The 57,671-nt window shown below is 72.9% G+C and carries 46 protein-coding genes and 1 riboswitch (1 of these 47 running past the window's edge); of the genes, 12 read left to right on the top strand and 34 right to left on the bottom strand.

All coding sequences use genetic code 11. The annotated features are described in order from the left end of the window. A protein-coding gene (locus tag AB0N84_RS01080; RefSeq protein ID WP_363543391.1) for a metallopeptidase family protein crosses the window boundary here: on the top strand, nucleotides 1-180 show its 3' portion. It extends 165 nt beyond the left edge of the window; the window shows 180 of its 345 coding nt (coding positions 166-345); the start codon falls outside the window, past its left edge; the stop codon is at nucleotides 178-180. Nucleotides 181-232: 52 nt separating this feature from the next. Here the strand turns inward: AB0N84_RS01080 and AB0N84_RS01085 are convergent, their stop codons facing one another. Both AB0N84_RS01085 and AB0N84_RS01090 read right to left on the bottom strand, forming a co-directional pair. Continuing rightward, nucleotides 233-1,561, bottom strand: a complete 1,329-nt coding sequence (locus AB0N84_RS01085) for an acyl-CoA dehydrogenase family protein (RefSeq protein WP_363543173.1) — start codon at nucleotides 1,559-1,561, stop codon at nucleotides 233-235. Beyond that, nucleotides 1,558-2,985 carry an LLM class flavin-dependent oxidoreductase gene (locus AB0N84_RS01090; protein ID WP_363543176.1) on the bottom strand — a complete coding sequence of 476 codons (1,428 nt, stop codon included), beginning with the start codon at nucleotides 2,983-2,985 and terminating at the stop codon, nucleotides 1,558-1,560. The genes AB0N84_RS01085 and AB0N84_RS01090 overlap by 4 nt, the downstream gene beginning before the upstream one ends. Nucleotides 2,986-3,087: 102 nt before the next feature. Here AB0N84_RS01090 and AB0N84_RS01095 point away from each other — a divergent pair, with 102 nt between their 5' ends. Then, entirely contained in the window at nucleotides 3,088-4,464 is a 1,377-nt protein-coding gene (locus AB0N84_RS01095; RefSeq protein WP_363543178.1) for an MFS transporter, read from the top strand. An 86-nt stretch (nucleotides 4,465-4,550) separates the two neighbouring features. Here AB0N84_RS01095 and AB0N84_RS01100 read toward each other — a convergent pair whose 3' ends face one another. The 5 genes from AB0N84_RS01100 to AB0N84_RS01120 all read right to left on the bottom strand — a co-directional run bounded on the left by AB0N84_RS01100 (nucleotide 4,551) and on the right by AB0N84_RS01120 (nucleotide 8,755). Beyond that, entirely contained in the window at nucleotides 4,551-5,087 is a 537-nt protein-coding gene (locus AB0N84_RS01100; RefSeq protein ID WP_363543180.1) for an ATP-binding protein, read from the bottom strand. After that, nucleotides 5,080-5,808, bottom strand: coding sequence for an energy-coupling factor transporter transmembrane component T (locus AB0N84_RS01105; protein WP_363543183.1), 729 nt, complete (start codon nucleotides 5,806-5,808; stop codon nucleotides 5,080-5,082). Before AB0N84_RS01105 ends, AB0N84_RS01100 begins: the two co-directional genes overlap by 8 nt. Before the next feature lie 74 nt (nucleotides 5,809-5,882). After that, nucleotides 5,883-7,577 (bottom strand): ATP-binding cassette domain-containing protein, encoded by a 1,695-nt coding sequence (locus AB0N84_RS01110; RefSeq protein WP_363543185.1) that lies wholly within the window; start codon nucleotides 7,575-7,577, stop codon nucleotides 5,883-5,885. Next, entirely contained in the window at nucleotides 7,574-8,230 is a 657-nt protein-coding gene (locus AB0N84_RS01115) for an ECF transporter S component (RefSeq protein ID WP_182045817.1), read from the bottom strand. The genes AB0N84_RS01110 and AB0N84_RS01115 overlap by 4 nt, the downstream gene beginning before the upstream one ends. Beyond that, nucleotides 8,226-8,337: riboswitch (TPP riboswitch) on the bottom strand. Its footprint overlaps the gene before it by 5 nt. A gap of 94 nt (nucleotides 8,338-8,431) precedes the next feature. Continuing rightward, the gene (locus AB0N84_RS01120) at nucleotides 8,432-8,755 is read right to left on the bottom strand and encodes a hypothetical protein (RefSeq protein ID WP_363543187.1); all 324 of its coding nucleotides are present in this window, start codon (nucleotides 8,753-8,755) and stop codon (nucleotides 8,432-8,434) included. A 129-nt stretch (nucleotides 8,756-8,884) separates the two neighbouring features. Between AB0N84_RS01120 and glgX the strand changes: the two genes are divergently transcribed. From glgX to treZ, 3 genes are read left to right on the top strand one after another with little or no spacing between them, the layout of a single operon-like run. After that, nucleotides 8,885-11,197, top strand: a complete 2,313-nt coding sequence (gene glgX, locus AB0N84_RS01125) for a glycogen debranching protein GlgX (protein WP_363543191.1) — start codon at nucleotides 8,885-8,887, stop codon at nucleotides 11,195-11,197. Then, the gene (gene treY / locus AB0N84_RS01130; protein WP_363543193.1) at nucleotides 11,194-13,665 is read left to right on the top strand and encodes a malto-oligosyltrehalose synthase; all 2,472 of its coding nucleotides are present in this window, start codon (nucleotides 11,194-11,196) and stop codon (nucleotides 13,663-13,665) included. Before glgX ends, treY begins: the two co-directional genes overlap by 4 nt. Continuing rightward, nucleotides 13,662-15,416 carry a malto-oligosyltrehalose trehalohydrolase gene (gene treZ, locus AB0N84_RS01135; RefSeq protein WP_363543195.1) on the top strand — a complete coding sequence of 585 codons (1,755 nt, stop codon included), beginning with the start codon at nucleotides 13,662-13,664 and terminating at the stop codon, nucleotides 15,414-15,416. The genes treY and treZ overlap by 4 nt, the downstream gene beginning before the upstream one ends. A gap of 77 nt (nucleotides 15,417-15,493) precedes the next feature. Here treZ and AB0N84_RS01140 read toward each other — a convergent pair whose 3' ends face one another. The 8 genes from AB0N84_RS01140 to AB0N84_RS01175 all read right to left on the bottom strand — a co-directional run bounded on the left by AB0N84_RS01140 (nucleotide 15,494) and on the right by AB0N84_RS01175 (nucleotide 24,802). Beyond that, nucleotides 15,494-16,288, bottom strand: a complete 795-nt coding sequence (locus AB0N84_RS01140) for a polyprenol monophosphomannose synthase (protein WP_182045694.1) — start codon at nucleotides 16,286-16,288, stop codon at nucleotides 15,494-15,496. Between the two features lie 44 nt (nucleotides 16,289-16,332). Then, the gene (locus AB0N84_RS01145; RefSeq protein ID WP_289457692.1) at nucleotides 16,333-17,064 is read right to left on the bottom strand and encodes a class F sortase; all 732 of its coding nucleotides are present in this window, start codon (nucleotides 17,062-17,064) and stop codon (nucleotides 16,333-16,335) included. Next, the gene (locus AB0N84_RS01150) at nucleotides 17,061-18,212 is read right to left on the bottom strand and encodes a glycosyl hydrolase family 8 (RefSeq protein ID WP_363543198.1); all 1,152 of its coding nucleotides are present in this window, start codon (nucleotides 18,210-18,212) and stop codon (nucleotides 17,061-17,063) included. Before AB0N84_RS01150 ends, AB0N84_RS01145 begins: the two co-directional genes overlap by 4 nt. Before the next feature lie 130 nt (nucleotides 18,213-18,342). Next, nucleotides 18,343-19,203: a DUF4397 domain-containing protein gene (locus tag AB0N84_RS01155; protein ID WP_069711579.1), complete on the bottom strand. Its 861-nt coding sequence runs from the start codon at nucleotides 19,201-19,203 to the stop codon at nucleotides 18,343-18,345. 293 nt (nucleotides 19,204-19,496) lie between these two features. Next, on the bottom strand, nucleotides 19,497-21,485 hold the full coding sequence (locus AB0N84_RS01160; protein WP_363543200.1) for a glycosyltransferase family 39 protein: 1,989 nt from the start codon (nucleotides 21,483-21,485) through the stop codon (nucleotides 19,497-19,499). Beyond that, nucleotides 21,482-22,978, bottom strand: coding sequence for a glycosyltransferase family 2 protein (locus AB0N84_RS01165; RefSeq protein WP_363543202.1), 1,497 nt, complete (start codon nucleotides 22,976-22,978; stop codon nucleotides 21,482-21,484). The genes AB0N84_RS01160 and AB0N84_RS01165 overlap by 4 nt, the downstream gene beginning before the upstream one ends. Next, the gene (locus AB0N84_RS01170; RefSeq protein WP_083263721.1) at nucleotides 22,975-23,553 is read right to left on the bottom strand and encodes a GtrA family protein; all 579 of its coding nucleotides are present in this window, start codon (nucleotides 23,551-23,553) and stop codon (nucleotides 22,975-22,977) included. Before AB0N84_RS01170 ends, AB0N84_RS01165 begins: the two co-directional genes overlap by 4 nt. A gap of 244 nt (nucleotides 23,554-23,797) precedes the next feature. Next, complete coding sequence (locus AB0N84_RS01175) at nucleotides 23,798-24,802, bottom strand: aldo/keto reductase family protein (RefSeq protein ID WP_363543205.1); 1,005 nt, start codon at nucleotides 24,800-24,802, stop codon at nucleotides 23,798-23,800. Nucleotides 24,803-25,271: 469 nt separating this feature from the next. On the opposite strand from AB0N84_RS01175, the gene AB0N84_RS01180 reads away from it, so the two are divergent. The 4 genes from AB0N84_RS01180 (at nucleotide 25,272) to AB0N84_RS01195 (ending at nucleotide 29,110) form a co-directional block, all read left to right on the top strand. Then, nucleotides 25,272-26,216: a hypothetical protein gene (locus AB0N84_RS01180; protein WP_363543208.1), complete on the top strand. Its 945-nt coding sequence runs from the start codon at nucleotides 25,272-25,274 to the stop codon at nucleotides 26,214-26,216. A gap of 117 nt (nucleotides 26,217-26,333) precedes the next feature. Next, nucleotides 26,334-26,894 (top strand): YceI family protein, encoded by a 561-nt coding sequence (locus AB0N84_RS01185; protein ID WP_069711585.1) that lies wholly within the window; start codon nucleotides 26,334-26,336, stop codon nucleotides 26,892-26,894. Between the two features lie 510 nt (nucleotides 26,895-27,404). Beyond that, on the top strand, nucleotides 27,405-27,971 hold the full coding sequence (locus AB0N84_RS01190) for a TIGR03086 family metal-binding protein (protein ID WP_182046454.1): 567 nt from the start codon (nucleotides 27,405-27,407) through the stop codon (nucleotides 27,969-27,971). A 155-nt stretch (nucleotides 27,972-28,126) separates the two neighbouring features. After that, nucleotides 28,127-29,110 (top strand): aldo/keto reductase, encoded by a 984-nt coding sequence (locus AB0N84_RS01195; protein WP_141718821.1) that lies wholly within the window; start codon nucleotides 28,127-28,129, stop codon nucleotides 29,108-29,110. A 59-nt stretch (nucleotides 29,111-29,169) separates the two neighbouring features. Here the strand turns inward: AB0N84_RS01195 and AB0N84_RS01200 are convergent, their stop codons facing one another. Then, the gene (locus AB0N84_RS01200; protein ID WP_182046455.1) at nucleotides 29,170-30,111 is read right to left on the bottom strand and encodes an oxygenase MpaB family protein; all 942 of its coding nucleotides are present in this window, start codon (nucleotides 30,109-30,111) and stop codon (nucleotides 29,170-29,172) included. Nucleotides 30,112-30,209: 98 nt separating this feature from the next. Between AB0N84_RS01200 and AB0N84_RS01205 the strand changes: the two genes are divergently transcribed. Further along, entirely contained in the window at nucleotides 30,210-31,892 is a 1,683-nt protein-coding gene (locus tag AB0N84_RS01205) for a long-chain-fatty-acid--CoA ligase (protein WP_363543213.1), read from the top strand. On the opposite strand, the gene AB0N84_RS01210 is transcribed toward AB0N84_RS01205, so the two are convergent. The 9 genes from AB0N84_RS01210 to AB0N84_RS01250 all read right to left on the bottom strand — a co-directional run bounded on the left by AB0N84_RS01210 (nucleotide 31,879) and on the right by AB0N84_RS01250 (nucleotide 42,088). Then, entirely contained in the window at nucleotides 31,879-32,880 is a 1,002-nt protein-coding gene (locus AB0N84_RS01210; protein WP_363543216.1) for an EamA family transporter, read from the bottom strand. The two genes, AB0N84_RS01205 and AB0N84_RS01210, sit on opposite strands and share 14 nt — an antisense overlap. Then, the gene (locus tag AB0N84_RS01215; protein ID WP_259346130.1) at nucleotides 32,877-34,778 is read right to left on the bottom strand and encodes an amino acid transporter; all 1,902 of its coding nucleotides are present in this window, start codon (nucleotides 34,776-34,778) and stop codon (nucleotides 32,877-32,879) included. The genes AB0N84_RS01210 and AB0N84_RS01215 overlap by 4 nt, the downstream gene beginning before the upstream one ends. A 151-nt stretch (nucleotides 34,779-34,929) precedes the next feature. Further along, nucleotides 34,930-35,745, bottom strand: coding sequence for an ABC transporter permease (locus tag AB0N84_RS01220; protein WP_363543393.1), 816 nt, complete (start codon nucleotides 35,743-35,745; stop codon nucleotides 34,930-34,932). A gap of 29 nt (nucleotides 35,746-35,774) precedes the next feature. Beyond that, a complete protein-coding gene (locus AB0N84_RS01225) occupies nucleotides 35,775-36,872 on the bottom strand; it encodes an ATP-binding cassette domain-containing protein (RefSeq protein ID WP_289457701.1) in 1,098 nt (365 codons plus the stop codon). A gap of 52 nt (nucleotides 36,873-36,924) precedes the next feature. Then, nucleotides 36,925-37,824: a hypothetical protein gene (locus AB0N84_RS01230; protein ID WP_363543219.1), complete on the bottom strand. Its 900-nt coding sequence runs from the start codon at nucleotides 37,822-37,824 to the stop codon at nucleotides 36,925-36,927. 114 nt (nucleotides 37,825-37,938) lie between these two features. Further along, complete coding sequence (locus AB0N84_RS01235) at nucleotides 37,939-39,513, bottom strand: inositol monophosphatase family protein (RefSeq protein WP_363543222.1); 1,575 nt, start codon at nucleotides 39,511-39,513, stop codon at nucleotides 37,939-37,941. A 60-nt stretch (nucleotides 39,514-39,573) separates the two neighbouring features. Further along, nucleotides 39,574-39,978, bottom strand: a complete 405-nt coding sequence (locus AB0N84_RS01240; protein ID WP_363543224.1) for a DUF3054 domain-containing protein — start codon at nucleotides 39,976-39,978, stop codon at nucleotides 39,574-39,576. Nucleotides 39,979-40,008: 30 nt separating this feature from the next. Next, complete coding sequence (locus tag AB0N84_RS01245) at nucleotides 40,009-40,659, bottom strand: spermidine/putrescine ABC transporter substrate-binding protein (RefSeq protein WP_363543226.1); 651 nt, start codon at nucleotides 40,657-40,659, stop codon at nucleotides 40,009-40,011. A 484-nt stretch (nucleotides 40,660-41,143) separates the two neighbouring features. Continuing rightward, entirely contained in the window at nucleotides 41,144-42,088 is a 945-nt protein-coding gene (locus AB0N84_RS01250; protein ID WP_289457705.1) for a DUF3097 domain-containing protein, read from the bottom strand. Nucleotides 42,089-42,181: 93 nt separating this feature from the next. Here AB0N84_RS01250 and AB0N84_RS01255 point away from each other — a divergent pair, with 93 nt between their 5' ends. Next, the gene (locus tag AB0N84_RS01255) at nucleotides 42,182-43,234 is read left to right on the top strand and encodes a zinc-dependent alcohol dehydrogenase family protein (protein ID WP_182046464.1); all 1,053 of its coding nucleotides are present in this window, start codon (nucleotides 42,182-42,184) and stop codon (nucleotides 43,232-43,234) included. A gap of 33 nt (nucleotides 43,235-43,267) precedes the next feature. Here AB0N84_RS01255 and AB0N84_RS01260 read toward each other — a convergent pair whose 3' ends face one another. The 9 genes from AB0N84_RS01260 to mnmA all read right to left on the bottom strand — a co-directional run bounded on the left by AB0N84_RS01260 (nucleotide 43,268) and on the right by mnmA (nucleotide 56,272). After that, the gene (locus tag AB0N84_RS01260) at nucleotides 43,268-43,987 is read right to left on the bottom strand and encodes a methyltransferase domain-containing protein (RefSeq protein ID WP_363543229.1); all 720 of its coding nucleotides are present in this window, start codon (nucleotides 43,985-43,987) and stop codon (nucleotides 43,268-43,270) included. Beyond that, a complete protein-coding gene (locus AB0N84_RS01265) occupies nucleotides 43,984-45,069 on the bottom strand; it encodes a type III polyketide synthase (RefSeq protein WP_363543231.1) in 1,086 nt (361 codons plus the stop codon). Before AB0N84_RS01265 ends, AB0N84_RS01260 begins: the two co-directional genes overlap by 4 nt. A 179-nt stretch (nucleotides 45,070-45,248) precedes the next feature. Continuing rightward, nucleotides 45,249-46,754, bottom strand: a complete 1,506-nt coding sequence (gene gatB, locus AB0N84_RS01270; protein ID WP_182046470.1) for an Asp-tRNA(Asn)/Glu-tRNA(Gln) amidotransferase subunit GatB — start codon at nucleotides 46,752-46,754, stop codon at nucleotides 45,249-45,251. Beyond that, nucleotides 46,754-48,301 carry an Asp-tRNA(Asn)/Glu-tRNA(Gln) amidotransferase subunit GatA gene (gene gatA / locus AB0N84_RS01275; RefSeq protein ID WP_363543234.1) on the bottom strand — a complete coding sequence of 516 codons (1,548 nt, stop codon included), beginning with the start codon at nucleotides 48,299-48,301 and terminating at the stop codon, nucleotides 46,754-46,756. The genes gatB and gatA overlap by 1 nt, the downstream gene beginning before the upstream one ends. Nucleotides 48,302-48,312: 11 nt before the next feature. Then, nucleotides 48,313-48,612, bottom strand: a complete 300-nt coding sequence (gene gatC, locus AB0N84_RS01280) for an Asp-tRNA(Asn)/Glu-tRNA(Gln) amidotransferase subunit GatC (RefSeq protein ID WP_069711598.1) — start codon at nucleotides 48,610-48,612, stop codon at nucleotides 48,313-48,315. A 169-nt stretch (nucleotides 48,613-48,781) separates the two neighbouring features. Continuing rightward, nucleotides 48,782-51,133 carry a transglycosylase domain-containing protein gene (locus tag AB0N84_RS01285; RefSeq protein ID WP_363543237.1) on the bottom strand — a complete coding sequence of 784 codons (2,352 nt, stop codon included), beginning with the start codon at nucleotides 51,131-51,133 and terminating at the stop codon, nucleotides 48,782-48,784. Between the two features lie 98 nt (nucleotides 51,134-51,231). Beyond that, nucleotides 51,232-52,593: an alpha/beta hydrolase gene (locus tag AB0N84_RS01290; RefSeq protein WP_289457710.1), complete on the bottom strand. Its 1,362-nt coding sequence runs from the start codon at nucleotides 52,591-52,593 to the stop codon at nucleotides 51,232-51,234. A gap of 166 nt (nucleotides 52,594-52,759) precedes the next feature. Continuing rightward, entirely contained in the window at nucleotides 52,760-55,102 is a 2,343-nt protein-coding gene (ligA, locus tag AB0N84_RS01295; protein ID WP_363543240.1) for an NAD-dependent DNA ligase LigA, read from the bottom strand. A 63-nt stretch (nucleotides 55,103-55,165) separates the two neighbouring features. Continuing rightward, nucleotides 55,166-56,272, bottom strand: coding sequence for a tRNA 2-thiouridine(34) synthase MnmA (gene mnmA / locus AB0N84_RS01300; RefSeq protein WP_289457712.1), 1,107 nt, complete (start codon nucleotides 56,270-56,272; stop codon nucleotides 55,166-55,168). Between the two features lie 47 nt (nucleotides 56,273-56,319). Here mnmA and AB0N84_RS01305 point away from each other — a divergent pair, with 47 nt between their 5' ends. Beyond that, on the top strand, nucleotides 56,320-57,642 hold the full coding sequence (locus tag AB0N84_RS01305) for an MFS transporter (RefSeq protein ID WP_182046475.1): 1,323 nt from the start codon (nucleotides 56,320-56,322) through the stop codon (nucleotides 57,640-57,642). The last annotated feature ends 29 nt before the right edge of the window (nucleotides 57,643-57,671 follow it).

Raw genomic sequence — 57,671 nt, forward strand, 5'->3', positions numbered from 1 at the left:
CGCGGGCAGTACGGCTTCGGCGAGCTGCCGGACCGGATCGTCGTGTTCCGCAAGCAGCACCTCGCGGAGTGCGACACCCTGGACGAGCTGCGGGACGAGGTGCACACCACCCTCGTCCACGAGATCGGGCACTTCTACGGCATCGACGACGAGCGCCTGCACGAGCTCGGCTGGGCGTAGGGCGGACAGGACAGGGCTCGGCGCCGCGACGAGCGCGCCGCGACGCGCGCCCCTAGAACCGCGTCGGCCCCACCTCGTGGTACCGCTCCCACGCGTCCACCGGCCCCCGCCCGTGCAGCACGTACTCCCCCACGAGCCGCTCCTTGTAGACGGCCGGGTTGTGCGACGCCACCACCCGGGCGTTCCGCCAGTGCCGGTCGAGCGCCCGTGTCCGGTCCGCCGCCGAGGCCCCACCGACCTCGAACAACTCCGACGCCGACCGCAGCACGCGCGGCCCGATCTCGACCTGCGCCTGGTACACGGCGTTCTCGGCAGCGTCGAGCAGCGCGTGATCGACGCCGACCCCGGGCTCGTTCGTCGCCACCACCTCGTCGAGCAGCCCCGCCGCCGCCGCGACGAGCGACCGCGCCGTGAAGGCTCCCGCCGACAGCCGTCCGAGGACCGCCAGCACCTGCGGGTCGTCACCCGGGGTCGCCGCGTTCGCGTGGATGTACGTGCGGGTGCGCGGCCGGACGAACGCCACGGCGTCGTCGACGACCGCCTGCCCGATCCCGGCGAGGACCGCCAGCAGGTACAGCTGGTAGAAGGCCTGGATGTGCGACAGCGGGGCGTCCCGGTACGCCGAGACCACCGTCGGGTCGACCGCGACGCCGTCGAAGACCGTCGTCCCCGAGGCGGTGAGCCGCTGCCCGAACCCGTCCCAGTCGTCGATGCCGGTCACGCCCGGCGCGTCCGTGGGCACCGCGAAGGTCACGCGCTCGCCGTCGCGGTCCGCCGCCAGGTAGATCCAGTCGGCGTAGAGGGTGCCCGTCGAGTAGAACTTCCGCCCGTGGAGCCGCCACGTGCCCGAGTCGTCGGGGGCGACGGTCGTCGAGATGTCCGCGAGCGTCGTCCCGGTCCGCTCCGAGGTCGCGTTCCCCACGATCGCCCCGTCGACGATCCGCCGCAGCCACTCGTCACGGGCGGGCGAATCCGGTCGCAGGAGCACGAGCTCGGTGTAGCCGAAGTGCCCACGCCACAGGTGTGCGATGTTCGAGTCCGCCGCGGCGAGGTCCGCCACGAGGTGCACCAGCTCGACGACCGTCACCCCGAAGCCGCCGCGCTCCTCGGGCACACGCAACCGCCCGAAGCCAGCCTCCGCGAGCGCCCGCACCTCGGCGTGCGGTAGCTCGCGCTCGCTCGGTGTGCCCGACGCGAGTTCGCGGGCGACGGCACCCTCCCGGATCCGCTCGACGATCGGCGCGAACCGCTCCCGCAGGGACGTCAGACGGTCGGACTGGGCCCCCGCCGCCGGTCCCGGATCGACGCGCCAGCGGCGATCCGGCCGTGTCGGCGGGGAGAGGCGCGGCCCGCCCCCGGCGGACGTCGTCGCGTCCGTCATGCGGTCACCTCCACTGCGTCGCGCGCCTCGTCCGAGCCGGTGCCGCCCGCACCGCCGGAGAACGCGCCCCGCCAGCGCCGGGCCGGGTGCGAATCGGGCAGCTGCGGGTGCCCGAAGAGCTTCTCGCGGAGGGTGCCCTGCCGGTACTCGGACTGCATGAGCCCCCGCTCCTGCAGGGTCGGCGCGATGTCGTCGACGAACTCCTCGTACGACCCGGGCAGCGTCCAGTTGATGACGTTCACCCCGTCGACCCCGACCCGTTGCCACGCAGCGAGCTCGTCGGCGATCTGCTCGGGCGTCCCGACCACCCGGGCGCGGAGCTTCGCGGACAGCCGGGCGAGGTCGGCGATGGTCGGCTCACGGTCGCCGGCGGCCTCGCGGAGCCACTGCAGGTGCGACTGCCCGGCCTGCGTGCGGACCTCGGACAGCGGCGTCGCCGGGTCGAGCGGTTCGCCGGTGTCCGGGTCGAAGCCGAGGTTCGAGTGCACGAGGAAGCCGTCTGCCGCGAGGTACTCGTCGATCTCCGCCTCCTTCGCCTTCGCCTCGGCCTCGGTGGAGCCGGTGACGAAGGTCAGGCCGAGGAAGAACGCGAGGTCGTCGCGGCGTCTTCCGGCCGCGACGGCGAGGTCGCGGGTCTCGCGGATCAGCTGTTCGGTGGCATCGCGGTTCGAGGTGAGGATGAACTGCGCCTCGGCGTTCCGCGCGGCGAAGGCCCGCCCGGCCGGCGACGACCCCGCCTGGAACAGCACGGGTGTCCGCTGGGGCGAGGGCGCGGACAGGTGCGGCCCCTGCACGTCGTAGCGCTCCCCGTGGTGGTCGATGCGGTGCACCTTTTCCGGGTCGGCGTACCCGCGCACCGGGTCCTTGAGCACGGCGCCGTCCTCCCACGAGCCCTCCCACAGCTTGGCGCAGACCTCGAGGTACTCCTCGGCCCAGGCGTAGCGCTCGTCGTGCTCCTCGAGCCGGTCGGCGCCGAAGTTCCGGGCCGCGCTGTCGAGGGCGCTCGTGACGACGTTCCAGCCGATGCGGCCGCGGGTGATGTGGTCGAGCGTCGAGACCTTGCGGGCGAAGTCGAACGGGTGCGCCTGGATGACGCTCGACGTGAACGCGAGCCCGAGGTGCTCCGTGGACACGGCGAGCGCGGAGAGCAGCACCGACGGGTCGTTCGAGGGGATCTGCAGCCCCTCGCGGAGGTTCGTCGCGTAGTCGCCGCGCGCAGGGCCGTACGTGCCGACGACGTCCGCGAAGAACATCGCGTCGAACTTCCCGCGCTCGAGCGTCCTCGCGAGGTCGGTCCACAGCGTCACGTCGTCGAAGTCGGCCTGACGGGCGTCCGGGTGTCGCCACAGGCCGTGCTGGATGTGCGACGTCGTGTTCATGACGAAGGCCGCGAAGCGCAGCGGACGGGTCGGTGCATCGCTCATGCGTCCCATGGTGTCCGGGAGCAGCCGGTCGGAGACAGTGACGTGACCTCGCGTTACGGGCGGTCTTCCGACGCGGCCGGGCGGCGACCATGCTCCTGAGGCATGCCGACCCAGACGACCGCAGCCGCGCCTCCCGTCCGTCCCACCGCACCGTCCACCAACGCGACCCGGCGTCGCGTCGCCCTCGCGTCGTTCGTCGGGACGACCGTCGAGTACTACGACTTCTACCTCTACGCGACGGCCTCCGCGCTCGTGTTCGCGCCGACGTTCTTCCCGTCCGTCACGCCCGCGGTCGGTGTGATCGCGTCGTTCGCGACGTACGGTGTCGGCTTCGTCGCGCGGCCGCTCGGTGGCATCGTCGCGGGGCACCTCGGCGACCGGATCGGCCGCAAGAAGCTGCTCGTCGCGTCGCTGGTGCTGATGGGCATCGCGTCGACGCTCATCGGGGTGATCCCGTCCGCGGCGACGATCGGCGTCGGCGCGGTCGTCGCGCTCGTGGTGCTGCGACTGCTGCAGGGCATCGCGGCCGGCGCGGAGTGGGGCGGGTCGGCGCTGCTGTCGGTCGAGCACGCTCCGGAGCGCCACCGCGGGCTGTTCGGGGCGTTCACGCAGATGGGCTCGGCGGGCGGGATGCTCCTGGCGACCGGGGTCTTCACACTCGTGCGGACGCTGCTCGGCAACGAGGCGTTCCTGGCCTGGGGCTGGCGGCTGCCGTTCCTGTTCTCGGCCGTGATCGTGGCGGTCGGCCTCGTCATCCGGCTCGGGGTGCAGGACGCGCCGGTGTTCCAGGAGCTGCGCGCATCGGGGCAGGTCGAGCGGTACCCGGTGTGGCAGGCGATCCGACGGCACCCGCGGGCGATCCTCGTCACCGCGGGGCTGCGGCTGGTGCAACCGGCGCTCTACTCGATCCTCACGACCTACTCGCTCACGTACCTGCTCGCGAAGCGCGGCGAGGAGGGGTCGGCGGCGGGGCTGCAGGCCGTGCTCGTCGTCTCGGCGGTGTCGCTCGTGTCGACGCCGTTCTGGGGCTGGCTGTCCGACCGGGTCGGGCGGCGGGTGCTGGCGATCTCGTCGGCGGTCGGGATCGGTGTGCTCGTCTGGCCGTTCTTCGCGTTCCTCGACGCCGGGCCCCTCGTGCTGCTGCCGCTCGTCGCGCTGGTCGGGATGTGCGTCTTCCACGACAGCATCTACGGTCCGCAGGCCGCGTGGTTCGCCGAGCAGTTCCCGACCGGTCGTCGCTACTCGGGGATGAGCCTCGGGTACCAGATCGGGTCGATCTTCTCGGTCGGGCTGACGCCGTTGCTCGCGGCCGTGTTCGTCGAGGTGGGCGGGGGCTCGCCGTGGATCCTCTGCGCCTACGTCGGGGTGTACGCGGTGCTCTCGATCGTGGCCGCCGTCGCCGCGGTGGACCCGGTGGCGGCCGCGCGGCGGGCCGAGCGGGGGGCGCAGCGGTTGAGCGTTGCCCGAGGCTCGCGCTGACGGACGTTCCTCGGGCTCGTGACCACGAGGGATGTCCGCCCAGCCGAGGCTCGCGCGCCGCGCCGCGCCGCGCCGCCGCCCCGCAGCTACGTCCGGACCACCACGTCCGCGAGCGCGGCCGGGTCCTCGGCGGCGATGAACGCCCGCTCGTGCGCCGCCCACCGCTCCCACTCCCGCGCGAACACCTCGCCGTCGCGGCCGATCGCCCGGTCCCGCCGGACCACGTCGTCCGCCTCGAGCCACACGCGCAGCGACGCCAGCGGGGCCGAGGCCCGCGAGAGCGCCCCGCAGCCCTCGACCACGAGCGGGACGTCCGGGTCGACCGACACCCACTCGGCAGACACCGAGGCCACCCAGTCCCAGCGCCGGTACCCGGACCGGGGACCGAGCACGTCGGTGACCACCGCGTCGGCAGCCGCACGGAGGCCGTCCCACCCCGGGTAGAGGTCGTCGAGGTGCACGACGGCCGCGCCGAGCTCCGCGGCCACCGCCGTGCCGAGCGTGGTCTTGCCCGTGCCCGACCGTCCGTCGACGAGCACGACGAGCCGTCGCCCGGTCGCGGTCGCCGCACCCGACGCGGCGGCGGCCAGCCCCTGGACCAGCGCCCGGTCGACGTCAGGCACGCCAGGTCCCCGCGGCGACCGCGACACCGACGGAGACGACGCCGATGCCGACGAGCACGGCGACCATCGCCCACTCCGGCCCGGCGAACCGCGCCTGCCGGGCCCACGTGCGGCGTCCGGGCGCGCCGAACCCCCGTGACTCCATCGCCACCGCGAGCGTCGTCGCCCGCCGCAGCGCGAGCACGAGCAGGGCGAACGCCATCGAGGCGCCCCGCCGCAGCCGGCCCTGGTCCGCGGTCCCCCGCGCCCGTCGCGCCATCGCCAGCTGGCGCCAGTCCTCGCCGAGGAGCGTCGTCATCCGGACCGCGGCGAGCGCACCGAGCACGAACCGCGCGGGCAGCCGCAGCAGCTGCGCGAGCCCGTCCGCCAGGTCCGTCGGGTCGACCCGGACGAACAGGGCGACGGCCGGCAGCCCGACCGCGAGCACGCGCAGGGCGGTCGCGAGGGCGAGCACCAGCGACCCGTCGGTCACGTGCGCGAAGCCGAGGTCGAACCACTCCCGACCCGACGGCCGTCCGTACAGCGCGATGCTCAGCGCGGTCAGCGGCACGGCGACGAGCACCGGGGTCGTCCGCAGCAGCAGGGTCCGGACCGGGATGCGCAGCAGCGGCAGGAGCAGCAGTTCGAGCACGAGCGCGACGGCGGCCGACACCACGTCGAGGCTCAGCACGAGGCACAGGCCGAGCGCGAGCACGCCGAGCATCGAGGCGACCGGTTGCACCCCGCGGACGCCACGTTCCGTGCGGACGGGAGGCGCGGCTCGTCCGGACGCGCCGGCCGCGGTCCCCGGGGCGGTCACCGTGCCACCTCCGTGGCCGGCGCCGACCGCACGTCCGGCGGCGCGGCCGGAGGCGCGTCGGGTGACCCGGGCGGCACGGCACGGACGCCGTCCGCTGCGAGCACGACCTCGTCGGCGTCGAGCGCCCGGACCAGGTCGCGGTCGTGCGTGACCACGACCACCGCGGTCCCGGCGTCCGCCAGCGCTCCGAGCCGGTCGACCACCGCCTGCCAGGTTGCCCGGTCCTGTCCCGACGTCGGCTCGTCGAGCACGACGACCGGCGGACGCGCGGCGACCACCGTGCCGATCGCGAGTCGTCGCTGCTCCCCGCCGGACAGGGTGAAGGGGTTGACGTCGGCGAGGTGCCGGAGCGCGAAGGCGTCGAGCAGCTCCTCCACGCGGGCGTCCACGTCGTCGAGGTCGAGGGTGCGCGGGCCGACGGCGAGCTCCTCGCGGACGGATCGCGCCACGAACTGGTGCGCGGGGTCCTGGAACACGGTACCGATCCGCCGCGCGAGCTGTCGGCTCGTCCAGCGCACGGGCCGGTCGCCGGCGTCCCCCGTCAGGTGGGGCGTCGCGCGGAGGACACCGCCGGCGGGTCGGAGGAGCCCGGCGAGGGTCAGGCCCAGCGTCGACTTGCCGACGCCGTTCGGCCCGGTCACGGCGAGCACCCGACCGGCACGGACGTCGAGGTCGATGCCGCTGCCCACCGGGGTGCCACCCGCTCGTCCGAGCACGCCCCCGCGGGCGGTCGCGAGCCCCCGTGCCTCCAGGAGCACGACGTCGTCGAGCCCGCTCCGGTCGTCAGCGAGCGGGCGGAACGTGCGCGCACGGGCCGACGGGTCGGGAACGGTTCCGCCCGCTCGATCCGCCGACGGGTCGTCCACGAGCGGGCGGGACGTGCGCGCGCCGGTTCGGGAGGACCCCCGCGACGGCTCCGCACCGGGCACCCACACGCCCGCCGCCGTCAGCGCGTCGCCGTGCTCCGCGAGCACGGCCGTCGGAGCGCCGTCGGCGACGACCCCGCCGCCGGGTGCGAGCAGCACGAGCCGGTCGACCAGGTCGAGCCAGGTGCCGATCCGGTGCTCCACGACGAGCAGGGTCGCCCCGGTGTCGTCGAGCAGCGCGCGGACGGCGTCGTGCACCTGTCGCACCCCGTCCGGGTCGAGGTTCGCGCAGGGCTCGTCGAGCACGAGCACGCCCGGCCGCATCGCGAGCACCCCCGCGAGCGCCAGGCGCTGCCGCTGGCCGCCGGAGAGCCGGCCGGTGGAGCGGTCGAGCGGCAGGTCGAGGCCGACCACCCGGAGCGCGTGCCGGACGCGGTCCCAGGTCTCCTCGCGCGGCACCCCGGTGTTCTCGCACCCGAAGGCCACGTCGTCGCCGATCCGCGACATGACCGTGTGGGCCTCGGGGTCCTGCATGACGAGGCCGACACGCCCGCGGACCGCGCGGGGGTCGGCGCCGTCGACCAGGACCGAGCCCTGCACGGCAGCGGCGGTGTCGTCGTCGGGGTCCGGCTCGTCGGCGAGGACGGCCGCCACGGCCCGGAGCACCGTCGACTTGCCCGCACCGGACGGGCCGACGACGGCGACCCGCTCCCCCGGCTCGACGACGAGGTCGAGCCCACGGACCGCCCAGGCGTCACGCCCGGCGTACCGCCAGCCCCAGTCGGCGAAGGCGACGCGTGCCGCGGCCGACGACGACACGGTCACGCGGCGGAACGGGGTCCGCGCCTGGTCCGCTCACCGGCGGCGTGCTCGCGACCGGCCGCGAACGAGGACAGCACGCCCGTCGCGGCGAGCGCCCGGACGAGCAGCCACGACCCGACACCGGCGATCACGGCACCCGAGATCACCGCGCACACGACGTAGACCGCCTTGAACGCCGCGTCGAGGCCCGGGTACCAGAGCACCGTGTCGTTGATGCCGAGCGCGAGCCCGGCGGCGGCACCGGCGAGCACGACCACGGGCAGCTTGTACGACCGGTAGAGGAACAGTGCGAGGACGAGCTCGGCGCCGAGGCCCTGCACGAAGCCGGCCTCGAGCGTCAGCCAGCCCCACTGGGTGCCGAGCAGGGCCTCGACCGAGGCGGCGACCATCTCGGCGTAGAGCGCGGCGCCCGGCTTCCGGACCACGATCGCGACGACCGGTCCGGCGAGCAGCCAGACGCCGCCGAACAGCGACTGGGTGCCGGGCAGGACGAGACCCGCGACGGTGCTCAGGGGCTCGTAGCCGAACTCCCAGAGCTTGAAGACGACGCCGATCGCGACGGCGAGCACGCTCGCGACGACGATGTCCACGACCCGCCAGCGCAGCGAGCGCCGAGGGGTGGTGGACGGGACTGCGGACTGCGTGGTCGCAGACATCATTGCTGACTCCTCCCTGCGCCGGCATGACCCGGATCAGGTTCGACGGTCGGAGCGCCACTCGCTCCCTCTCAGCCCGGCGGTCCCGGACTCCCGTGTGTGTCCCAGCAGTCTAGACGCGGCCACGACCGCGTGACGTACCCAGGTGAAGGACGGGAGGCGCGGTGCCAGCCGGCACCGCGCCTCCCGTCCGTCGGTGCGCTACTTCTTCAGTGCGCGGACCACCTTCGCGAGGGCCTTGCCGGTCACCCAGATGGTGGGGATGCTGACGGCGAGGAGCGAGATGAGGTTCGGCTCGAACTGCAGGTCCTGGCCCGGGCGGCGCACGTAGGCACCGACGGGGATGGACGCGCCACCGCCGCCGCCACCGCCCCCGTTCTCGCCGTCGCCGCCGGCGCCGAAGCCGTACCAGCCGAGGGAGACCGGGATCAGGGTCTGGTCGCCGACCTCGACCGGCTCCCCGTAGTTCGTGGAGACGCCCACGGGGCGCACCTTGTCTGCGATCTGCTGCACGATGTCTGCCATGCGCGCGAGGCTACTCGGCGGTCCCTCCACAGGCGGGGGCGCGCCGTGCGGTGTCCACTGCTGGGCCTTGTCTGCGGACGCGGAGGCGCGTCGCCGATACGTTTGCGGGACCCACACCTGGAGGAACGTTTGCACACCTGGCCCGGCAATCCGTACCCCCTCGGGGCGACCTACGACGGCAGCGGCACGAACTTCGCCCTGTTCAGCGAGGTCGCGGACCGCGTGGAACTCTGCCTCTTCGACGACGCGGGGAACGAGGAGTGCGTCGACCTGGTCGAGGTGGACGCACACGTCTGGCACGCCTACCTGCCGAACGTGGCGCCCGGGCAGGAGTACGGCTTCCGCGTGCACGCCCCGTACGACCCGGAGAACGGCCTGCGCGGCAACCCGCACAAGCTGCTCCTCGACCCGTACGCCAAGGCGACGAGCGGTGAGATCGACTGGGACCAGGCCCTGTTCTCGTACACGTTCGGCGACCCGGACTCGACCGACGACCAGGACTCGGCCCCGCACATGATGAAGGGCGTGGTGATCAACCCGTTCTTCGACTGGCAGGGCGACCGGTCACCCGGCATCCCCTACGGCGAGACGGTGATCTACGAGGCCCACGTGAAGGGCCTGACCGAGACGCACCCCGACGTCCCAGAGGAGCAGCGCGGCACGTACGCCGGCGTCGCGCACCCGTCGGTCATCGAGCACCTCAAGCGCCTGGGGGTCACGACGCTCGAGCTCATGCCCGTGCACCAGTTCGTCAACGACTCCACGCTGCAGGAGAAGGGGCTGTCGAACTACTGGGGCTACAACACCATCGGGTTCTTCGCCCCGCACTCGCACTACTCGTCCTCCGGCGACCGGGGACAGCAGGTGCAGGAGTTCAAGGCGATGGTCCGCGAGCTGCACCGTGCGGGCATCGAGGTCGTCCTCGACGTGGTCTACAACCACACCGCCGAGGGGAACCACCTCGGGCCGACCCTGTCGTTCCGGGGCATCGACAACGCCGCGTACTACCGCCTGGTCGAGGACGACAAGCGGTACTACAACGACACCACCGGCACGGGCAACTCGCTCAACGTCGGGCACCCGCACTCGCTGCAGCTCATCATGGACTCGCTCCGGTACTGGGTGACCGAGATGCACGTCGACGGCTTCCGCTTCGACCTCGCGGCTGCCCTGGCCCGTGAGTTCTACGAGGTCGACCGGCTCGCCGCGTTCTTCGAACTGGTGCAGCAGGACCCGATCGTGTCGCAGGTCAAGCTCATCGCGGAGCCGTGGGACGTCGGCCCCGGCGGCTACCAGGTCGGCAACTTCCCGCCCCAGTGGTCCGAGTGGAACGGCAAGTACCGCGACACCGTCCGCGACTTCTGGCGCGGCGAGCCGTCGACGCTCGGCGAGTTCGCGTCGCGCATCTCCGGCTCAGCCGACCTCTACGAGCACGACGGCCGCACGCCCAAGGCGAGCATCAACTTCATCACCGCGCACGACGGCTTCACGCTGTACGACCTCGTCGCCTACAACGAGAAGCACAACGAGGCCAACGGCGAGGACGGCAACGACGGCGAGAGTCACAACCGCTCGTGGAACTCCGGCGTCGAGGGGCCGACGGACGACCCCGAGGTGGCGGCGCTCCGCCTGCAGCGTCGGCGGAACTTCCTCGCGACCCTGCTGCTCAGCCAGGGCGTGCCGATGATCGCCCACGGCGACGAGCTCGGGCGGACCCAGCACGGCAACAACAACGTCTACGCGCAGGACTCCGCCATCAGCTGGATCGACTGGGAGCACGCCGACGACGACCTCGTGCAGTTCACGGCCGACGTCGTCAAGCTGCGCCACGACCACCCGACCTTCCGGCGCACCCGCTACTTCAACGGCCGTCCGGTCCGTCGTGGTGAGGGCGAGCCGCTGCCCGACGTGGTGTGGCTGACCCCCTCGGGCGAGGCGATGGACCCGGAGGACTGGGACTCCGGCTTCGGCAAGAGCGTCGGCATGTACCTGAACGGCGACGGCATCCGCGGGCGGGACCGCTGGGGCGAGCGGGTGACCGACGTGGCCTTCCTGACCTACTACAACGCGCACGACGACGTCGTGACGTTCACCCTTCCCCCGGAGGAGTACTCCCCCGGCTGGACCGTGCGCATCGACACGGCCGACCCGGGCGCCCGCGAGACGGTCCTCGACGCGGGGACCCCGCTCGACGTCCCCGCGCGCTCGATGATCGTGCTCCGAGCGGAGCCCGACCACGAGGTCCGGAGCGTGCCGCTCGACGAGTCGGCCGGAGCGCCGCAGTCCACGCCCACGAACCCGGCCGGGGCACCCGCCGCGTCGGCCACGGACCAGACCGTCGCCGGTGCACCCGGTGCCACCACCGCGTCCCCGGACGAGCCAGACCAGCACGACCAGCACGACCAGCACGACGAACCCGACACCACAGGAGCCACCAGGTGACCGCACGCCGCGTCCCCACGTCCACCTACCGTCTGCAGGTCACCGCGGACTTCGACCTCACGACGGCGCAGGGCGTGGTCGACCACATCCGCGACCTCGGCGCGGACTGGGTCTACCTGTCGCCCGTGCTGCAGGCCGAGCCCGGCTCGCAGCACGGCTACGACGTCGTCGACCACACCCACGTCGACACCGAACGGGGCGGGGACGACGCGTTCCGCGCCCTGGCCGAGGCCGCACACGCCGCCGGGCTCGGGGTGCTCGTCGACGTCGTCCCGAACCACGTCGGCGTCGCGACGCCCGAGGCGAACCCCTGGTGGTGGTCGCTGCTCGAGTCCGGGCAGGGCTCCGCCGTGGCGTGGGCCTTCGACGTCGACTGGGAGGCCGGCGACGGCCGCATCCGCGTCCCGGTCCTCGACGACCGGCTGCTCGACGCGGTGGAACTGCGCGACGGCAAGCTGTTCGTGGGCGAGACCGCCTACCCGACCGCACCCGGCACCGTGCAGGACGGCGACGACGTCGAGACGGTGCACGCCCGGCAGCACTACGAGTTCGTGCACTGGAAGCGCGCCGACCACGAGCTGAACTACCGCCGGTTCTTCGCGGTGAACACGCTCGCGGCGATCCGCGTCGAGGAGCCCGAGGTCTTCGCCGCGTCGCACGCCGCGATCGGCGCCTGGTTCCGCGACGGACTCGTCGACGGCCTCCGCATCGACCACCCGGACGGCCTGTACGACCCCGCCGGGTACCTGCAGGACCTGCACGAGCTGACCGGCGGTGCCTACACCCTGGTCGAGAAGATCCTCGAGCCCGGCGAGCAGCTGCCGTCGTCGTGGCCCGTCGACGGCACCACCGGCTACGACGCGCTGGCCCTGGTCGACCGGGTGCTCGTCGACCCGGCGGGTGAGGAGGCCCTGACCGCGGCGTCGGGTGCGGAGCCCGCCGACTGGCAGCAGCTGACGCACGACACCCGACGCGGCATCGCCGACGGCATCCTCGGCAGCGAGGTCGCCCGCCTGGCGCGCCTGCTCGCCCCCGAGGTCCCCGACCTGCCGCAGGACCGGATCGTCGACGCGGTCGCCGAGGTCGTGGCGTCCTTCGAGGTCTACCGCACGTACCTGCCCGAGGGCGTCCACCACCTCATCGACGCGCTCGAGCGAGCCGCCGAGTCGCGTCCGGACCTCGACGACGTGATCGACCGCATCGCGCCGGCCCTGGTCGACCCCGGCCACGCCGCGGCGATCCGACTGCAGCAGACCTCCGGCATGGTGATGGCCAAGGGCGTCGAGGACACCGCCTACTACCGGACCTCGCGCCTGACCACCCTGAGCGAGGTCGGCGCCGACCCGAGCCTGTTCGCGGTGTCGGTCGAGGACTTCCACCAGGCGCAGCGCGACCGTCAGGGCAGCTGGCCGCACACCATGACCACCCTGACCACGCACGACACCAAGCGCAGCGAGGACACCCGCGCCCGCATCAGCGTGCTCGCGGAGCTCGGGTCCGAGTGGACCGCGGCCCTCGCGCGCCTGCAGTCCCTCGCCCCCCTCGACGACGCCGTCTTCGCCGACCTGCTCTGGCAGGCCATCGTCGGCGCCCGTCCCGCCAGCCGTGAGCGGCTCCACGCCTACGCCGAGAAGGCGTCGCGCGAGGCGGGCGACAGCACGACCTGGACGGAGCCGGACGAGGCCTTCGAGGAGCAGATGCACGCGCTCGTCGACGCCGCGTTCGACGACCCCGAGGTCGTCGCCGTCCTCGACGAGCTCGACCGCACGGTCGACGCGGCGGGCTGGTCGAACGGCCTGACGCAGAAGCTCGTGCAGCTCACCATGCCCGGCGTCCCCGACGTCTACCAGGGCACCGAGGCGTGGGACCGCTCGCTCGTCGACCCCGACAACCGTCGTCCGGTCGACCACGCCGAGCTCCGGCACGTGCTCGCCACGCTCGACGGACCCGACGACGACGGCCCCGAGCGGCTGCCGGCGGTCGGGCCGGACGGCGCCGCGAAGCTCCTCGTGGTCAGCCGTGCCCTGCGGCTGCGTCGCGACCACCCGGAGCTCTTCACCCGCTACCTCGGGCTCGACGCCACGGGCGTCGCAGCCGACCACGTCCTCGCGTTCGACCGCGGCGGTGCCGTCACGGTCGCGACCCGGCTGCCCGTCGGCCTGGAGCGTGTGGGCGGGTGGGCCGACACCCTCGTCCACCCCGTCCCGCTCGAGCGCGTCGACCTGCTCACCGGCCGCCGCTTCCCCGCGTCGCGCGGCATCGCCCTCGCCGACCTGCTCGCCGACCTGCCGGTGGCGCTGCTCGTGCCGGCCGAGGTCGCGGACAGCACGACACCGGGCGACGCCGTCGCCGCATCGACTCCCGCGTCCACCGGCGCAGGCACCACCACCGCCTCCGGCGCCGGTCCCGACGGTGCCACCGTCTCCGACCAGCAGGCCGAGATCGAGATCCTGGAGGGTCACGCATGACCGTTCCCGCCCGCTACGCCGTCTGGGCGCCGAACCCGGAGCGCGTGCGCCTGGTCGTCGACGGCACCGAGTACGCCATGACCCACGGCGACGACGACTGGTGGTCGACCGACGAGGTCGCCCCGGTGGTCGGCGCCCGGTACGGCTTCCGCATCGACGACGACGAGGACGTCCGACCGGACCCCCGCAGCCGGTACCAGCCCGACGGCGTGCACGGCCCGTCCGAGGTGGTCGACCCCGAGCGCTTCGCCTGGACCGACGATGCCTGGACCGGTCGGCCCGTCCGTGGTGGCGTGATCTACGAGATGCACATCGGTACCTACACGCCCGAGGGCACGCTCGACGCAGCCGCCGCGAAGCTCGACCACCTGGTCGAGCTCGGGGTGGAGTTCGTCGAGCTGCTCCCGGTCAACGCCGTCAACGGCGAGTGGAACTGGGGCTACGACGGGGTGGGCTGGTTCGCCGTGCACCACCCGTACGGCGGCCCGGACGCCTACGACCGGTTCGTCGACACCGCGCACGCGCTCGGCCTCGGCGTCATCCAGGACGTCGTGTACAACCACCTCGGGCCCGCCGGCAACTACCTGCCCCTCTACGGGCCGTACCTGCTGCAGGGGCTCGGCAACACCTGGGGCGACTCGGTCAACGTCGAGCTGCCCGAGGTCCGCCGGTACGTCCTCGACAACGTCCGGATGTGGTTCCGCGACCACCACGTCGACGGCCTGCGGCTCGACGCCGTGCACGCCATCCGCGACACCACCCGGCCGCACGTGCTGCAGGACATGGCGTCGGAGACCGAGGCGTACTCGGAGTTCGTCGGCCGTCCGCTGTCCCTGATCGCGGAGTCGGACCTCAACGACCCGGTGATGTTCCGTCCGCAGGAGGCCGCGGGCTACGGCCTGACCGGCCAGTGGTCCGACGACTTCCACCACGCCGTGCACGTGGCGCTGACCGGCGAGACGAACGGCTACTACGCCGACTTCGCCCCGCTGTCGGCCCTCGCGAAGGTCCTCGAGCACGGGTTCTTCCACGACGGCACCTGGTCGTCGTTCCGCGGGAAGCGGCACGGACGGCCGATCGACCGCGGGACCTCACCGGTGACGGCGCTCGTCGTGGCGAACCAGAACCACGACCAGATCGGCAACCGCGCAGCCGGCGACCGGCTCGCCGCAACGCTCGACGACGAGTCGCTCGTCATCGCGGCCGCCCTGACGCTGCTCGGCCCCTTCACGCCGATGCTCTTCATGGGCGAGGAGTTCGCGGCGTCGACGCCGTGGCAGTTCTTCACCTCGCACCCGGAGAAGGCGCTCGGCGAGGCCACCGCGAAGGGCCGCATCGCCGAGTTCGCCGAGCACGGGTGGGACGAGTCCGCCGTGCCGGACCCGCAGGACCCGACCACGTTCACGAACTCGAAGCTCGACTGGGCGGACGTGACCTCGGAGCGGGGTACGACGATCCTCCGGGCCTACCGGGTCCTCGTCGCCCTCCGTCGGACCGAGCAGGCGTTCGTCGACCACCGCTACGAGGCGAACGCCGTGCGCTTCGACGAGGACGAGCGCTGGCTCGTGCTCACCCGTGGTCTGCTCGGACCGGACGGGGCGCCCGTGCACGTCGTGGTGAACCTCGCCGACGACGCCGCCGAGGTGCCGGTCCCGGACTCGACGGGCGAGGAGCTCTATCGCTTCGGCGAGGCGACGGTCGAGGCCGGCGTGGTGCGGTTCGCGTCCCGCGGCGTGGTCGTCGTGCGCTGACGCCGGACGCCACAGCGACAGCGCGAGACCCCCGTGGACACGTCCACGGGGGTCTCGGCGTCCTGAGGGGGTCGGCGTCAGGCGGTCCGGTCGGCGACCGCGTGCGCGTTCGTCCGCACCGAGGGCAGCCGGCGGTGGTCCTTCACGACCGACCGCAGCTCGCGCAGTCGACGGTCGATCCCCCACTTCGTCACGAGCGTCAGGCTCTCGCGCACGATGTTGCCGCTCATCTTCGAGACGCCGAACTCGCGCTCCGTGAACGTGATCGGGGTCTCGACGACGCGCAGACCCGCCTCGAGGGCGCGCCAGCACAGGTCGACCTGGAAGCAGTAGCCCTTCGACGCGACACCGGCGAGGTCGATGCGCTCGAAGGCCCGCGACGTGAAGACGCGGAACCCACCGGTCGCGTCGCGCACCGCGATGCCGAGCGCCAGGCGGGTGTAGAGGTTGCCACCGCGGGAGAGCAGCTCGCGGAACCACGGCCAGTTCTCGACCTCGCCGCCCGGGATCCACCGCGAGCCGAGCACGAGGTCGTTCGAGTCGGCGAGCTCGAGCATCCACGGCAGGTACTCCGGGTGGTGCGAGCCGTCGGCGTCCATCTCGACGAGCTTGTCGTACCCGTGCTCGAGGCCCCACGCGAAGCCGGAGAGGTACGCCCCGCCGAGCCCGTCCTTGACGGTGCGGTGCAGGACGTGGACGCGGTCGGTGCTGGCCGCGATCTCGTCCGCGATGTCGCCGGTGCCGTCCGGCGAGTTGTCGTCGACGACGAGCACGTGCACGCTGTCGTCGGTGGCGGCCAGGGTGCGGGCGACGATCGGGCGGACGTTCTCCGCCTCGTCGTAGGTCGGGATGATGACCAGGGACGTGCTCATGGTGCTCCTTGCGGGTCGGGTCAAGTGTGCCAGCGGACCGGTGCTCAGCCGGCCGTGAGGTCTGCGAACACGATCAGGTTGTCCGTGTAGTGCCCGGTCGCGGTGTCGAACGTGCCGTCGCACGTGATGAGGCGGAGTTGCGGGGTGGGGGCACTGCCGTAGACGTCGCTCGTGGGGAACGCCGACTTGGCGGCGCGCTCGGAACGCTCGACGGTGAAGGTGCGGGTGGTGCCGTCGGACATGCCGACGTGGATCTGGTCGCCGGCGACGAGCTCGTCGAGACGGAAGAACACCGCGGCGCTCGTCGGGCTGTCGACGTGACCGGCGATGACGGCGGGACCGACCTGCCCGGGCACGATGCCGTCGGCGAACCAGCCCGCGCTGTCCCAGTCCTTCGGCGGGTCGAGTTCGCCGGCGGCACCGCGACCGAGGTCCTCCAGTCCGGACGACACCCCGATCGCCGGGATCTCGACACGCACCGGCGTCGCGGTCGACCGCGCTGCCGGGGCGGCCGGGTCCTGGAAGCCGGAGGTGTCGTCCGTCCCGGACCCGTTCGCGGCCGCGCCCGGGTCGGTGGACGCCGAGGCGCTGCTGCGGGCGACCGGGGCCTCCGCGGGGCCGGTGCCGGTGGTCGCCACGGCCACGCCGGCGATCCCGCCGCCGACGAGCACCGCGGCGACGACCCCGGCCAGCACCACGCCGCGGCGTCCGAGCCGGCGGGTTCCGGGTCGGCGGGTGCCGCGCGGCGACGGGGTCGCCGCACGACGCCCGCTCACGAGGCGCCTCCCGCGTCCGTCGCGCATCCGCCGAGGACGTCCGAGGTCAGCATCGTCGCGCCGAGCGCCGCCCAGGCGTCGCCGTAGTACGTCGGCGTGGTCGCCGCGGTGCGGTCCATCCGTCGGAGGTCCGCCGTCGCGGCCGACGTCGACCCGGCCGCGTGCTCCGCCGCCGCCCGGGCCGCGTAGGCCAGGCCGCTCGTGTCACCGGTGACGGCGGTGCCGCCGAGGTCGAGCTGTGCCGCGAGCTGCGTGGTCCGCCGGAGCGTCGGTGCGATCGACCCGGCGAGGGCACGGTCGTCCGCCGAGCACGCCTCGGCGTACCGCAGCGGCAGCCGCATGGCCTCCCAGCCGTAGACGACGCTCCCCTGGTCGCCGGTCGCGGGCATTGCGTCCACGGTGCCGTCGGCGTGCACCTGCGACCAGTCGCTCGGCAGGTCGCTGCCCTTCAGGACCGCTGCGGTCGCGGCGGTGGAACCCTCCTCGAGCGCCGTCCAGCGACGGTCCCCGGTCGCGCGCTCGAGGATGCGGAAGGCCGCCGGCGACGCGTACGAGGCGTTGTACCGGTACGGCTCGGTGTCGGCCCAGGGGCCGGGCAGCAGGATCGTGCCGAGGTCGGTCTGCGCGGTCTCGTGGTCGAGGATCGCGGCCGCCATCGTCGTGCCGGCGGTGGTCAGGCGCTCGTCCCCCCAGTGCTCCCCCGCGAGCACGAGGGCACGCGCGGCGTCGAGGTCGGCGTCGCTCGCGGACTGCTCGTCGGCGACGCCGTCGTCCGGCGTCCAGCGCCACGCGAGCAGCCCGTCGTCCGTGAGGAGGTGCCGCTGCGTCCACGACCAGATCCGGTCGAAGGTCTCGCGGTCGTCGTTCGCGTAGGCGATGAGCAGGCCGTACGCCTGCCCCTCGCTGACGGTGTCACCGCCCTGGTCCGTGCGGACGACGCGGCCGCCCTGCACGTAGTCGTCGAGGAAGTCCGTGCGGAGCTGCGCCGCGCTGCGGTCGACGTCGGGCGCGGGCGACGAGGTGGCGCTCGACGTCCCGCCGGCCTGCGGGGCGGCGTCGGTCCACGGACGCACGGCGACGAGTGCGACACCGACCGCGACGACGAGCGCCGCCGCGGCGGTGATGGGGATCCAGGTCCTGCGGGTCATACCGGCTGCACCTTCCTGGGTGGTCGGGGAGGTCGGACGGGAGGCGCGGAGCACGTGCGCGGATCGGCGGCGGTGAACCGCGCCTCCCGGACGGCCGCTGCTGGTCGCGTGACCGGCAGCGGCCCGCCCGTCAGTGGAACAGCGAGCGGAACGCCTTGACGACCGCGTGCGTGAACTCGGTGAAGGGGCGGTCGGCGGCTGCGCCGCCACCGCCGGTCTGGACGCCACCGGCCGGGGTGGCCGCGGTGGCGGCCGCGTCGGTGACGGGCACGACCGTCAGGTCGCCCTTGCTGTCGTCGAGGACGAACAGCGTCGAGACGGTGTTGCCCGCGAGGTCGACGTCGGCCGTGCCGCGCTGGCCGCTGCCCGAGACGTCGAGCTGCCACTTGCCGGCGTCGACGGTGGCGTACTTCGTCGCGGTGCCGAAGGCGGCGTCCTCGGCGATGGCGGTGCCCTCGGAGGTGCTCACGTCGACCTCCTTCGCGGTGGTCGCCGCCTGCACGAGGCGGAGCTTGGCCTTGCCGTCGCCGGGCTGCTGCAGGTCGTCGGTGAACGCCGTGGTCTTGAGGTCGTCGTTCTTGCCGTAGGCGACGACCGTGTTCGCGTCGCCCTGCTGGACCGTCACGTCGGTCGAGATGACCGGAGTGGAGTCGGGGGCGTCGGCGGCGCGCATCGACAGGACGTAGGTGCCGACCGGGAGCTCCTGGTACGGGCTGACCTGGCCGTAGGTGACGTCGTCGAGCTCGAAGACCTTCTTGCCGCCGGACAGGCTGGTCAGCTCGACGTCGACGCCCTTCGTGTCCGGGGAGAGGTGGCCGACGCGGAGCCAGCCCTCGTCACCCGCGGTGGCTGCCGTGGCGGTCTGCGGGGTGGCGAGGCCGACGGTCGCGGCGACGAGCGCTGCGGCGATCCCGCCGACGACGACCGGGCGGCGGACGGTGCGGCGGGCGGCGGTGCCCGTCGTGCTGCGTGCGGAGGTGCGTGCGTTCATCGTGGTGCTCCTTCGGGTCGGGTGCTGCTGGCTGGTGCTGGTCGTGGTGGGGCTGGTCGTGGTGGGGCTGCCGGCGCTGCCGGCGTCGGTCCTGGTCGTACTGGGGCTGCCGGTCGGGCCCACCCGTCGAGCGGGCGGAACCGGTGCGGGATCGCGCCCCGCGCCTCCCGTTCCGCCCGCTCGTGACGGTGGAGCCGGGGACGGACCCGGATCGGCCCGGTGAACGGGCGGAACCGGTGCGGGGTCGCGCCCCGCGCCTTCCGGTTCCGCCCGCTCGCGGCGGGCGGGTCGGGTCAGGACGCGCTCGTCGGTGTCGTCGTGGGGTCGGTCGGCGCGTACGTCACGACGACGCGCTCCCCGTCCCGCTCGACGTCGGCCGGGCGGAGTCCGCCGCTCATGGCCCGGAACGTGGCCGCCGCCCGCTCGGCTTCCGCCCGGTCGCCGGCCTGGAGCACCAGGCGACGGAAGGGCTGACCGGTCTCGCCGGTGAGCGGCGTGAAGCGGGACACCTCGACGGACTGGTCGGCGAGCACCTGCCCGAGGGCGAGCACCGCCCGCGAGTCGACCTGGCCGGCGCGGAACTGCGACTTCGTGCCGGCGTCCGCGTCGAGGGCCGGGTTGGCAGCGAGCTCGGTGCCGATCGTCTTCCGCCCGTTCGTCGCGGTGGTGATCGCCTCGTTCGCGGCGGCCTCCCCCTCGGCGTGGATGCGGCGGACGTCGACCTGCTGGTCGCCGGTGCCGAAGGTCGCGACGCTCGTCGAGTTCTGGATGGCCAGCGACACGTCCCGCGAGGAGTTCCCGCCGGTGCGCATCGAGTCCGTCGTGATGACGTAGTCCGAGTCCTTCCACCCGTTCGGCGACTGGCGCTGGACGGCGGCGTCGGTGTCCAGCTTGTAGTACCAGATCACGTTGTTCCGGTTGTACCCGTCACGGACCAGGTCGACCCACATGGCGTCGTCCACGAGGAGCCGCGAGGACTTCGGGACGTTGTCGCCGACCCACGTCTCCGCCTGCTGCATCGGCAGGTCGAGGTTGCCGAGGAGGAACCCGCGCAGCTGCGTGCCCCAGAGCGGCACCGCCACGACGACGGCCGCTGCGGTGACGACGGCCCACGTGGCCCCGAGGCCGCGTCGAGCGGCACCGCGGACGCGGGTCCGGGCGTTCGAGCGCGTCCGGCCGACGAGCGCGAGGACCGCACGCTCGGCGGTGTACGCGACGAGCAGTGCCGCGAACGGCACGAGCATGATCACGTACGGCACCGGGAGGTACCCGTTCGGGCGGAACATCATCGCGAGCAGGAACACGAGCATCGCGGCGATCGGGCGGACCCGGCGCAGGAAGAGCCCGACGACCGCGGCGACCGACCCGAGGACGATGAACACCGGGTCGAGCGCCCACCACTGCGCGGCGGCCTGGTTCGCGAGGCTCCCGCCGTCGAAGATCGACCCCGACGCGGTGCGGGAACCGAGCTGGTACGTGATGCCCTCGAGCAGGCTGACCCGGCCGGCGCCCGGCAGGAGCTCGCCCTTGACCGCGGCTAGCAGCAGGTAGCCACCGCCGATGACGGTGAGGACGGCACCGGCGACGCTCAGTGTGTAGCGACGGGTGCTCTTGTCGGCCCGACGCACCGCGATCCAGATCAGGAACGGCAGCGCGAGCAGGTAGGTCTCCTTCGAGAGCACCGCGATGCCGAGGCACGCGGCCGCACCGGCGAACCCGGCGAGCTGCTGGCGCCGGCTCAGGACGAGGACGAAGGCGGCGAGGAGCCACGGCGTCGCGACGTTGTCGATGTAGACCGTGCGGTGGTACTGCAGGGCCAGCGGCGAGAGGGCGAACACGAGACCAGCGGCCGCCGCGGTCGCACGGCCCGCGCCCAGTCGACGGGCGAGTACGAACAGCAGGATGCTCGACACCGCGGCGAAGAAGACCATCGCCTCGCGTGCGGCCTCGACGGCGAACGGGTAGCGGGCGAACGCCCCCGTCACCGAGGTGTAGGCCGCGATCTGGATCCACCCGAGCGGCGGGTGGTCGTACCAGTACGTGTAGTGGGTGATCTCGCCGAGGTTCGTGATCGCCCACGCCTGGGCGGTGTACGTGCCCTCGTCGTCGATGCGCTGCGGCGTACCGGACATGTTCCAGAGCTGCACCATCACCGTGACGGCGAGCACGGGGAGCAGCCAGCCGAGGCTCGCTGCGTGGACGCGGAACCAGCCGCGGACGCCGGAGAACGACTCCGCGCCACGGACCGGGATCCCGGTGGTGTGGGTGATGCTGGCGGTCATCGGGCACCTCCTGCGGACGAACCGGCGAGCTCACGCTGCTGCGTGTCGGTGTCGGTGGTGACGGCGTTCGCGAAGCCGACGACCTCGGGCGTCGCGGAGGCCGTGCGGTGCTGCCCGGTGTGCTCGGTCTTCTCCCAGCCGTTCTGCCCCTTGACGTGGCGGACGACGGCACGGACGGCCGCTGCGGCGAGGAACACCTGGTACGGCACCAGGCCGAGGACGAGCTTCACGTAGTCGCGGATGCGGACCTTCTCCTTGTAGATGCGGCCGAACTCGTTGAGCCCGACGACCTCGACGGCGAGGAGCATGAGCGTCGGCGCCACCGGGATGAACGAGATGAGGGCGACCGGGGTCGGCACCTTGACGAACAGGATCATCAGGACGCTGAGCGGGATCAGCAGACCGGTCGCGGCCTGGATGAAGGGCATCGTCAGCATGTAGCGGGCGAAGAAGCGCTGGCGGAACGAGGGCAGCTTCTTCCACTCCCCCTTGCCGAGCACCTGCAGGAAGCCCTGGTTCCAGCGGGTCCGCTGCTTGAGCAGGGACGCGAACGTGGGCGGGGTCTCCTCACGGGTGACCGCCTCGGGGCTGTACGCCACGACGACCTTCGCGCCGTCGGCGGAGAGCCGGACACCGAGCTCGCAGTCCTCGGCGAGGCAGTGCGCGTCCCAGCCGTCCGACCACTCGAGCCGCTCCTTCGTCACGAAGACGGTGTTGCCGCCCAGCGGGATGAACTTCGACCCGGCGTGGAAGTGCAGGCGCGAACGGAACCAGAAGTAGTACTCGAGCACGTTGCGCAGCGACCACCAGCTCGACTTGAAGTTCATGAGCTGCACGCCGCCCTGCACGACGTCGGCGTCGGTCTCTTGGAAGCGGGAGTCGACGAGCGACAGCAGCTTCGGGTAGACCTCGTCCTCGGCGTCGAACACGCCCACGATGTCGCCCGTCGCGTACTGCAGCGCGAGGTTCATCGCCTTCGGCTTGTTCTTCGGCGCGGTGTCGTCCACCACGACCTTGATCAGCTCGGGGTGACGGGCCGCGGCGGCGCGCACGACGGCGTCGGTCTCCGGGTCGTCCTCACCGACGATCGCGATGATCTCGTAGTCCGGGTGGTCCTGGCGCGCGAGCATGTCGAGCGTCTCGCCCATCACGTCCTGCTCGTGCCGACCGGGCACGAGGAGCGTGAAGCGGTGGGCGGCCGGACGCGGCGTCTGGCTGAAGCTCGTCGACTTGAGGGCGTCGCGCGAGCGCCAGGCGTGCAGCATCCACCACAGCGTCGTCAGTGCGATCACGGTGAGCAGCACGGAGATGGCGCTGAGCGCGGAGTAGCCGATCCACTCGCCCAGCGACCAGGCGACGTGCGGTGCCTGCCCCGAGCCTCCCGTCGGGACGTCCGTGGTGCCCCGGTTCGGGACGTTCCCGGACGGGCCCGTCCCCTCGTTCGGCTGCAGCAGCGGCCCGGCGGCCGTCAGCAGCGTGGCGGAGATGGTCATGCGGCGTGCTCCTTCGCGTGAGCGTCGGTGGAACGGAAGACGAGGGCCTTGTACGCGGCGAACCGGAAGACGGTGCCGAGGACGAGACCCACCCCGTTGCCGGCGACGTTGTCGGCGAGGGTGGAGGTGAAACCGAGGACGTAGTGCGAGACGAACAGGCAGGCCGCGGCGATGCCGAGGCCGATGACGTTCGTGGCCGCGAAGAGGAGCCCCTCGCGGAGGGTCTCGCGCCGACCGGTCTGCCGCTGGGAGCGGAACGTGATGGACCGGTTGGCGAGCCAGGCGATCGCGGTCGCGACGACGGCGGAGACGATCTTGGCGGCGATCGGACCGTCGGGCAGGACGGTCGCGCGCAGCAGGTTGTAGACGCCGAGGTCGATGAGGAAGCAGACGGCACCGATGGTGCCGAAGGAGGCGAGTTGCTTCGCCGTGGCGAGGAGCCGCGGGACGAGGGCCGGCCGCACGGCGGGTGCCGTGAGGGTGCCGGTCGCCGCTGGGTGGGCGGACGACGCGACGGGGGTCGGCACCGAGCCTGTGCCGGGGGGCACCAGAACGGGGGTGTCGGTTCGGGTCATGCCCCCTCTTCGGGGGCACGTGGGGAGACGGTTTGGTCGGGGTACAGGGTCTGCCAGGAGGCTGCCAGGCCCGCGACACGTGCCGTTCACCTGTGAACGACCCGTCAGGGTTTCGGCTGGTCAGCGGCGGACTGGACCGTCCGTCCGGACGGTCGGCTTGGGTTCGAGTTCGGACGGACCGACGACGGACGGCAGGCGCGGTGCCAGCTGGCACCGCGCCTCCCGTCCGCCTGGGGGTCGCGTGCTACGCGGGACGCCGCTCCGGGCTCGCCGTCTTGCTGGCGTCGCGCTCGGGGATGTCCCCCAGCGCGTCGTCGATCGCGGCGAGCGCGTCGGCGTCGAGCGTCACGCCCGCGGCCTTGACGTTGTCCGTGACCTGCTCGGGACGCGAGGCGCCGACGATCGCGGAGGCCACGTTCGGGTTCTGCAGCGTCCACGCGATCGCGAGCTGTGCGAGCGTCAGGCCGGCCTGGTCGGCGACGGGCTGCAGGCGCTGGACGGCCTCGAGGACCTCGTCGCGCATGAACCGCTTGATCATGTCCGCGCCGCCCTTCTCGTCCGTGGCGCGCGAACCCTCGGGTGCCGGCTGGCCCGGCTTGTACTTGCCGGTGAGGACACCCTGCGCGATCGGCGACCAGACGATCTGGCTGAGGCCGAGCTGCTTCGAGGCGGGGACGACCTCGCCCTCGATGACGCGCCACAGCATCGAGTACTGCGGCTGGTTCGAGATGAGCTGGAAGCCGAGCTCCTTCGCGAGGGCGGCACCCGCGCGGATCTGCTCGGCGTTCCACTCGCTGACGCCGATGTACAGGGCCTTGCCCTGCCGGACGACGTCGGCGAAGGCCTGCATCGTCTCCTCGAGGGGCGTCTCGTGGTCGTAGCGGTGCGCCTGGTAGAGGTCGACGTAGTCGGTCTGCAGCCGCTCGAGCGACCCGTCGATCGACTCCATGATGTGCTTCCGGCTGAGGCCGACGTCGTTGTGGCCCTTCGGCCCGGTCGGCCAGTAGACCTTCGTGAAGATCTCGAGCGACTGGCGGCGCTCGGCCTTGAGCGCCTCGCCGAGGACGGTCTCGGCCGCGGTGTTGGCGTACGTGTCGGCGGTGTCGAACGTGGTGATGCCGGCCTCGAGCGCTGCCCGCACGCACTGGGTGGCGACGTCGTTCTCGACCTGCGAGCCGTGCGTCAGCCAGTTGCCGTAGGTGATCTCGGAGATCTTGAGTCCGGAGTTGCCCAGGTACCTGAATTCCATGGGTCCGACGCTAGTCCTGCGCGGGGCGGGGTGAGGGGGCGTGGGAGTACCTGGGTGGGGTGCGGGGTGGGGGGTGGGTCTGAGATGCGGGATGGGTTCCGAGGGGGCGTGGTGGGCGCGCAGGCACCCCTGTCCGGGCGGCGAGCGGGCGGATCGCGTGCGCCGCGCCTTCCGGCCCCGTCTCGTTCCGCCCGCCCGCTCGCGGAGCACGACCGCGGGCGGGCCCGGAGCCCGCTCTCCAGACGCGCGAGCGGGCTGGACCGGCGCCTCCCGTCCGCCGAGCCGAGCACGTTCCGCCCGCTCGGCAAGCCCCCCCCCTCGCACCATCCCCACCCGCACCCCGCCTCCAGCCGTTCCACGGCGCTCCGACCGGCCGACCGGTTCCTGCACACAGCGCCCCGACCGATCGCCCTCCACAGCAGCGGCCGACACCCACCACCGACGATCCCGGTTCCGGCACCGTGTCTCCATGGACTTCGCAGCAGGCTTCCCCGCCCCGCTCCGCGGACGCCCCTTCCGCGTCCGTGAGGCACTCCAGCGCGGCGTCTCCGCCGCTCGCCTCCGTTCGCGGCGCTTGATCCGCCCCTTCCACGGCACCCGGTGCTGGACCCCTCCGGTCGGCCACGTGGAGCGTGCTCTGGCCGTCGCACCCCGCCTCCGACCGGACCAGGCGTTCAGTCACACGACGGCAGCCCACCTGCTCGGGATCCCGCTGCCACGACGCCTCGAACGCGACCGGCGCATCCACGTCACGACGATCGGCACGGACCAGGCCATCCGCGTCCGCGGGACGGTCGGGCACCGGAGCCAGCGCGGCCGGGCGTCGGTCGTGCTCTCCGGCACGACGCGCATCGTCGATCCCGCGAACACCTTCGTCATGCTCGCGCGGGTGCTCTCGGTCGACGAACTCATCGTGGCCGGTGACGCACTCGTCGGCTGGCTCAACTGGTGCACGCCGGACGAGCTGACCGCCGCGGTCCGTCGGCACCGCGGCGCTCGGGGCATCCGGCGGGCACGGGCTGCCCTCTCGGAGATCCGCCCGGGATCGAGGAGTCCCGGCGAGACGCGGCTGCGCCTGTCGCTCGTCCGTCGCGGACTCCCGCAACCGGCGCTGAACCACGACGTCGTCGTCGACGGGCGCTGGGTCGCGTGCGTGGACCTCGCCTACCCCTCCGCCCGCGTCGCCATCGAGTACGAGAGCGATCTCCACCGCACGGACCCACGCACGTTCCGGAAGGACCTGACCCGTGGCGAGGACCTCAAGGACGCCGACTGGTGGCTCGTCCGCGCGACGTCCGACGACGTCCGTCACGCAGCCGACCGGTTCGCCGAACGCGTCCTTCGACTCCTGACGTCGGGAAGGGACGGGAGGCACGACACCCGCCACAGACGGCCCCTCCAGACGATCTGGTGAACTTTGGTTGACGCTTCAACCAAACAGGTGCAGAATGGGGTACGATCTGATCGATGCAGGCGCATGTAATTGCCGCCTGCTCGGGAACCGCAGACCACCGCCTCGTAAGGAGTCACCATGACGCTCAACGCCTCCGCCATCCCCGGCTACCAGACCGGCACCTGGAAGATCGACCCGACCCACTCCGAGGTCACCTTCTCGGTCCGCCACCTCGCCATCAGCAAGGTCAAGGGCTCCTTCGAGCGCTTCGACGCGACCCTCGTCACGGCCGAGAACCCCCTCGACACCTCCCTCGAGGCCTCGATCGACGTCGCGAGCATCAACACGAACCAGGCGCAGCGCGACCAGCACCTCGCCACCGGTGACTTCTTCCTCACCGAGGAGCACCCGCAGATGACCTTCAAGTCGACCGGCATCCGCGAGGACGGCGACGACATGCTCATCGACGGCGAGCTCTCGCTCCGTGGCGTCACCAAGAACGTCACCCTGAAGACCGAGTTCGGCGGCGTCACCACCGACGGCTACGGCCAGGTCAAGCTCGGCGCCGAGGCGACGACGAAGATCGACCGCACCGAGTTCGGCGTGAACTGGAACGCGGCGCTCGAGGCCGGTGGCTTCACGCTCGGCAACGACGTGACCATCAACCTCGACGTGCAGTTCGTCCTCCAGGCGGCCTGAACCACCGAGTAGCTCGAACCCCGGTCGAGCGGCGCTCCAGCGCTGCATCGACTGCAGGACACCGAACGAACGCTCTGCAGTACCCGGCGAACGGCCCGGCTCCTCCCCCACGGAGCCGGGCCGTTCGGCGTTCCACGGGTTCCGCCGCGGAGCTCACTCGTGTGTCCCTGCACGGATTCCGCCCGCTGCCGGGAACACGGCTGGGAGCTCGTCGAGAGCGCGGACGCCCGGCCCGAGCGGGAACGCTTCCCCACGCCGAGCGGGCGGATCCCGCGCTCTGACCCGCGCGGAGGCGGCACGAACCGCCCGCCCGCTCGCCCGGAGTCCGCTCCGCTCGCGCTCCGGGCAAGCGCTGGAACGCCGGAACGCCCTTCCCACCACCGCCAGCCCGGCCCCTTCATGTCCCCGAGCGGGCGTAGCGTGTCGTCCAGCCCGAGCGCGGGTGCGGGAATCGCCCGTCCGCGAGGGCAGTTGCACCCGGCACCCGTCCCGACGAAGAGGAGCACCACCATGGCCACCGACTGGATCGCACTGCAGTCGCTCGCCGCCGAGGAGTTCGGCCGCCGGATCGTCGCCGTGACCGACTGGGATGCCCCCACTCCTGACTCGGAGTGGACGACCCGCGACCTCGTCACGCACGTCATCGACGAGCAGCGGTGGATCCCGAAGCTCCTGACCGGCTGCGACTACGCCCAGGCCGAAGCAGACCTCGAACCGATCGGCCCCGATCTCCCCGGCGAGTGGGCGAAGTTCGCGGCGGCAGCCTCCGACGCCTGGCGGAATGCGCCCGCTGACACCCCCGTGCACCTGAGTACGGACGTCGTCCGCGCCGACCAGTACCTCACCGAGCAGACGAGCGACATCACCATCCACACCTGGGACCTCGCCCGCGCGACCGGCACGGACGAGACCCTGCCGGACGAGCTCGTCCGCGCCGTGTGGGAGTACTTCGAACCGCAGATCGAGGACCTCGCGGCGACCGGGCTCTACGCGGCCCCGGTCGAGGTGGACGCGGACGCACCGCTCCTCGTCCGCCTGCTCGCCGTCACAGGCCGCGATGCCAAGGTGAACGCATGACCGCAGAAGAAGCCCGCTCGACACCAGCGGGCGGAAACGCACCTCACACCGACGCGCCCGCAGCAGACACCGCCCGCTCGGCCGAGCCCAGCGCCAGCGCCAGCGCCGACGCCCCCACCAGCGCCAGCACCGACGCCAGCACGGGCCCCGCGGCCGTGCCGACCACGCGCCTCGGGCGGACGGGCCTCGAGATCAGCCGGATCGTCCTCGGCATGATGTCCTACGGCGCCCCCGACCAGGGCTCCCACTCGTGGAGCGTCGACATCGACGCCGCCCGACCCTTCGTCCGTCGCGCCTACGAGGCCGGCATCACCTCGTTCGACACCGCCAACGTCTACTCCGCGGGCTCGAGCGAGGAGATCACGGGGCAGCTCCTCAAGGAGATCGCCCCGCGCGAGGCGGTCCAGGTCTTCACGAAGGTCTTCAACCGCATGCGACCGGGCCCGAACGGCGCCGGCCTCTCGCGCGCCGCGATCATGCACGAGATCGACGCCTCGCTCACCCGACTCGGCACGGACTACGTCGACCTGTACCAGATCCACCGGTTCGACCCGCACACGCCGGTCGAGGAGACGATGGAGGCGCTGCACGACGTCGTCAAGGCCGGCAAGGCCCGCTACATCGGCGCGAGCAGCATGTGGACGTGGCAGTTCGCGCAGATGCAGCACGCAGCCGAGCTGCACGGCTGGACGAAGTTCGTCAGCATGCAGGACCAGTACAACCTGCTCGAGCGCGAGGAGGAGCGCGAGATGCACCCGTTCGCGCAGGCGACGGGTGTCGGCGTCATCCCGTGGAGCCCGCTCGCCCGCGGCAAGGTCACCCGCCCGTGGGACGCGCAGGGGTCGGGCAGCCGCTCGGACACCGACGAGTTCGGCAAGACGCTGTACCGCCAGGACGAGGACGCGAACCGCGCGATCGTCGACGCGGTGCAGCAGGTCGCCGAGGCGCGGGGCGCGAGCATGGCGCAGATCGCCCTCGCGTGGGTCGCCGGGAAGCCCGCGGTGACCGCGCCGATCATCGGTGCGACCAAGGAGCACCACATCGACGACGCGGTCGCCGCGACCGCGATCGACCTCACCGACGACGAGGTGTCGCGACTCGAGTCCGCGTACACGCCGCGGGTGCCGTCCGGTTTCTGACGTCACGCCGTGACGCAACGGGAGGCCCGGTGCCAGCTGGCACCGGGCCTCCCGTTGCGTCACGCGGTCGCGCCCAGGTCCGCGCCGCTGTCCGACTGCTCCCGCAGCCGCGCGATGCGTACGAGCGCTGCGCGCTCCGTGCCGGGCGTGGTCCCGAGCACCGCGCCGATGCCGTCGAGCACCACGCCCGCGACCCGGCGGACCGGCAGCTCCACCGGCCCGACGGCCGGCGTCCGGAGCCCGAGCATCGAACGGTGGCGCGGGTCGAGCGAGGCGACCGCCCCGTCGAAGAGGGCACGGTACCCGGGCCGCAGCAGCTTGGCGACCGGCGGGTCCTTGATGAACCGCACGACGTCGTGGGTCCGGGCGTCGGCCTTGAGCTCCCCGCGGTCGAGGTACCCGTTCATCTGCGCGCGGAGCTCGGCGTCGGACTCCGGCGCGTCGTCGACGCCCATCAGCCGCCCGGCGACGGCCCACTCACGGACGTACGCGTCGGCGCCGCCGGGGATCGGGGCGCCCCAGAGCTGTGCGCTCCGCAGGAAGGCGTCGGTGAAGGCGAGGTGCACCCAGCGCGCGAGGTCCGGGTCGTTCGCGGCGTAGGGCCGGGTCACCCCGTGCCCGTCGACGTACTCGCCGACGACGCGCTCGTGGAGCTTCCGCACCCACTGGCTGGCGTGCGTGGCCTGCTGCGTGTCGCCGTGCGACACCGTGTAGATCCAGCGGATGGTGCCCGCAAGCCGGCCGAACGGGTCCTCGCGGTAGCGGGAGTGGTCGGCGACGCCCGCGAGCGCCCCGGGGTGGAGGGCCTGCACGAGCAGCGCCCGGACCCCGGCGAGCACGGTGTGGTTGCCGCCGTGCACGGCCCAGGTGGCGGACCCGGGGCCGAAGAAGCCGGCGTCGGAGCCCTGTTCGAGCTCGTCGATCCAGGCGGGACGCTCGGTCGCGCCGTTGGTGAAGGTGTCGTTGAGGCGGGAACGGAACGCGTCGGACACGGAGGGCATGCACCCATCGTCCGTCGTGCCCCTGACAGTGCGCCCTGACCGTGGGCCCTGACGGTGAGCCCTGACAATGCGCACGGCCCCGCCGGTAGGTTGGCCGGGTGAGCATCGACACGCCTCGTCCCTGGCTTGCCTCGTACGCCCCGGGGGTCCCGCACGACATCGACGAGCCCACGGGCTCGCTGTACGACATCGTGGAGGGATCCGCGCAGCAGTTCCCGGGGAGGGTGGCGCTCGAGTTCTTCGGCAGGACGACGTCGTACGCCGACCTCGAGGAACAGATCCTCCGGGCGGCGAACGGCCTCCGGAAGCTCGGCGTCGGTGCGGGCGACCGCGTGGCGATCGTGCTGCCGAACTGCCCCCAGCACGTCGTGGCGTTCTACGCGGTGCTCCGGCTCGGCGCGATCGTCGTCGAGCACAACCCGCTCTACACGGCGCGCGAACTCCGACACCAGTTCGAGGACCACGGCGCGAAGGTCGCCATCGCCTGGGACAAGTCCGTCGCGACGCTGCAGGACTTCCCCGCCGACCTCGCGCTCGACGCGATCGTCTCGGTCGACCTCACCCGTGCGATGCCGCGCACCACCCGGATCGCCCTGTCGCTCCCGGTCGCGAAGGCCCGTGCGTCCCGCGCGAAGCTGACGACGACGGTCCGCGGCACGACGAAGTGGGACGACCTGGCGTCGACCCGGAAGCTGTCGAAGCGCCACCCGCGCCCGGCGACCACCGACGTCGCGCTCATCCAGTACACGTCGGGGACGACCGGCGTGCCGAAGGGTGCCGTGCTGAGCCACCGCAACCTCCTGGCGAACGCCGCACAGGCACGGGCCTGGGTCCCGACGATCCGCCGGGGCGACAACACCGTCTACGCGGTGCTCCCGATGTTCCACGCGTACGGCCTGACGCTGTGCCTGACCTTCGCGATGAGCATGGCCTCACGGCTCGTGCTCTTCCCCGCATTCGACCCGGCACTCGTCCTCAAGGCCATGAAGAAGCACCCGCCGACGTTCCTGCCGGCCGTGCCGCCGATCTACACGCGCCTGCAGCACGCCGCCGACTCGGCGAAGGTCTCGCTGCAGGGCATCGAGATCGGCATCTCCGGTGCCATGCCCCTGTCGCAGAGCGTCGTCGAGCCGTGGGAGGCCCGCACCGGCGGCTGGCTCGTCGAGGGCTACGGGCTGTCCGAGTGCTCCCCCGTCCTGATGGCGAACCCGGTCTCGCCCGAGCGTCGGCTCGGCGCGATCGGCCTGCCGCTGTCCTCCACCGAGGCGCGTGTGGTCGACCCGGACGACCCGTCGAAGGTGCTCGGCACGGGCGAGGCCGGCGAACTCCAGGTCAAGGGCCCGCAGGTGTTCCGCGGCTACTGGGGCAAGGCCGAGGCGACCGACGAGGTCTTCACGCCCGACGGCTGGTTCCGCACGGGCGACGTCGTGTCGATCGACGCCGACGGCTTCGTCAGCATCGTGGACCGGCTCAAGGAGCTCATCATCACCGGCGGCTTCAACGTGTCGCCGTCCGAGGTCGAGGACGCCCTGCTCAAGCACGCCAGCGTCCGCGAGGTCGCCGTCATCGGCATCACGCAGTCCGGCAACGAGCAGGTCGTCGCGGCCGTCGTGCCGAAGGACCCGGCGACCTTCGACGCCGAGGCCCTGCGCGCGTGGTCCCGCGACCAGCTCGCGGCGTACAAGGTGCCGCGGCGCATCGTCGTGGTCGAGGACCTGCCCCGGTCGATGATCGGCAAGGTCCTCCGCCGCAAGGTGCGCGACCAGATCACCGGTCGGTAGCGCTGCCGGGTCGCCGACGACCCGGCAGCGCGAGCAGCCCCAGTCCGACGACCACGAGCCCGATGCCGGCCCAGCCGACCGCGCCGAGGTGCTCGCCGACCACGAGCACCGCGAGGACCGCCGCCACGACCGGTTCGAAGAGCGACAGCAGGGTCGCGACCGAGGCGCTCACGTGGCGGAGGCCGACCGCGTAGAGCGAGTGGCCGAGCACCGTCGGGACGAGCGCGAGGTACCCGAACACCGGCCAGTGCGCGGGAGCCAGCGCGTCCGGCCCGGCGCCGACCGTGCACCAGAGCACGAGCACCACCACGAGCGGGACCGCCGCCAGCCCGAACACCGCGCCGACGACGGCGCGCCCGGGAACGACGACGGCGCGTCCGGGAACGGACGCACGAGCGGCCACCGACGCCACGCCGGGCGTGCCTGCCGCGCGCATCCCCCGCGCGACCGCCCACGAGTACGTCGCGTACGTCAGGCCGGCGACCAGCGCGCTCCCGAGCCCGAGCGGCAGCGAGCCGCTGCCCGGCGCCTCCGACCGCGCGACCGTCACGACGACCATGCCGACCACGCTGACCAGGGTGGCGACGACCCACCTGCCGGAGACGCGCCTCCCGTCCGCTGCCCACTCGACGAGGCCCGCGAACAGCGGCGACGTCCCGATCGCCACCGTCGTGCCGAGGGCGACCCCGGCCTCCGCCAGCGCCGCGTAGAACGCGACCGCGTACACGACGAGCGACGCGGCACCGAGGACCACCCAGCGACGAGTGTCTCGCTGCACCAGGGCACGCACGGCGCCGCGACCGGTCGTCGCGGCGAGCAGGAGGCCGCCGAGCCCGAACGTCACCGCCCCGAACACGAACGCAGGCACCCCGGGCGCGAAGTGCGTCGCGGTCCCCGTCGTGCCCCACACCGTCGCGGCGACGAGGACCGCCGCCGAGCCGCCGACGACCGGACGGGAGGCACGCCCGCCGCCCGCCACGGACGTCACGACACGTGGACGGTCGGCCTGCGGTGCACGTCCGGTTCGGCTTCGCGGAGGACCTCACGGGTGACCGGGGCGACGTCGCCGACACCGGTGAAGACGAAGCGCAGGGCGTTCCGGATCGGACTGCCCTCGTTCCACTCGAAGTAGATGCTCGGCACCACACCGGCGATGTCGCGCACGGCGAGCAGCGTCGACGCGATCGTGTTCGGGACGTTGCCGGACCGGACGCGGAGCACGCGGTGTCCCTGGACGACGTGTCCCTCGACCACCAGGTCCTCCTCGAAGTCGGAGGAGTCGGCCTGCAGGACCTCGAGGAACATCGTCGGCACACGCGCCGGGATGCCGGAGTCGCGGCGTTCCTCACGACCCTTCGACCGGTACGCCTCGGCGGTGCCGGCACCCGGCTCGTTCGCGATGATGCAGACCGAGCTGAACTGGTCGGCGTCGGCCTCGATGAACTGCCGCGCGACCGCGTCGAGCTCGATCGACGACGCCCGGAGCTCGAACGACCGCCGGACCCGGGACACGAGCGACACCACGACGATGGCGATGATGAAGACCGCCGCGATCCGGACGCCGTCGGGCCGCTCGATGACGTTCGCCACGGTCGTGTAGACGAACACGACGGCGATGATCCCGAAGCCGATCGTGCGCTTCTTCTGCTGCTTCCGCCGAGCGGACAGCGTCACCGCGACCGCCGCACTCGTGATGAGCACGAGGACGCCGGTCGCGTACGCGCCGCCCTGGGCGTCGACGTTCGCCTCGAAGATGATCGTGATCGCGAAGGCGATGAGCGTGAAGATGATGACGAGCGGTCGGGTCGCGCGGGCCCACTGCGGTGCCATGCCGTACCGCGGCAGGAAGCGCGGGACGAGGTTCAGCAGGCCCGCCATCGCGCTCGCGCCGGCGAACCAGAGGATCGCGACGGTCGAGAAGTCGTACACCGATCCGAACACGTTGCCGAGGTACTCGTGCGCGAGGAACGCCAACGCACGACCGTTCGCGCCGCCGCCCGGCTGGAACTCCTGCTGCGGGATGAGGAACGTGGTGGCGATCGACGACGTGATGAGGAACGTGCTCATGATGATCGCCGCGGTCGTGAGCAGCCGCTTCGTCCCGCGGATCCGGCCCTCCGGTCGACCGCTCGGGTCGTCGCCCGCGCCGCCGCGCACCTGCGGCATGACGGCGACACCGGTCTCGAAGCCGGACAGGCCGAGCGCGAGCTTCGGGAAGACCACGAGCGCGATGCCGATCATGACGAGCGGGTTGCTGTGCTGCGCGGTCAGGTTCGACCACCAGTCGGTGGCCACGACCGGGCGCTCGAACACGTGCCACAGCGCGACGACGATCACGACGGCGTTCAGCAGGAGGAACACCGCGACGAGCCCGACGGCGATCCCGATGGCCTCCTTGAACCCGCGGAGGAAGACGATCCCGAGCAGGAGCAGCAGCACGAGCGTGATCGGCACCGGGATCTCGGTGAACCAGTGCGGCGTGAACGGGTTCTCGGCGATGTGCGCGGTGGCGTCGGCGGCCGAGAGCGTCATCGTGATCATGAAGTCGGTCACCGCGAACCCGAGCAGCACGAGCACGAAGAGCTTGCCGGCCCACCAGGGCAGGAGCTTCTCGAGCATCATGATCGAACCGGCGCCCTTGAAGCTGTCCGACGCCACCCGGCGGTACACGGGCAGCGCGCCGAACAGCGTCACGAGCACGAGCACGATGGTCGCGATCGGCGACAGCAGCCCTGCGGCGAGCGCGGCGATCGCGGGCTGGTAGCCCAGCGTCGAGAAGTAGTCGACGCCGGTCAGGCACATCACGCGCCACCACGAGTGGGTCTTCTCGACCTCCACCTGGTGCGGGCCCTGGTGCGAGGCCCCCTGGTCGGCACCGTGCAGCATCCAGCCCCGCAGCCGGCTGCTGCGCTCGGCGGGTCGCTCGGTGGCACCGCGCTGGGCGGCGCGCTCGGCTTCGGTCGCGGTCACGAGAGACGATGGTAAGCGGTCCGGACCACGCTCCGGGACCCCCGGTCGAGGATCGGTGGACGGTGCGTCACCCCGCGCTGATCCGCGTGTACTTCCGCACGGCCAGGGGCACGAACACGACGAGCAGCACCGCGATGCCGACGAGCACGGTCGCGACGGGGTGCTGCATCGTCCAGACGTCGGGCACCGGGGCGGTGCCGACGTTGCCGAACAGCTCCCGCGCGGCCTGCACGAGCGACGAGACGGGGTTCCACTCGGCGAAGACCCGCAGCACGAGCGGCATCGTGTCGCTCGGGACGAACGCGTTCGAGATGAACGTCAACGGGAACAGGACCATGAAGGACGCGTTGTTGATGACCTCCGGCGTCCGGACGCTCATCCCGAGCAGCGCCATCACCCAGCTGAAGGCGTAGCTGAACAGCAGCAGCAGGCCGATCCCGGCGAGGAACTCGTGCGGCGCCGACTGCACGCGCCACCCGACCGCCAGGCCGGTCAGCATCATGATCACCATGGAGATCGCGTTGAGGACGAGGTCCGAGTTCGTGCGCCCGACGAGCACCGCGGACAACGACATCGGCAGGGTGCGGAAACGGTCGACGAGCCCCTCCTTGAGGTCCTGCGCCATCGCCGACCCGGAGAACGTCGCCCCGAACACGACGGTCTGCGCGAAGATCCCGGCCATGAGGAACTGCGTGTAGTCGGTCCCGCGCACCTGGATCGCCCCGCCGTACACCTGGCTGAAGAGCAGCACGAACATGATCGGCTGCAGCACGGCGAACACGAGCATGTCCGGCGAGCGCTTGATCTTCGTGAGGTTCCGCTTCGTGACGGTCCAGCCGTCCTCGAACCAGATCGCCACGGGCGAGGTCACGACCACCGGCAGCTGCCGTCGGGTCCGTGCGTCGACGGCGGTCACCGCACACGCTCCGGCGTCGCGTCCGTCGTGTCGCCGCTCGCGACCGCGTCGGCACCGTCGGCTCCACCACGGTCGCGTCGGCCCGGCCGGGAGGCCCGCCCCGCGTCCGTCCCGCCCGTCGCGTCCGACGCCTCCCCCTCCACGGCCGTGGCCGCGTGTCCGGTCAGGCGCAGGAAGACGTCGTCGAGTGTCGGCCGCCGCATGCCGGCGTCGTGGAGCCGGACGCCGGCCTCGTCGAGGTCGGCGAGCACCCGCTGGAGCGCCGCGGGTCCGGCGTCCACCGCGATGCCGGAGGTGCGCCCGTCCGCCGAGGTCTCCACGGCACCCACGCCGTACCGACGCAGGGTGGTGACCACGGCCTCCCGGTCGTCCTCGTCGACCAGCGTGACGACGACCCGGTGGCCGCCCACCTGGGCCTTGAGCTGGTCCGCGGTGCCCTCGGCGATGACCCGGCCGTCGTCGATGACCGCGATGTCGTCCGCGAGCTGGTCCGCCTCCTCCAGGTACTGCGTGGTGAGGAGCACGGTGGCGCCGTCGGCGACGAGCCCCTCGATGATCCCCCAGAGCGCGAGCCGGCTCCGGGGGTCGAGCCCGGTCGTCGGCTCGTCGAGGAACAGCACGCGCGGGTTCGCCACGAGTGCACCCGCGAGGTCGATGCGCCGCCGCATGCCGCCGGAGAAGCCCTTGACGGGACGGTCGCCGGCCTCGGCGAGGTCGAACACCTCGATGAGCTCACGGGCCCGTGCCCGGGCCGCCCGCCGGCCGAGGTGGTACAGCCGGCCCACCATCTCGAGGTTCTCGGCCCCGGTCAGGTTCTCGTCGACCGCGGCGTACTGCCCGGACACACCGATCGACCGGCGGGTCGCCTGGGGTTCGGCCACGACGTCGACGCCGTCGATCGTCGCCCGACCGCTGTCCGGCACGACGAGCGTCGTGAGCACCTTCACCGTGGTGGTCTTGCCGGCGCCGTTCGGGCCGAGCAACGCCGTCACCGTGCCCTCGGGGACGGAGAGGTCGAGTCCGGCCAGTGCGTGCACCGGACCCGACCGTGATCGGTAGGTCTTGGTCAGCCCGGAGGCTTCGATGATGGCCATGTCGCTCCTCGTCGTCCACGTCGTCGTGGGGCGGCGGGAGCGTCGACGTCACTCAGACGTCGAAGTCGCCACCGCCGAAGTCGCCGAACCCGCCGCCGAAGTCGCCTCCGCCGTCGCCCCAGCCCGCGCTCTCGAACCCGCCGCCGTCGGCCGCGCCCGCGTCGCCGGAGCCACCGTCGGCCGCGCCACCGTCACCGGAGTCGGCACCAGTGTCCTCCGAACCGCCGTCGCCCGCAGCGTCGGTACCGCCGTCGAACGATCCGGCGTCGGGCAGGAACGCGCTCATGAGCGTCGACCCGATGACGTAGCCGGCGACCGTTCCGAGGATCGACGCACCGATCATGCGACCGAACGACGGGCCGCCGCCGCGCTGGCCCATCATGCCGCCGCCGTTCATGCCGCCGCCGTTCATGCCGCCGAGCGAGCGCTCCATGAAGCCGGGCTGCCGGATCTCGGACCGGGTCGCCGCCTGGGCGAGCGACCGGGGGTCGTCGCCGCGCGGGGCCTCGCCGTCGGGGGCGCTCCGCGTGAACTCGTCGTAGACCATCCGGCGCTGCTCGGGCGTCAGGGTCGCGAACGCCTCGGCGTGGACCTCCTCGATGCGCTCGGGCGGGGCCGTGCGGAGCAGGTAGCGGTACCGCTCGACGGCGCGCTCGTCGTCGGAGGAGGCGCCCCCCTGCTGCCCGGCGCCCTGCTGGCCGGCACCCTGCTGGCCGGTCCCCTGTGCGGGGCCGCCCCACTGCGGCGTGCCGTACTGCTGGCCGCCGTACTGCTGCCCCTGCCCCTGCCCCTGCCCCTGCCCCTGCGACACGGGGGGCACCTGGTAGGACTGCTGCCCGTACCGGTAGCCCTGCTGGGGCTGCTGCTGCTGGGGCGGCTGGGGCTGTCCCCACTGGTCCTGCTGGCCACGGTCACGCTCGGGTCGGCCGAGCAGTCGGTCGAGGAAACCCATGTCGTTGCTCCTTCGGTGCGGTCCGACCCGGTCGGGTCGGTCCGTCGCTCCCCACCGTAGGCAGCGACGACGACCGCTGACTGTACGCCTGCACAGAACTGGCCGAGAGCGGCGTCAGCGACTCCCGAGCGCGCTCGTCCACACCGCGTGCAGCTCGTCGGCGGCGCCTGGGTGCGCGACCAGGAACGGTTCACCGACGCGCGGGAAGCCGTCGACGGAACCGGCCCGGGTCAGCACGACGCCGCCCGCCTCGAGCACGAGCAGCACGGCCGCCCCGTGGTCCACCGGGTCGAACGCGGGGACGCACCCGCCGATCCCGCGGCCGGCGGCGACCTGCGCGATCGTCAGCGTGCTCGAGCCCATCACCCGGACGGCGCACGACCGGTCGGCCAGGGCCTCCGCGAGCGCACCGAGTGCGGCCCAGGCCCCGGGACCGCCGGACTCGGCGCCGACCACGGCACCGGCGAGCGCACGCGGGGCGTCGTCGAGGCGGAGCGGGACGTCGCGGACGACCGCCCCGCGACCCCGGCGGGCCTCGAGCACCTCACCTCGCCACGGGTCCGCGACGACACCGACCACGGGGCGACCGCCGCGGGTCAGGCAGAGCGACATCGCGGTCCAGGGCAGCCCGTTCACCAGATTGGTCGTGCCGTCGACCGGGTCGAGGTACCAGCGGTACCGGTCGCCGGGTGCGTCCCCGTACTCCTCACCGGTGAAGCCGTGCGTCGGGAAGGCCGCCCGGACGCGGGCGCGCACGAGGCGCTCGACCGCCCGGTCGACGTCGGTGACCGGTGCGGCGGGGACACCTCCGGACGACACCCGACCGACCGGGTGCTCCCGGGTGAAGGCGATGACCTCGTGGGCGATCCGGTGCGCGAGGGCCTGTGCACGCGTCGCGACCTCCTCCTCGGTCGGCTCACGGTCGGGTCGCGCCCAGCCGTCCCGCTCACCACCGGCCAGCACGGCCCGCGCGGAGGCGACGTCGTCCGTCGCGATGAGGTCGGCGCCCAGGCGGGCGGCCCACCGGACCGGTTCCGGCTCGTCGACCGTCCGCACCGCGACCGCCATCCCAGCCTCGTGGGCGGCCCGGACGGTGTCCGGCGTCAGGAAGACGTCGTCGACCAAGAGCGTGGTGGACCCGAGGCCCTCCGTGTCGTCCGCGGTCGGCGCCGCGAGGGACTCCCAGGGCAACCAGGTGTCCGCGTCGGGCAGCGCGGCCCGGACCGTGGCGAGCACCTCGGGCGTCCCGGTCCACGCCACGGCCGTGTCCCAGGTCGACGCAGCGACCGTGCGCGTGGCGACGAGGGCGTCCGCCGGGTCCTCGACCCGGAGGAGCAACCCGGAGCGGCACCCGTCGAGGCGTTCGAGCACGGCATCGAGGCGCGGGATGCGGTCGAGCCCGTTCCCCAGACGGGCGACGTCGCACCAGGGGACGTCCGCGACCCGGCGGGGATCACCCCAGAGCCGTCCGAGGGTCTCGTCGTGCAGCAGCACCGCGACGCCGTCGGCCGTGCGGCGGACGTCGACCTCGACGACGTCGGCGCCGAGTGCCTCCGCGACGGCGATCGCCGGCAGCGTGTCCTCGCGCCGGACCCGAGGAGCGCCCCGACGAGCCACGAGCCGCGGGAGGGTCCGTGCGCCGCGCCCGTCGCGGTCCGGTCCGACGGTGGCCTGGTCGAGCGTCGTCATCCCGGCATGCTGTCGGGCCGGGGTGGCCTCCGGGTGACCAGCGGGTGAACGCGGTCCGGATCAGACCCGGCCGCGACCCCGTCGACCCGAGCGGGCGGCGACCAGGCGGACGACCGCGCGCCACCCGAGCAGGAACACCGCGAGCGAGATCGTCGCGACGATGACGAAGGACAGCGGCAGCGGGTCCCCGGCGACGTCGCCCTGCCCGGTCAGCACCCGGAGCAGCATCCCGATCGCGACCGCGGCCACCCAGACGACGACGCCGGTGGGCCACAGGCGCATCGGACGGGCCCACCCGCGTACGACCAGCCAGCCCACCGCCCAGCCGGCCAGGAACGGGTACGCCGTCGTCCAGAGCCCGATCGGCGACGCGGCCTCGGCGTGGGACGACCGCCCGATCAGCGCGAACGCGACGATGAGGACGATGTCGACGACGGCTGCTAGCCAGGCCCGGGTGCGAGTCACGAGTCCATCGTCCCACTCCGCCGGGCGCCCTCAGAACAGGCCGTCGCGTCCCGCCTCCGGGCCGTCGAACCCGCGGAACATGTCCGAGACGAGCGCGGCGATCTGCGGCTCGACCAGGCGCTCGACGGCCTCGGCGATCCGCGGCCGGTGCTCCACGAGCGCCAGGCACACCGCCGTCCCCGTCGCGCGGGCGCACTCGTCCGACAGGGCGATCTCGTGCCGGAGCGCGGCCTTCGCCTCGTCGGACAGCGGCTCGCGCGGCTCCTGCTGCCTCGCCCCGGTGCCGGTGAGCTCGTCGAGGGTGAAGAGGAACGGCTCGCCGGGCGACGGCTCAGGGTCGACGTCGAGGCCCTGGAACTCGGGCGACAGGCCCTCGGTCGGTTGGTAGCCCGCGTGCCGCTTCCGTGCCGCGGCGCGTTCGAGCTCCCGTTGCAGCAGCGGCAGGTTCCTCGCCGTGTACTCGTCGACGGCGTCCTCGACGATGGTCGAGATCCGACCGATGAGCGCGTGCTGCACCGCGTGCGGTACGTCCGGCCCGAAGCCCGCGGCGGTCGCGATCGGCGACCCCGTGCACTTCCGGCAGATCCGGGTCCGAGGACGGGCGGTGCCGATCTGCCACCGCGGCAGCCAGCGGAGCCAGAGGTCGACGGCGCCCCGCACACGCCCGTCGATGCCGTCCATCCCTCAACACTAGGCCGGGCGGCCGCGATCGCCCCGGGCCGCGCGCGAGCGGGCGGAAACGGGACCGGGAGGACGCGCGACGGCACACCTTCCGCCCGCCCGCCGCAGGACGCCGTCCGCGACTCGGCCCAGCCCCGCTCGGGCTCGTCTCCGTCCCCGTCCATGCACGCGAGCGGGCGGAAACGGGACAGGAGGCACGCACGGCCCCGCAGGTTCCGCCCGCTCGACGCGGGACGCCGTCCCCGGTTCGGCCGCCCCGCACCCACGAGCGGGCGGAAACGGACCCGGCTGTCGGCTCGCCGGCGCGCGATCCGCCCGCTCGGCGCGGGAGCGCACACCACGCGCCCGCATCGCCCGCGAGCGGGCGGAAACGGGACGGGAGGCGCGTGGGGACCAGCAGGGACCGCCCGCTCGCGCACTGCGGGACGGACGGGAGGCGCGGCGCCGCCGAACGCGCGGCCCGCGTCACGACGGGGCCGGGTCCTCAGCCCTGCGGTTCCGTCACGAAGTCGATGAGTTCCTCGACCCGGCCGAGCAACTGCGGCTCGAGGTCGGCGAACGTCCGCACCTGCCCGAGGATCCGCTGCCACGCCCGGGCGACGTCGGCCTGGTCCTCGGCGGGCCACCCGAGGTGCTGCAGGATGCCCTTCTTCCACTCGATCGAGCGCGGGATCGTCGGCCACGCCTCGAGCCCGAGGCGCGCGGGCTTCACCGACTGCCAGACGTCGACGAACGGGTGCCCGACCACGAGCACGTGCGCGCCCCACTTCCCGCGCATCACGGCGTCGGCGAAGCGGGACTCCTTCGACCCGGGGACGAGGTGGTCGACCAGGACGCCCACGCGGCGGGAACGGTCGGGGCGGAACTCGTCGAGCACGTCGGCGAGGTTGTCGACACCCTCGAGGTACTCGACGACGACGCCCTCGACGCGGAGGTCCGACCCCCAGACCTTCTCCACGAGCTCGGCGTCGTGCCTGCCCTCGACCATGATCCGGGAGGGCAGGGCGACGCGAGCACGTTGCGACTCGACGGCGAACGAGCCGGAGGCGGTGCGGAGGCGACCGCCGCCGGAGGCCTGGCGGACCGCCGGAGCCGAGCCGGGCCTCCAGTCCGAGTGGACGGCACCGATCCGACCGGCCGGGCCGGCGGGTGCCGCGGCAGACCGACCGACCGGGGCCTGCGGGCGGCCGAGCGTGACGAGCTCGCCCTCGAGCAGGAACTGCCCGGTGAAGGGGAAGGCGCGGGTGCGGCCCTTCCAGTCCTCGAGGGAGACGTTGCCCGCCTCGAGCCCCACGACGGCCCCGGCCCAGCCGGAGTCCGGGTCCTCGAGGACCATGTCGCGCTCGAGCGGCACCTGCCGCACCTTCTTCACGCCCTTCGCGCGCCAGTCGCCCGAGAGCACGTCGCTGCCGTACCGGTCGTCGTCCACCCGGGAAGCGTAGTGTCGACGGGTCCCGCAACGGCGCCGGATCCCTGGCGCGTCCCGTACGCGCCGCGACCACCCCGATCGGAAGGCACCACCGTGCGCGCAACCGTCATCCACGCCCCCCGCGACATCCGCGTCGAGGAGCGTGACGCCCCCGTCCTCATCGATCCCACCGACGCCGTCGTCAAGGTCACCGCGGCCTGTGTCTGCGGCTCGGACCTCTGGCCCTACCGCGGCGTCCGCGACACGAAGGAGCCGCGCGCCATCGGGCACGAGTTCGTCGGCGTCGTCGAGTCCGTCGGCGCGGACGTCACGGACCTGTCGGTGGGCGACTTCGTCATCGCGCCGTTCACGACGAACGACGGCACCTGCCAGGCCTGCGCGCACGGCATGACGAGCGGCTGCGACCACGGCTCCACGTTCGGCGTCACGCCGGACGCGTACGGCCACCCGCTCGGCGGCGCCCAGGCCGAGTACGTCCGCGTCCCGGACGCCGCGGCGACGCTCGTGCGCGTGCCGGGTCCGGTGGACGACGACCTGGTGCCGTCCCTCCTCACCCTGTCCGACGTGTTCTCCACCGGACACCACGCCGCCGTCTCGGCCGGTGTCGGCCCGGGCAAGACCGTCGTGGTCGTCGGCGACGGCGCGGTGGGCCTGTCCGCCGTGCTCGCGGCCTCGCGGCTCGGCGCCGAGCGCATCATCGCGATGAGCCGGCACGCCGACCGCCAGGCCCTCGCCCGCGACTTCGGTGCGACCGACGTCGTCGAGACCCGCGGCGACGAGGGCGTGGCCGCGGTGCGCGAGCTGCTCGGCGGCGACCTCGCCGACTGCGCACTCGAGGCCGTCGGCACCGCCGAGAGCATGGACCAGGCGCTGCGGGTCGTGCGGCCCGGTGGCGCGGTCGGCTACGTCGGGGTGCCCGCGGGCGACCCCGAGCTGCCGATGCCGTTCCTGTTCGCGAAGAACATCACGGTCGGCGGGGGCATGGCTCCTGCTCGCGCCTACATCGAGGAGCTGCTGCCCGACGTGCTCTCGCGAGCGATCGACCCGGGCCGGGTGTTCGACCTCGAGCTGCCCCTCGAGCAGGCGGCGGAGGCGTACGCGGCGATGGACGAGCGTCGCGCGATCAAGGTGCTGCTGCGCCCGTAGGGACGGAGCGTCCCGAGCGCGGCGGTCCGGCCCTCAGGCGTCCCGCACCGCGAGCACCCGGTGCGGGGCGGCCCGCTCGGCGCGCCACCCCGCGGGCAGCACCCCCTGCAGCTCCGGCACCGTGAACGACCGGCGGATCGAGCGCAGTCCGTCCACGCGGACGAAGGTGCCGGCCGACACGAGCGGGGACGCCAGCGCGTAGGCCCGGTACGCCTGCCGCGACCGTCGGATGTCGGAGTGCAGGCTCCGTCCGGTCGCGAGCTGCTCGGAGTCGGCGAGGAACGCGACCCGGGCCGCGTCGTCGAGGTGGTGCAGCACGTGGTTCGACACGACCACGTCGAAGCGCTCCCCCGCAGCGACGAGGTCGGTGCTCGACGCCTGCCGGAAGGTGACGCCCCGCGTCGCCGACCGACGAGCGGCCGCGATCGCCCGCTCGTCGGGGTCGACACCCACGACCTCCACCGAGAAGCCGTCGCTGCCGGCCCACCGCACCAGCGAGCGGGCGAGGTCGCCACCGCCGCACCCGAGGTCGAGCACGCGCGCACGCCCGCTCGGGGGCAGTGCCGGCACGACGTGGGTCCGCCAGACCGCGCGCCAGCCGCTCACCAGAGCGTTCACCACGGCGAAGCGCCGGAACGTCCGGTCGAGGGCACGCGGGTCGCATGCCGGGTCGTCCATGAGCTCCTGCAGCTCGGTGTCCCGGACGCTCAGGTCGACGTTGCGCAGGTCGGGGTCCCGGTCGCCGCCGGTCACGCGCCGACCGCCGTGAGCCTCGCGCTCTCCACCGTCAGGCCGGGCCCGAACGCGACCGCCGCCAGCGGGGTGCCGCTCGGCAGTCCGCGCTCGACCGCGTCACGCAGCACGAAGAGCACCGTCGCGCTCGACATGTTCCCGTGGTCGCGGAGGACGGCACGACTCGAGGAGACCGCCGTGTCCGGCAGCGCCAGGGCGTCCTGCGCCCGGTCGAGGATGGCACGGCCGCCGGGGTGCACGGCCCACACGGGGACGTCGGCGAAGGTCTCGCCCTCGCCGAGCAGCGACGTGACGGCGGCGGGGACGTGCACGCCGACGAGCTTCGGGACCGCCGTCGAGAGGACCATCTCGAACCCCTCGTCACCGATGTTCCAGGCCATCTCGGACGCACCCTCCGGCACCGTCGCCGTGGCGAAGCGCTCGATGCGCAGTCCGGGACCGCCCTGCGCGACGACCACCGCCGCGGCGCCGTCGCCGAAGACGCTGTTCGCGACGATCTGGTCCGGGTCGTCCGAGGCCCGGACGTGCAGGGTGCAGAGCTCGGCGCAGACCACGAGCACGACGGCGTCCGGGTCGGCCTCGGTGAACGCGGCCGCGATCCGGAGCGCCGGGAACGCCGCGCAGCACCCCATGAAGCCGATGTGGTGCCGGAACACCCCCGCCGGCAGACCGAGCTGCTCGACGACGTCGATGTCGGGTCCCGGTTGCGTGAACCCGGTGCACGACACGGTGACGAGGTGGGTGACCCGGTCGGGCTCGATGCCGGCCCGCTCGACCGCGTCGCGTGCGGCGGCCACGAAGAGCGCCGGCGCGAGGTCCCGGTAGCGGTCGTTCCGGGTGCCGGTGGACGGCGAGACGAGCGCGCCGGAGTCCTCGCGGAACAGGCCGCCCGGACGCGTCGCGTCGAGCTCGTCGACCACCGTGTGTCGGTGCTCGACCGCCGAGACGTCGAAGGCCGCCGGCACGATGCGCCTGCCGAGGCGGCCGAGGTCGGGCTGCCCGACGAAGAGGTCCCGCACCGCCGCCTGGTCGAGGGTGGTGGTGGGGACGGCGGTCCCGATGGCGCGGATCGTTGCGGTCACGACCCATCCTGTCACCTGGTCGCTGTCACTTCCCCAGGTACGACGGACGGGAGGCTCCCCACCGGGCACGGCCCGGCAGCCGCTGGCGCGTCTGCCGGGAACCGGCCGGCGTGGGCCCAGGTGCCGTCCGGCACCGCGCCTCCCGTCCGCTGCTGGTCGCGCTCCGCCTGCTGGTCGCGCTACGCCTGCTGGGCGCGCTCCAGCACCAGCTCGCGGACGCGCGCGGCGTCCGCCTGGCCCTGCATGGCCTTCATGACCGCGCCGATGATCGCACCGGCGGCCTGCACCTTGCCGTCCTGGATCTTCGCGAGCACGTCCGGCTGGGCAGCGAGCGCCTGGTCGACGGCGGCCGTGAGGGCCGAGTCGTCCGAGACGACCTTCAGCCCGCGGGCCTCGACGACCTGAGCGGGCGAGCCCTCGCCCGCGATGACGCCCTCGAGCACCTGTCGGGCCAGACGGTCGGTCAGGTCGCCCGACTCCACGAGCGCGATGGTCTCGGCGACGTGCTGCGGCGACACGAGGTCTCCTGCGGCGGCGTCCTGCGCGTTCGCCACGCGGCTGATCTCACCCGTCCACCACTTGCGCGCGGCCTGCGGGGACGCACCGGCGGCGACCGTGGCCTCGACCTCGTCGAGCAGCCCGCCGTTGACGACGTCCTGGAACTCGAGGTCGCTGAAGCCCCAGTCCCCCTTGAGGCGACGGCGACGGGCGACCGGGGCCTCGGGCAGGGAGGCACGGAGCTCCTCCACGACGGCCGGGTCCGGCACCACCGGGAGCAGGTCGGGCTCCGGGAAGTAGCGGTAGTCGTCGGCGTCGGACTTCGGGCGCCCGGCCGAGGTGCGGCCGGTGTCCTCGTGCCAGTGCCGGGTCTCCTGCGTGATCGTCCCGCCCGCGGCGAGGATCGCCGCCTGGCGCTGGATCTCGTAGCGGATGGCGCGCTCGACGGCGCGGAACGAGTTGACGTTCTTCGTCTCGGTCCGGGTGCCGAGCTTCTCCTGGCCCCACGGGCGCAGGGAGATGTTCGCGTCGCAGCGCAGGTTGCCGCGCTCCATGCGGGCCTCGGACACCCCGAGGGCGCGCACGAGGTCGCGGATGACCTGCACGTAGGCGGCCCCGAGCTCGGGCGCGCGGTCCTTCGCGCCGAAGATCGGCTTCGTGACGATCTCGACGAGCGGGACACCGGCACGGTTGTAGTCGACGAGCGAGTACTCCGCGCCCTGGATGCGGCCGGTGGCACCGCCGACGTGCGTCAGCTTGCCGGCGTCCTCCTCCATGTGGGCGCGCTCGATCGGCACCTGGAAGATCGTGCCGTCGGCGAGCTCGACCTCGACCTCGCCCTCGAACGCGATCGGCTCGTCGAACTGCGAGATCTGGTAGTTCTTCGGGTTGTCCGGGTAGTAGTAGTTCTTCCGGGCGAACCGCGAGGACTCTGCGATCGAGCAGCCGAGGGCGAGCCCGAGCTGGATCGAGTACCGCACGGCCTGCTCGTTGACCACCGGCAGTGATCCGGGCAGACCGAGGTCGACCGGCGTCACGTTCGTGTTGGGCTCGCCGCCGAAGAAGTTCGGGGCGTCCGAGAACATCTTCGTCTTCGTCGCGAGTTCGACGTGGACCTCGAAGCCGAGCACCGGCTCGAAGCGCTCGAGCGCCTCGTCGAAGTCCATCAGCGCGTCCTTCTGCGCCATCAGATCACACCTTCCTGCGCAGCGGACTGCTGAGACTGGTCGAGGTCCGGGATGCTGTCGATGAGCGGACGACCCCACTGCTGCTCGAGCAGGCGCTCGAGCGCGGCACCGGCACGGTACAGCCGGGCGTCCTCGCGCTGCGGTGCCATCAGCTGCACGCCGGTCGGCAGCGAGTCCTCGGGCGCGAGGCCGTTCGGGATGCTCATCCCGGGGACGCCCGCGAGGTTCGCCGGGATCGTCGTGAGGTCGTTGAGGTACATCGACAGCGGGTCGTCGAGGCGCTCCCCCAGCGGGAAGGCAGTCGTCGGCGCCGACGGGCTGATGAGCAGGTCCACCTTGTCGAACGCGGCCGCGAAGTCGCGCTGCACCAGCGTGCGGACCTTCTGCGCGGAGCCGTAGTAGGCGTCGTAGTAGCCGGCGCTCAGCGCGTAGGTGCCGAGGATGATGCGGCGCTTGACCTCGGGTCCGAAGCCGGCCTCCCGCGTGGCGGCCATGACGTCCTCGACGGTCGCGCCGTTCTCCGGCGTGACGCGGAGTCCGAAGCGCACCGAGTCGAACTTCGCCAGGTTCGACGAGGCCTCGGCCGGCAGGATCAGGTAGTACGCGCTGATGGCGTACGCGAAGGACGGGGCGTCGATCTCGACGACCTCGGCCCCCGCCTGCTCGAGCAGCGCCACCGTCTCCTGGAAGCGCTGCGTCACGCCGGCCTGGAAGCCCTCGCCCCCGGCCAGCTCCTTGACCACGCCGACCTTGAGCCCACGGAGCGTGTCGGCCTGCAGCCCTTCGCGCGCGGCGGCGGCCATCGACGGCCAGGCGTCGGGGATGGACGTGGAGTCCCGCGGGTCGTGCCCGCCGATGACGTCGTGCAGGAGCGCGGCGTCGAGGACGGTGCGCGAGACCGGACCGACCTGGTCGAGCGACGAGGCCAGGGCGATCGCGCCGTACCGGCTCACGCCGCCGTAGGTCGGCTTGACCCCGACCGTGCCGGTGACGGCGCCGGGCTGACGGATCGAGCCACCGGTGTCGGAGCCGAGGGCGAACGGTGCCTCGTGCGCGGCGACCGCGGCGGCCGAGCCACCGCCGGACCCGCCGGGGATCCGGTCGAGGTCCCAGGGGTTGCGCGTCGGGCCGTAGGCCGAGAACTCGGTGGTCGACCCCATCGCGAACTCGTCCATGTTGGTCTTGCCGAGCGGCACGAGGCCGGCGGCGCGGAGCTTCGCCACGGGGGTGGCGTCGTACGGCGGCCGCCAGCCCTCGAGGATCTTCGACCCCGAGGTCGTCGGCATGTCCTGCGTGCACAGGACGTCCTTGATCGCGATCGGGACGCCCGCGAGCGCCCCGAGGTCGTCACCCGCGGCGCGGCGCGAGTCGATCGACTTCGCGACCGCGAGGGCGTGCTCGTTGACGTGCAGGAACGCGTGCACGTCGCCGTCGACGGCAGCGATGCGGTCGAGGTGGGCCTGAGTGGCCTCGACGCTCGAGACGTCGCGGGCCACGAGGGCGTCGGCGAGCGCAGCGGCGCTCAACCGGGTGATGTCGTCGGTCACTGTCTTCCGCCCTACTGTTCTTCGCCGAGGATGGCCGTCACGCGGAACCGCTCGCCGTCGGAGTCCGGGGCGCCGGACAGCGCCTGCTCCTGGGTCAGCGTCTGCCCCACCACGTCGGGTCGGGTGACGTTGCCGAGCGGCACGGGGTGGCTCGTCGCCGGTACGTCGTCGGTCGCGACCTCGGCGACCTTCGCGACGCTCTCGACGATGTGCGCCAGCTCCCCGGTCAGCTTCTCGATCTCGTCTGGCGTGAGTGCGATGCGCGCGAGGTCCGCCAGGTGGGCGACCTGCTCGCTCGTGATGTCAGGCATGGTGCTCCGTCGATCGGTTCGTGGAATGCGCACCAGTCTATTGGCCGTGTCCGGCGGCCGTGCCACGGCGAGGGTGCCCGTGGACGGCGACCACGGCTGTGGAGAGCGGCAGCCTGGAGGCCCGGTGCCGGTCCGGCGGACCGGCACCGGGCCTCCAGGCCGACGGCTGCTACCCGCGTGCCGTCCCCTGCTGCGTGGTCGCGCCCGCAGACGGTGCCGCCGCCGGTGCCGTCGGCGCTGTCGGCGCTGTCGGCGCTGTCGGCCCCGGTGCCGGTCCCGGCGTGGTCGACGTCGTCCCCTGGTCGGCCGCGCCGGTCCCGGCACCGTCTTGCGACGACGCCTGCGGGATGGACGACTGCGGGGTCGACGACTGCGGGGTCGACCGCGTGCCGATCATCGCCGGGTCGGGCTGGGGCAGGGCGTCGCCGCCGGACCGCTGGTCGAGCCACGACATCATCGTGCGCCCGACGCCGAACTTGGCGCTGTAGCCGGTCGTGCCCTGCAGGAACGGCCACTCGGCCAGCCGGACGTGCCCCTGCACGTTGCCCACCCAGGTGGCGTTCGTGTACTTCGTCGTCGACGCGACCAGCCAGTTCTGCTCGTCGCCGTCGGTCGTGCCGGTCTTGGCGAACTTCGGGACGCTGTCACCCGGGTTCGCGCTCGCGGCCGTGCCGGATCCGGTCAGGACGCCCTGCAGCGCGTAGTCGACCGTCCCGGCGACCTCCGCCGAGACCCCCCGCGTGCACGTGGACGGCGTCGGGGTGATCTTCCTGCCGGTCGAGGTGGTCACCGAGTCGATCGCGGTCGGGGTGCAGACGACGCCGCCGTTCGCGAAGCCCGCGTACGCCTCGGCGAGGTCGATCGGTGACAGCGGGTTCGTGCCGAGCACCGAGGCGGGGTTCGAGTCCGGCGCGGCGCCGTTCGCCTGGTGGATCCCCATCGCCTGCGCCACTTCCTTGATCTTGCACAGGTCCAGCTGCTTCGCCATCGCGCCGAAGGCGGTGTTGATCGACTCCGAGGTCGCGTCCTGCACGGTCGTGGACGGACTGACGGTCTCCGCGTTCGCGACCTGCCAGGGTTCGCCGCCGAGCGCGGTGCACGAGTTGGTGAACTCGTCCTGCGGGAACGTGTGCTGCGTGGTCGGGACGGACTCGCTCAGGGTGTGTCCGCTCGCGAGCCACTCGGCCAGCGTGAAGACCTTGTACGTCGAGCCGGTCGGGAAGCCGCCGGAGCCGCCTGAGGCCGTGTCGGTGTTGTAGTTCACCGAGGTGGCGCCCGCCGCCGCCGCGTCCGACTGCGTGTACGCGGTGTTCTGCACCATCGAGAGGATGCGCCCGGTGCCGGGTTCGACCGTCACGTTCGTGCCACCGACGTCGACGCCCGCCATGGTCGCGGGGACGTACGAGGACAGCGCCTGCTGCGCGGTCGCCTGCAGGTCGAGGTCGAGGGACGTGTGGATCTGCAGCCCCTGCGTGTCGAGCGTCTCGATGCGCTCGGCCTGCGTCTTCCCGAACGCCGGGTCCTGCAGCACCTGGTCGCGCACGGAGTCGCAGAAGTACCCGGCGTCGAAGCCCGAGGCCGCGGCCGAGCAGCCGTTCGCCGTGGCGGTGATCCGCGGCGTGACCGGGGTGGCCTCCGCCGCCTTCGCCTGCGCCGCGGTGATGTCGTGGTGCACGGCCATCCGCCGCAGCACGTAGTCGCGGCGCTCCTTGGTCAGGGCGTAGCCGTTCGCCGCTCCGTTGTCCTCGTCGGAGGGCTGGTCGATCCGCAGGTTCGCGGGGTTGTTGAGGATCGCCACGAGCGTGGCCGACTGCACGAGGGAGAGGTCCTTCGCGTGCACGCCGAAGTAGTACTCGGCACCGGCCTCCGCGCCGTAGACCCGCCCGCCGAGGCCGACGAGGTTGAGGTACCCCGTGAGGATCTCCTCCTTCGTGTACTTCTTGTCGAGCGCGACCGCGTACCGGATCTCCTGGAGCTTCCGCGCCTTGGAGTCGCCGGCGACCTTCTGGTAGCAGGAGTCGATCGCGGCCGTCGTCGCGGCGGCGTCCTTCCCGGTCAGTTGCTCGCACTGCTGCACGAGGACGTTCTTGACGTACTGCTGCGTGATGCTCGAGCCGCCCTGCACGCTGGCACCGTGGTGGAGCGCATCGGCGATGGTCGCTCGGAGCGTCCCGATCACGTCGATGCCGCCCTCGTCCCGGAACCGGGGATCCTCGGTGTCGATCGCGGCCTGCTCGAGCGTCGGAGCGATCTGGTCCGACGCGACGGTCGTCCGGTTCTCCGCGTAGAAGGAGGCGATCTTGACCTGCTGCCCGCCCTTCGTCGCCCAGACCGACGACACCTGCTGCGGGGTCTGGATGTCGAGGTAGCTCGGCAGGTCCTCGAACAGCGACACGGCGCCGGACGTCCCCTCGCCCGCGACCGCGACCGCGGGGGTGACCGCGACCGCCACGAGCAGGCCCGCCAGGCCCGACATGGCGACGAAGGTCGAGAGGGCCACCGGCCACCGCATTCCACGCATGGCCGCACGGTACGGCGGCGGTCTGGGGTCGTTCTGCTGCGGAGCGGTCGCCTCCTGCAGCCGCCTTCAGGAAGCCCCTCAGGGAGCGACACCGCGGCTCAGTCGCGGGGCTGGAGGTCCTGCGGACGCACCAGGTACATGTCCGGTGCCGTCCCCGGCGCGTGTCCACCGCCCCGGCCGTGCTGCGCCTGGTCGCGCACGAGGTCCCCCCGGCCGACGGCGATGAGCGCGACGTCGTGGAGGGAGGCCGTGCCCGGCTTCAGGTAGTCGTTGTGCCCGACGGGCCGCCGGAACACCCCGTCCGCCGAGGGCGCGGGGGCGGCGGACAGGTCGAGGACGACCGACCCGAACCCGGGCGACCCCGGGTCGGTGCCGAAGTACCCCGAGCCCGCGATCGGGTCGCTGTGCGCGTCGCCGACGTAGACCTGCCCCCGGTGGACGGCGAGCTGGGACGCCGTCCGCACGTCGCTGCCCGGCGACCCGAGGACCGTCAGCGTGTCCGCCTGCATCCGGCCCGACGACAGTGCCATGAGCGCCGTGGTCGACCCGTACGAGTGCGCGACGACGTTCAGCCGCGGTCGGTCGTCGCCGCGGACCGCCTCGAGCCCGTCGACCACGCGTTCGAGCCGCTCGGCCCCGGTCCGCGCCAGGTCGAGGGACAGGATGTTCGACATGTCCGGTGTGCGGTAGCCCATCCAGGCCAGGACGGCCTCGCCGCGTCCCGCTCCCGCTGCCGCCGCCTGCTCGTCGTGGAGTCCCGCGCTCGTGTCGGTGAGGTCGTGCATCTGGCCGGTGACCGTGTAGAACATGCCGGGCACCACGACCGTGACGTCGTCGGCGGTGTCGAGGTCGCCGACCGCGATCGCCGCCCGGCCCGCGCCCCGGGTGTCGAGCGCGACGAGCGAGCGGGGCGCACCGCCCTGCGCGTGCTGCAGGGACACGTCGACCTGGCCGAGCAGGGCGGCCCTCGCGGTGTCCGTCCCCGGGTCGGCGAGACCGGTCCGGAGCGTCAGGCGGTTCGCCCGGTCGCGGACGTCGAACGGGACGCCGTCGAGGTTCCCGACCACCGCCGGCACGGCCGCGACGAGCCGGGAGCGCGTGGCCGACGGGAGGCCCGCCCACCAGGTCGCGACGTCGAGTGCGGTCGGCGGGTGGTCCTGCGCCGTCGCGAGGACCCGGTCGTCGGCGTCGGCGCGCTCGAGGTCCCGCGGGTCGACGGCGACGAGGTCGTCGAGGAACTCCCGGCCGCGGGCACGTGCGAGGGTCTCCAGGTCGACGGCGTCCGCGTCCCCGGGACCAGCGGAGACGGGCACCGGCACCGGCCCCTGCACCGGCTCGACCGGTGCGACCGCGGTGGTGGTCACGACGGCCGCCGTCTGCACCGTGGGCACGACGGGGGCCTCGACCACTCCCAGCGAGTGCATCGAGGCGGTGAGCAGGGCCGCAGCGATGAGCAGCAATCAGGTCTCCCCCGGGAAGGCCGTACCGTCGTCCCCCTCAGGCGACGGGTGATGCTTGCTCGATCCTACGGAAGATGCCCCCCGAACGGGATGCGTGCTGCAACATCCCCCCGGACTGGGGACAACCGGGGGTGCGTCGCGACCCCCGGTCGACGCCCCGGTGTGCTCATGCCTCGGCGTCGTCCGACGCGACGGGACCGAGCGCGTCCGGCCCCTCGGTCACGAGCACCCGGAACTGCTCGGCGTCGATGATGCGCAGGCCGAGTTGCTCGGCCTTCGTCAGCTTCGACCCGGCGCCCGGTCCGGCCGCCACGAAGTCCGTCTTCTTGCTCACGCTCGACGCCGCCTTGCCGCCGGCGGCGATGATCGCCTCCTGCGCGCCCTCGCGCGTGTAGCCCTCGAGGGACCCGGTCGCGACGACGGTCACGCCGCTGAGCACACCGCCCTCGACCGCAGCGCCGGGGCCCGGGTGGTCCGGCGTCGTGAACTGCACGCCCGCCGCGGTCCACCGGTCGATGACCTCGCGGTGCCAGTCGACCGCGAACCAGTCGAGCAGCGCGTCGGCGATGATCCCACCGACGCCGTCGACGGCCGCGAGCTCCTCGCGCGAGGCGTTCCGGATCCGGTCGAGCGAGCCGAAGTGGTTCGCCAGCGCGCGGGCGGCCACGGGCCCGACGTGCCGGATGCTCAGCCCGACCATGATCCGCCAGAGCGGCCTGGTCTTCGCGGCGTCGATGTTCGCGAGCATCTCGAACGCGTTCTTCGACGGGTACCGGCTCGGCTCGCCCGTGTAGTCCGCCCCCCGGGCGTCCGGGTCGAACGGCGGGTCGGTCTTCTTGCGGGCACGGCTGAACGGCGTGACGCGCTTCGGGGTGCCGTCGTCGTCGGACTTCTCCATGCCGGTCTCGGCGTCGCGGACGATCACCTCGATCGGCACGATGTCCTCCATCGTCAGGTCGAAGAGCCCGGCCTCGGTCACGAGCGGGGGCCGTTCCGGACGCAACGGCTGCGTCAGGGCGGCCGCGGCGACCTCGCCGAGGCCCTCGATGTCGAGCGAGCCGCGCGACGCGATGTGCTCGACACGGCCGCGGACCTGCGCGGGGCAGCTCTCGGCGTTGGGGCAGCGCAGGTCCTTGTCGCCCTCCTTCGCCGGACGGAGCGGGGTCCCGCACTCCGGGCACGTCTCGGGCATCACGAACTCGCGCTCGGAGCCGTCGCGCAGCTCGACGACCGGGCCGAGGACCTCGGGGATGACGTCGCCGGCCTTGCGGAGCACCACGGTGTCCCCGATGAGGACGCCCTTCGCCTTCACCACGTCCTGGTTGTGCAGGGTGGCCTGGCGGACGACGGACCCGGCGACCTCGGCCGGCCGCATCACGGCGAACGGGGTCGCACGCCCGGTCCGGCCGACGCTGACGACGATGTCGAGGAGCTCCGTGTGGACCTCCTCCGGCGGGTACTTGTAGGCGATCGCCCACCGCGGCGCCCGCGACGTCGAGCCGAGTTCCTCGTGCAACGCCAGGTCGTCGACCTTGACGACGACGCCGTCGATCTGGTGCTCGACGGCGGACCGCCGGTCGCCGGTGGTCCGCACGAAGCCCAGGACCTCGTCGACGGTGTCGAAGACGCGGTAGTGCGAGCTCGTCGGCAGGCCCCAGGTCTGCAGGAGCTCGTAGACCTCCGACTGCGAGTGCACCTCGGTGTCGCGCTCGAGCTCGCGGACCGGCCACGCGCCGATGCCGTGCACGAGCATGCGGAGGCGACGGAGGCGGTCGACCATGAGGGCACGCTTCGCCTCGGACTTGCCCTCCTCCTTCTGCCGCAGCGAGCCGGCGGCGGCGTTGCGGGGGTTCGCGAACACGCGCTCCCCCGCCTCGCGCTGCCGGGCGTTCAGCTCGTCGAACTGCGCGACCGGGAAGAAGATCTCCCCGCGGACCTCGACGATCGCCGGGTGCCCCTCGCCGGACAGCCGGTCCGGGATCGTGCCCATCGTCCGGACGTTGCCGGTGACGTCCTCGCCGACGACGCCGTCGCCGCGGGTCGCCGCCGAGACGAGACGACCGTGCTCGTACCGCAGGTTGATCGCGAGCCCGTCGATCTTGAGCTCGGTCAGGAACCGGACGCGCTCGGAACCGGCGTCCCGCTGCACCTTGGCGGCCCACTCGGTCAGTTCCTCGGGGCTGAACACGTTGTCGAGGCTGAGCATGCGCTCGGCGTGCTCGACGGGCGCGAACTGCACCGTCTGCGCCTGACCGCCGACGGTCTGGGTCGGGCTGTCCGGCGTGAGCAGGTCGGGGAAGCGCTGCTCGACGGCGTCGAGCCGCCGGACGAGCGCGTCGTAGTCACCGTCGGAGACCGTCGAGCCGTTGCCCTCGTAGTACTGGTCACGCAGCTCGTTGATGCGCGTCCGCAGCCGCTCGACCTCCCGCTGGGCCTGCGCGGCGTCGAGGTCGGCCGGGGCCAGCGTCTCGAACGTCGAGTCGGCGGAGTCGGAGGTCGTGTCGCTCATGCCTCAGTTGTACCGTGCACCGCCGACCCCGGACGCAGCGGGGCCGGACGGACTCAAGCGGCGTCAGACGGTCGCGGGGACCGCGCTGACGGCACGGTCGATGGTGCACTGCCCGAGCACCCGGGTGCCGACGTACACGACGGCGGTCTGCCCGGGCGCGACGCCCGACAGCGGCTCGTCGACGTCGATCACGAGCTCGCCGTCGGTCACCCGCGCGACCGCGGGCACCGGGTCGGCGTGCGCCCGGATCTGCACGTCGCACGCGAACGGCACCGACGGGTCGGCCGGGGCGGTGCCCGCCCACGTGAACCGGGAGCCGGCCATCGACCGCACGTCGAGAGCCTCCTTCGGGCCGACGACGACGGTGTTGTCCTTCGGACGGATCTCGAGGACGAACCGCGGCTTGCCGTCCGGTGCGGGGCGACCGAGGTGCAGGCCGCGGCGCTGCCCGACGGTGTAGCCCGTCGCCCCCTCGTGCGACCCGACCACCGTGCCGTCGCGCTCGACGACGTCACCCGCGGCGGTCCCCACGCGGTCGGCGAGCCACCCGCGGGTGTCGCCGTCCGGGATGAAGCAGATGTCGTAGGAGTCCGGCTTCTGCGCGACGGTCAGCCCGCGCGCCGCGGCCTCGGCCCGGACCTCGTCCTTCGACGGGGTCGCCCCGAGGGGGAACATCGCGTGCTCGAGCTGCTCGGCCGTCAGCACGCCGAGCACGTACGACTGGTCCTTCGCCCAGGCGGCCGAGCGGTGCAGCTCGCGCGCACCGTCCGCCCCGGTGACGATCGAGGCGTAGTGCCCCGTGCAGACGGCGTCGAACCCGAGGGCGAGCGCCTTCTCGAGCAGTGCCGCGAACTTGATGCGCTCGTTGCAGCGCATGCACGGGTTCGGGGTCCGGCCGGCCTGGTACTCGGCGACGAAGTCGTCGACGACGTCCTCCTTGAAGCGCGCCGAGAAGTCCCAGACGTAGTACGGGATCCCGAGCGCCGACGCCGCGCGCTGCGCGTCCATCGAGTCCTCGATCGTGCAGCACCCGCGGCTGCCCGTGCGCAGGGTGCCGGGCATCCGGCTGAGGGCCAGGTGCACGCCGACGACGTCGTGTCCGGCGTCGACGGCACGGGCCGCGGCCACCGCCGAGTCGACCCCGCCGCTCATCGCTGCAAGTACGCGCATGCATCCAGGGTAAGCCGACGCCGACGACGGGCGTACCGTGGTGCTCGATGACGAGCACCGCGAACGCCCCCTTCGACCGCCGCGGTGTCCTGCTGTCCGGGTTCCTGCCCGCGGCGCTCTTCGCGATCGGCGAGGGCGCGATCATCCCGATCATCCCGATCGCGGCGGACTCGCTCGGCGCGAGCCTGGCGTTCGCGGGCTTCGTCGCCGCGCTCATCCTGGTCGGCGAGCTCATCGGGGACGTGCCGTCGGGGGTCGTCGTCGGACGGATCGGCGAGCGGAACGCGATGATGGGCGCCGCCGTGGTGTCCGTCGTCGGTCTGCTCGTCTGCGTGGTCGCACCGAACGCGTGGGTGCTCGCGCTCGGGGTGTTCCTCGTCGGTGTGTCCACCGCGGTGTTCGCGCTCGCCCGGCACGCCTACATGACGACCGCCATCCCGCTGCGGATCCGCGCGCGGGCCCTCTCCAGCCTCGGCGGCGTCTTCCGCTTCGGCTACTTCGTCGGCCCGTTCGTCTCCGCCGGCGTCGTGCACCTCACCGGCACGACGCAGAGCGCGTTCTGGATCCACGTCGTCTGCTGCCTCGCGGCGGCGGTGGTGCTCCTCGTCCTGCGCGACCCCGCGACGGGCGTGCGCGGTCTGCGGTTGCCGAGCCGCGCCTCCCGTCCGGAGCACGCCCCCGACGGGACGGGCCGGACCGGCGCACCCGAGCCGCACCCCGACGAACCGCCCACCGACACCGGCGCGCAGTTCGTCGAACGCGAGGCCCACGGCCTCTTCCGCACCATCCGCGAGAACCGCGCCGTCCTCGCGCGGCTCGGCAGCGGCGCGGCGCTCATCGGCGCACTCCGCGCCGGGCGGCAGGTCATCCTGCCCCTCTGGGCGGTGAGCGTCGGTCTCGACGACGCGTCGGCAGCGCTGGTCATCGGCATCGCCGGCGCGGTCGACTTCGCGCTCTTCTACACGAGCGGGCAGATCATGGACCGCTGGGGCCGTCTCGCGAGCGCGTTGCCGTGCATGCTCGGACTGGCGGTCAGCTACTTCCTGCTCGCGTGGAGCGGCCACCTGGACGCGAGGGTCGGGTGGTTCGTCGGCATCGCGATCGGCATGTCGCTCGCGAACGGCGTCGGCAGCGGGATCCTCATGACGCTCGGTGCCGACCTCGCGCCACGCGGCAACCCAGCTCCGTTCCTCGGGGCCTGGCGCTTCACCGGTGACTTCGGGTCGGCGGCGGCGCCGCTCGTCATCTCCGGCGTCACCGCCGTCGCGTCGCTGGCGCTCGCGAGCGGCGTGATGGGCGTGCTCGGCCTGGTCGGTGCGGGCGTGCTGCTCCGGTACGTGCCGCGGTACCTGCCGCGTCGGCTGCGTTGAGCGTGCGCGGTCCGGTCGGTCGGCCTGGA

The sequence above is a fragment of the Curtobacterium sp. NPDC089185 genome, from assembly GCF_040685235.1.
In the GTDB taxonomy this organism is placed as follows: Bacteria; Actinomycetota; Actinomycetes; order Actinomycetales; family Microbacteriaceae; genus Curtobacterium; species Curtobacterium citri.

Excerpts from the sequence above, each read along its gene's own strand:
- ligA (WP_363543240.1), bottom strand. The coding sequence starts at position 55,102 with ATGAGCGACACGACCTCCGACTCCGCCGACTCGACGTTCGAGACGCTG.
- AB0N84_RS01140 (WP_182045694.1), bottom strand. The coding sequence starts at position 16,288 with ATGAGCACGTCCCTGGTCATCATCCCGACCTACGACGAGGCGGAGAAC.
- AB0N84_RS01095 (WP_363543178.1), top strand. The coding sequence starts at position 3,088 with ATGCCGACCCAGACGACCGCAGCCGCGCCTCCCGTCCGTCCCACCGCA.
- AB0N84_RS01200 (WP_182046455.1), bottom strand. The coding sequence starts at position 30,111 with ATGCCCTCCGTGTCCGACGCGTTCCGTTCCCGCCTCAACGACACCTTC.
- AB0N84_RS01150 (WP_363543198.1), bottom strand. The coding sequence starts at position 18,212 with ATGACCCGCAGGACCTGGATCCCCATCACCGCCGCGGCGGCGCTCGTC.
- AB0N84_RS01165 (WP_363543202.1), bottom strand. The coding sequence starts at position 22,978 with ATGACCATCTCCGCCACGCTGCTGACGGCCGCCGGGCCGCTGCTGCAG.
- AB0N84_RS01190 (WP_182046454.1), top strand. The coding sequence starts at position 27,405 with ATGGCCACCGACTGGATCGCACTGCAGTCGCTCGCCGCCGAGGAGTTC.
- AB0N84_RS01085 (WP_363543173.1), bottom strand. The coding sequence starts at position 1,561 with ATGACGGACGCGACGACGTCCGCCGGGGGCGGGCCGCGCCTCTCCCCG.
- treZ (WP_363543195.1), top strand. The coding sequence starts at position 13,662 with ATGACCGTTCCCGCCCGCTACGCCGTCTGGGCGCCGAACCCGGAGCGC.
- AB0N84_RS01175 (WP_363543205.1), bottom strand. The coding sequence starts at position 24,802 with ATGGAATTCAGGTACCTGGGCAACTCCGGACTCAAGATCTCCGAGATC.
- AB0N84_RS01285 (WP_363543237.1), bottom strand. The coding sequence starts at position 51,133 with ATGCGTGGAATGCGGTGGCCGGTGGCCCTCTCGACCTTCGTCGCCATG.
- AB0N84_RS01235 (WP_363543222.1), bottom strand. The coding sequence starts at position 39,513 with ATGACGACGCTCGACCAGGCCACCGTCGGACCGGACCGCGACGGGCGC.
- AB0N84_RS01170 (WP_083263721.1), bottom strand. The coding sequence starts at position 23,553 with ATGACCCGAACCGACACCCCCGTTCTGGTGCCCCCCGGCACAGGCTCG.
- mnmA (WP_289457712.1), bottom strand. The coding sequence starts at position 56,272 with ATGCGCGTACTTGCAGCGATGAGCGGCGGGGTCGACTCGGCGGTGGCC.
- AB0N84_RS01120 (WP_363543187.1), bottom strand. The coding sequence starts at position 8,755 with ATGGCAGACATCGTGCAGCAGATCGCAGACAAGGTGCGCCCCGTGGGC.
- AB0N84_RS01160 (WP_363543200.1), bottom strand. The coding sequence starts at position 21,485 with ATGACCGCCAGCATCACCCACACCACCGGGATCCCGGTCCGTGGCGCG.
- AB0N84_RS01185 (WP_069711585.1), top strand. The coding sequence starts at position 26,334 with ATGACGCTCAACGCCTCCGCCATCCCCGGCTACCAGACCGGCACCTGG.
- AB0N84_RS01230 (WP_363543219.1), bottom strand. The coding sequence starts at position 37,824 with ATGGGTTTCCTCGACCGACTGCTCGGCCGACCCGAGCGTGACCGTGGC.
- gatB (WP_182046470.1), bottom strand. The coding sequence starts at position 46,754 with ATGGCGCAGAAGGACGCGCTGATGGACTTCGACGAGGCGCTCGAGCGC.
- AB0N84_RS01090 (WP_363543176.1), bottom strand. The coding sequence starts at position 2,985 with ATGAGCGATGCACCGACCCGTCCGCTGCGCTTCGCGGCCTTCGTCATG.
- AB0N84_RS01180 (WP_363543208.1), top strand. The coding sequence starts at position 25,272 with ATGGACTTCGCAGCAGGCTTCCCCGCCCCGCTCCGCGGACGCCCCTTC.
- AB0N84_RS01245 (WP_363543226.1), bottom strand. The coding sequence starts at position 40,659 with ATGGACGGCATCGACGGGCGTGTGCGGGGCGCCGTCGACCTCTGGCTC.
- AB0N84_RS01305 (WP_182046475.1), top strand. The coding sequence starts at position 56,320 with ATGACGAGCACCGCGAACGCCCCCTTCGACCGCCGCGGTGTCCTGCTG.
- AB0N84_RS01115 (WP_182045817.1), bottom strand. The coding sequence starts at position 8,230 with ATGTCTGCGACCACGCAGTCCGCAGTCCCGTCCACCACCCCTCGGCGC.
- AB0N84_RS01155 (WP_069711579.1), bottom strand. The coding sequence starts at position 19,203 with ATGAACGCACGCACCTCCGCACGCAGCACGACGGGCACCGCCGCCCGC.
- AB0N84_RS01225 (WP_289457701.1), bottom strand. The coding sequence starts at position 36,872 with ATGGCCATCATCGAAGCCTCCGGGCTGACCAAGACCTACCGATCACGG.
- AB0N84_RS01215 (WP_259346130.1), bottom strand. The coding sequence starts at position 34,778 with ATGCTGCACGGTGCCGACCAGGGGGCCTCGCACCAGGGCCCGCACCAG.
- gatC (WP_069711598.1), bottom strand. The coding sequence starts at position 48,612 with ATGCCTGACATCACGAGCGAGCAGGTCGCCCACCTGGCGGACCTCGCG.